Source organism: Anaerolinea thermolimosa, from assembly GCF_001050195.2.
Classification (GTDB): Bacteria; Chloroflexota; Anaerolineae; order Anaerolineales; family Anaerolineaceae; genus Anaerolinea; species Anaerolinea thermolimosa.
Genome location: NZ_DF967965.1, coordinates 1,100,486 through 1,155,282 on the forward strand (window position 1 = coordinate 1,100,486; position 54,797 = coordinate 1,155,282).

The 54,797-nt window shown below is 52.0% G+C and carries 36 protein-coding genes, 1 tRNA gene and 3 pseudogenes; 12 read left to right on the forward strand and 28 right to left on the reverse strand.

Features of this window, described 5'->3' with window-relative positions; genetic code table 11:
* Positions 1–205: 205 nt before the first annotated feature.
* Positions 206–276, reverse strand: a tRNA-Cys gene (locus ATHL_RS05045).
* A gap of 175 nt (positions 277–451) precedes the next feature.
* Here ATHL_RS05045 and sdhC point away from each other — a divergent pair.
* The 4 genes from sdhC to ATHL_RS05065 are packed head-to-tail and all read left to right on the forward strand — an operon-like array spanning position 452 to position 3,803.
* Entirely contained in the window at positions 452–871 is a 420-nt protein-coding gene (sdhC, locus tag ATHL_RS05050; protein ID WP_062190430.1) for a succinate dehydrogenase, cytochrome b556 subunit, read from the forward strand.
* A 9-nt stretch (positions 872–880) separates the two neighbouring features.
* Entirely contained in the window at positions 881–1,273 is a 393-nt protein-coding gene (locus tag ATHL_RS05055) for a succinate dehydrogenase/fumarate reductase transmembrane subunit (protein WP_062190432.1), read from the forward strand.
* A 16-nt stretch (positions 1,274–1,289) separates the two neighbouring features.
* Positions 1,290–3,083, forward strand: a complete 1,794-nt coding sequence (locus ATHL_RS05060) for an FAD-dependent oxidoreductase (RefSeq protein WP_062190434.1) — start codon at positions 1,290–1,292, stop codon at positions 3,081–3,083.
* 12 nt (positions 3,084–3,095) lie between these two features.
* On the forward strand, positions 3,096–3,803 hold the full coding sequence (locus ATHL_RS05065; RefSeq protein ID WP_062190436.1) for a succinate dehydrogenase iron-sulfur subunit: 708 nt from the start codon (positions 3,096–3,098) through the stop codon (positions 3,801–3,803).
* Between the two features lie 78 nt (positions 3,804–3,881).
* Here the strand turns inward: ATHL_RS05065 and ATHL_RS05070 are convergent, their stop codons facing one another.
* From ATHL_RS05070 to ATHL_RS19490, 10 genes and pseudogenes are all read right to left on the reverse strand, one after another.
* Entirely contained in the window at positions 3,882–5,765 is a 1,884-nt protein-coding gene (locus ATHL_RS05070; RefSeq protein WP_062190444.1) for a glycoside hydrolase family 5 protein, read from the reverse strand.
* A 230-nt stretch (positions 5,766–5,995) separates the two neighbouring features.
* Entirely contained in the window at positions 5,996–6,448 is a 453-nt protein-coding gene (locus tag ATHL_RS05080; RefSeq protein ID WP_062190448.1) for a hypothetical protein, read from the reverse strand.
* Between the two features lie 245 nt (positions 6,449–6,693).
* Positions 6,694–6,939, reverse strand: a complete 246-nt coding sequence (locus ATHL_RS05085) for a DUF1858 domain-containing protein (protein WP_162787591.1) — start codon at positions 6,937–6,939, stop codon at positions 6,694–6,696.
* Positions 6,940–6,997: 58 nt separating this feature from the next.
* Entirely contained in the window at positions 6,998–7,714 is a 717-nt protein-coding gene (locus ATHL_RS05090; RefSeq protein ID WP_162787592.1) for a Crp/Fnr family transcriptional regulator, read from the reverse strand.
* A 70-nt stretch (positions 7,715–7,784) separates the two neighbouring features.
* Complete coding sequence (locus ATHL_RS05095) at positions 7,785–8,546, reverse strand: YceI family protein (protein WP_062190454.1); 762 nt, start codon at positions 8,544–8,546, stop codon at positions 7,785–7,787.
* A gap of 170 nt (positions 8,547–8,716) precedes the next feature.
* A complete protein-coding gene (gene lhgO, locus ATHL_RS05100; protein WP_062190456.1) occupies positions 8,717–9,922 on the reverse strand; it encodes an L-2-hydroxyglutarate oxidase in 1,206 nt (401 codons plus the stop codon).
* Between the two features lie 36 nt (positions 9,923–9,958).
* Positions 9,959–11,494 carry a xylulokinase gene (locus ATHL_RS05105; protein ID WP_062190458.1) on the reverse strand — a complete coding sequence of 512 codons (1,536 nt, stop codon included), beginning with the start codon at positions 11,492–11,494 and terminating at the stop codon, positions 9,959–9,961.
* Between the two features lie 2 nt (positions 11,495–11,496).
* Positions 11,497–12,900 carry an iron-containing alcohol dehydrogenase gene (locus tag ATHL_RS05110; protein WP_162787593.1) on the reverse strand — a complete coding sequence of 468 codons (1,404 nt, stop codon included), beginning with the start codon at positions 12,898–12,900 and terminating at the stop codon, positions 11,497–11,499.
* Positions 12,901–12,954: 54 nt separating this feature from the next.
* Positions 12,955–13,200 (reverse strand): annotated as a pseudogene (locus tag ATHL_RS19635) (anti-sigma factor); the annotation flags it as partial.
* 17 nt (positions 13,201–13,217) lie between these two features.
* Positions 13,218–13,352 (reverse strand): hypothetical protein, encoded by a 135-nt coding sequence (locus tag ATHL_RS19490; RefSeq protein ID WP_272897340.1) that lies wholly within the window; start codon positions 13,350–13,352, stop codon positions 13,218–13,220.
* Positions 13,353–13,491: 139 nt separating this feature from the next.
* Between ATHL_RS19490 and ATHL_RS05125 the strand changes: the two genes are divergently transcribed.
* Positions 13,492–13,863 (forward strand): YkvA family protein, encoded by a 372-nt coding sequence (locus ATHL_RS05125; RefSeq protein WP_201797938.1) that lies wholly within the window; start codon positions 13,492–13,494, stop codon positions 13,861–13,863.
* Between the two features lie 61 nt (positions 13,864–13,924).
* Here ATHL_RS05125 and ATHL_RS05130 read toward each other — a convergent pair whose 3' ends face one another.
* The 6 genes from ATHL_RS05130 to ATHL_RS05155 form a co-directional block, all read right to left on the reverse strand.
* Positions 13,925–15,223 carry an MFS transporter gene (locus ATHL_RS05130; RefSeq protein ID WP_062190468.1) on the reverse strand — a complete coding sequence of 433 codons (1,299 nt, stop codon included), beginning with the start codon at positions 15,221–15,223 and terminating at the stop codon, positions 13,925–13,927.
* A complete protein-coding gene (locus ATHL_RS05135; RefSeq protein WP_062190469.1) occupies positions 15,216–16,196 on the reverse strand; it encodes an RIO1 family regulatory kinase/ATPase domain-containing protein in 981 nt (326 codons plus the stop codon). Before ATHL_RS05135 ends, ATHL_RS05130 begins: the two co-directional genes overlap by 8 nt.
* A 316-nt stretch (positions 16,197–16,512) precedes the next feature.
* Entirely contained in the window at positions 16,513–17,514 is a 1,002-nt protein-coding gene (locus ATHL_RS05140; RefSeq protein WP_062190472.1) for an SDR family oxidoreductase, read from the reverse strand.
* Complete coding sequence (locus ATHL_RS05145; protein ID WP_062190473.1) at positions 17,511–18,110, reverse strand: TetR/AcrR family transcriptional regulator; 600 nt, start codon at positions 18,108–18,110, stop codon at positions 17,511–17,513. The genes ATHL_RS05140 and ATHL_RS05145 overlap by 4 nt, the downstream gene beginning before the upstream one ends.
* Before the next feature lie 86 nt (positions 18,111–18,196).
* Positions 18,197–18,799 (reverse strand): LOG family protein, encoded by a 603-nt coding sequence (locus tag ATHL_RS05150; RefSeq protein ID WP_062190475.1) that lies wholly within the window; start codon positions 18,797–18,799, stop codon positions 18,197–18,199.
* Positions 18,796–20,988: a glycoside hydrolase family 3 N-terminal domain-containing protein gene (locus ATHL_RS05155; RefSeq protein ID WP_062190477.1), complete on the reverse strand. Its 2,193-nt coding sequence runs from the start codon at positions 20,986–20,988 to the stop codon at positions 18,796–18,798. Before ATHL_RS05155 ends, ATHL_RS05150 begins: the two co-directional genes overlap by 4 nt.
* Before the next feature lie 172 nt (positions 20,989–21,160).
* Here ATHL_RS05155 and ATHL_RS05160 point away from each other — a divergent pair, with 172 nt between their 5' ends.
* Complete coding sequence (locus ATHL_RS05160; protein WP_236822331.1) at positions 21,161–22,519, forward strand: glycoside hydrolase family 140 protein; 1,359 nt, start codon at positions 21,161–21,163, stop codon at positions 22,517–22,519.
* Here the strand turns inward: ATHL_RS05160 and ATHL_RS05165 are convergent.
* Positions 22,483–23,304 (reverse strand): nucleoside/nucleotide kinase family protein, encoded by an 822-nt coding sequence (locus tag ATHL_RS05165; RefSeq protein WP_062190481.1) that lies wholly within the window; start codon positions 23,302–23,304, stop codon positions 22,483–22,485. The two genes, ATHL_RS05160 and ATHL_RS05165, sit on opposite strands and share 37 nt — an antisense overlap.
* A 75-nt stretch (positions 23,305–23,379) precedes the next feature.
* Between ATHL_RS05165 and ATHL_RS05170 the strand changes: the two genes are divergently transcribed.
* The gene (locus ATHL_RS05170) at positions 23,380–24,882 is read left to right on the forward strand and encodes a carboxypeptidase M32 (RefSeq protein WP_062190483.1); all 1,503 of its coding nucleotides are present in this window, start codon (positions 23,380–23,382) and stop codon (positions 24,880–24,882) included.
* An 8-nt stretch (positions 24,883–24,890) separates the two neighbouring features.
* On the opposite strand, the gene ATHL_RS05175 is transcribed toward ATHL_RS05170, so the two are convergent.
* The 4 genes from ATHL_RS05175 to ATHL_RS05190 form a co-directional block, all read right to left on the reverse strand.
* The gene (locus ATHL_RS05175) at positions 24,891–25,847 is read right to left on the reverse strand and encodes a patatin-like phospholipase family protein (RefSeq protein ID WP_062190485.1); all 957 of its coding nucleotides are present in this window, start codon (positions 25,845–25,847) and stop codon (positions 24,891–24,893) included.
* 121 nt (positions 25,848–25,968) lie between these two features.
* On the reverse strand, positions 25,969–26,556 hold the full coding sequence (locus ATHL_RS05180; RefSeq protein ID WP_114679466.1) for an MOSC domain-containing protein: 588 nt from the start codon (positions 26,554–26,556) through the stop codon (positions 25,969–25,971).
* A 191-nt stretch (positions 26,557–26,747) separates the two neighbouring features.
* On the reverse strand, positions 26,748–28,073 hold the full coding sequence (gene melA / locus ATHL_RS05185) for an alpha-galactosidase (RefSeq protein WP_062190487.1): 1,326 nt from the start codon (positions 28,071–28,073) through the stop codon (positions 26,748–26,750).
* 57 nt (positions 28,074–28,130) lie between these two features.
* Positions 28,131–30,623, reverse strand: coding sequence for a glycoside hydrolase family 3 C-terminal domain-containing protein (locus ATHL_RS05190; protein WP_062190489.1), 2,493 nt, complete (start codon positions 30,621–30,623; stop codon positions 28,131–28,133).
* A 206-nt stretch (positions 30,624–30,829) separates the two neighbouring features.
* Here ATHL_RS05190 and ATHL_RS05195 point away from each other — a divergent pair, with 206 nt between their 5' ends.
* Positions 30,830–33,850 carry an alpha-mannosidase gene (locus ATHL_RS05195; protein WP_062190490.1) on the forward strand — a complete coding sequence of 1,007 codons (3,021 nt, stop codon included), beginning with the start codon at positions 30,830–30,832 and terminating at the stop codon, positions 33,848–33,850.
* Between the two features lie 27 nt (positions 33,851–33,877).
* On the opposite strand, the gene ATHL_RS05200 is transcribed toward ATHL_RS05195, so the two are convergent.
* The gene (locus ATHL_RS05200; RefSeq protein WP_062190500.1) at positions 33,878–34,960 is read right to left on the reverse strand and encodes a GGDEF domain-containing protein; all 1,083 of its coding nucleotides are present in this window, start codon (positions 34,958–34,960) and stop codon (positions 33,878–33,880) included.
* Positions 34,961–35,237: 277 nt separating this feature from the next.
* Here ATHL_RS05200 and ATHL_RS05205 point away from each other — a divergent pair, with 277 nt between their 5' ends.
* The gene (locus ATHL_RS05205) at positions 35,238–35,825 is read left to right on the forward strand and encodes a biotin transporter BioY (RefSeq protein WP_062190502.1); all 588 of its coding nucleotides are present in this window, start codon (positions 35,238–35,240) and stop codon (positions 35,823–35,825) included.
* Between the two features lie 84 nt (positions 35,826–35,909).
* Here ATHL_RS05205 and ATHL_RS05210 read toward each other — a convergent pair whose 3' ends face one another.
* The 4 genes from ATHL_RS05210 to acs all read right to left on the reverse strand — a co-directional run bounded on the left by ATHL_RS05210 (position 35,910) and on the right by acs (position 43,016).
* Complete coding sequence (locus ATHL_RS05210) at positions 35,910–38,264, reverse strand: heavy metal translocating P-type ATPase (protein ID WP_062190504.1); 2,355 nt, start codon at positions 38,262–38,264, stop codon at positions 35,910–35,912.
* Positions 38,239–38,709: a Fur family transcriptional regulator gene (locus tag ATHL_RS05215; RefSeq protein WP_062190507.1), complete on the reverse strand. Its 471-nt coding sequence runs from the start codon at positions 38,707–38,709 to the stop codon at positions 38,239–38,241. The genes ATHL_RS05210 and ATHL_RS05215 overlap by 26 nt, the downstream gene beginning before the upstream one ends.
* 295 nt (positions 38,710–39,004) lie before the next feature.
* On the reverse strand, positions 39,005–40,984 hold the full coding sequence (locus ATHL_RS05220; protein WP_062190509.1) for an alpha-amylase family protein: 1,980 nt from the start codon (positions 40,982–40,984) through the stop codon (positions 39,005–39,007).
* Positions 40,985–41,108: 124 nt separating this feature from the next.
* The gene (gene acs / locus ATHL_RS05225; protein ID WP_062190510.1) at positions 41,109–43,016 is read right to left on the reverse strand and encodes an acetate--CoA ligase; all 1,908 of its coding nucleotides are present in this window, start codon (positions 43,014–43,016) and stop codon (positions 41,109–41,111) included.
* Positions 43,017–43,398: 382 nt separating this feature from the next.
* Between acs and ATHL_RS19810 the strand changes: the two are divergent.
* The 3 genes and pseudogenes from ATHL_RS19810 to ATHL_RS05235 all read left to right on the forward strand — a co-directional run.
* Positions 43,399–48,039: pseudogene (locus ATHL_RS19810) on the forward strand (type I polyketide synthase); the annotation flags it as partial.
* A gap of 2,256 nt (positions 48,040–50,295) precedes the next feature.
* Positions 50,296–52,137 (forward strand): annotated as a pseudogene (locus ATHL_RS19650) (SDR family NAD(P)-dependent oxidoreductase); the annotation flags it as partial.
* Complete coding sequence (locus ATHL_RS05235; RefSeq protein WP_062190514.1) at positions 52,134–52,880, forward strand: 4'-phosphopantetheinyl transferase family protein; 747 nt, start codon at positions 52,134–52,136, stop codon at positions 52,878–52,880. The pseudogene ATHL_RS19650 and the gene ATHL_RS05235, both read left to right, overlap by 4 nt.
* Before the next feature lie 12 nt (positions 52,881–52,892).
* Here ATHL_RS05235 and ATHL_RS05240 read toward each other — a convergent pair whose 3' ends face one another.
* Positions 52,893–54,554, reverse strand: a complete 1,662-nt coding sequence (locus tag ATHL_RS05240) for a PfaD family polyunsaturated fatty acid/polyketide biosynthesis protein (RefSeq protein ID WP_062190516.1) — start codon at positions 54,552–54,554, stop codon at positions 52,893–52,895.
* Between the last annotated feature and the right edge of the window lie 243 nt (positions 54,555–54,797).

The window sequence follows — 54,797 nt, forward strand, 5'->3', positions numbered from 1 at the left end:
GCGATCACTCCCGCCCTGATTTTACCTTTCTCAATCAGGGCCCGCAAGCGAGCCTCGTCCAGCCCGTACTTGCGGGCGGCTTCGGGAACCGGGAGAAACGTGGGGAGTGTGACCATGCCCAACCCTCCTGCTAAAAAACACAAAACGCACCCAGGGATCCATCGGGTGCGTTGCAAGGAACAGGGATGGAATCCCTGCTTTGGAGAGGCGACGATGGGATTTGAACCCATGATCAGGGTTTTGCAGACCCTTGCCTTGCCACTTGGCCACGTCGCCTTTTTTGAGTGCGGGTGTATTTTACGTGAAGGCAGGCGAAATGTCAACCTCGGAATGGTCAAATTCGAGAGGTTCTACCTTTGGTTCGAAAAATCCAGCTGCTCCGAATTGTTGCGAATCTCAATGAAATGGATACAATTACTCTAGTGATCCAATTCTTCCCTCGGAGGTGTGTATGTCGAATTTGAAGACCACCCTGACCGGGTATACCGGGTATAGGGGTCGTGAAGGACACTGGGCGTTTTTATTGCATCGAATCACGGGTCTGGGGGTGGTTTTATTCCTGGCGATTCACATTCTGGATACTTCGTTCGTCTATTTTGCTCCCCAGCTATATGATGAGGTACTGAAAGTTTACCGTTCTACCCTTTTTGGCATTGGTGAGGTCGTGCTTGTATTCTGTCTGTTTTATCACGGAGTGAATGGCATCCGAATCGCTTATCTTGACTTGCTGGCACCAAAAGCCTGGACCATTGAGAAGACTCGCCGATCGGCTTATCTTGTTTTGGTGATCACGCTGGTTCTCTGGGTGCCTTCGGCAGGGTATATGATTTATAACCTGCTTCGGCATAATTTTGGGATGTTTGGTGGATAGGAGTGGAACATGAGCGTTACAGCCAAGGAACCAGAGAAAATCCGCATCCAGAAAAACTTTGATCAAATTGCCTGGATGGCCATGCGCTACAGCGGAGTATTGTTAATTCCCCTGGCGTTTGGACACATGATTTTACAGGATGTGGTGGTTGGGGTACATCAAATTACCACGGATTATGCGGTGGAACGCATGGCAACCCTGGGATGGAAGTTATACGATATTTTTCTTCTGGCTTTTGCGTTTGGTCACGGAATGAACGGGGTTCGTCAGGTATTTCGCGATTACATCCATAACCCCAGGTCGTTCCGTATTGTGAGTTCTATCTTATTCGTGGTATGGTTGGTCATCTCGGTCATTGGGGCGATCACCTTACTGGCAATTAACCCGGCAATGGGCCGGTAGTATCTCTGGAGATAGTATGACCAATATTCACCAGTACGATGTAGTTGTGGTTGGTGGTGGCGGGGCTGGATTAATGGCTGCCATGTATGCCTCTCAACGGGCAAAGACCGCAGTAATCAGCAAGCTTTACCCGGTTCGTTCGCATACGGGCGCAGCCCAGGGCGGTATTGGTGCGGCGCTGGGCAACCTGGAGGAAGACAGCCCGGAGTGGCATACGTTCGACACAGTAAAGGGGTCCGATTACCTGGGTGATCAGGACGCAATCGAGTTTATGTGCCATGAAGCCGTACAGGCTGTATATGACCTGGAGCACATGGGGCTTCCCTTTTCGCGCACAGCAGATGGCCGAATCGCTCAACGCCCCTTTGGCGGTCACACAAATAATGTGACTAAAAAACCAGTCAGGCGTGCCTGTTACGCCTCAGATCGAACCGGGCACATGATTCTTCAAACACTTTACCAGCAGTGTATTAAAAACAATATTTTGTTTTACGATGAATTCCAGGCCATGGATTTGTTGCTGGTGGATGGTAAGGTGGCTGGGGTGGTAGCAGTAGAACTGGCGACCGGCGAGTTGCATGTCTTCCATGCCAAAGCTGTGATCTTCGCCACTGGAGGGCACGGGCGTATCTGGGAAATTACTTCCAATGCATATGCCTACACCGGGGACGGGTGTGCTATTGTTGCACGGCGGGGTATTCCTCTGGAAGATATGGAATTTTTCCAATTTCATCCGACCGGGATTTATAAATTAGGCATTTTGATTACGGAAGCGGTGCGGGGCGAGGGCGGAATTCTCTTCAACAAAAAGGGAGAACGCTTTATGGAGCGCTATGCGCCAACCATCAAAGACCTTGCCTCGCGTGATGTGATCAGTCGGGCGATGTATCTGGAAACGCGTGCCGGTAATGACGTCAACGGACAGCGATTCTTTTACCTGGATGTCACACCTGAAACCGTGAACAAATACGCTGAAATTGATGGCCGAACCCGTCCCGATGGAACCCCGTATCGGGTTACTGCACAGGAAATCCTCTCTAAAATCCCCGATATTGCTGATTTTTGCCAGACTTATCTCGGAATCGATCCAACCAGACAACCCATCCCGGTACAGCCAACCGCTCATTACGCCATGGGCGGGATTCCTACCAATATTATGGGTCAGGTGGTGATCGATGAGCAAAACACAGTATTACCAGGGTTATATGCGGCGGGAGAGGTAGCCTGTGTGTCGGTCCATGGGGCAAACCGCCTGGGCACGAATTCTCTGGTCGATTTAATCGTTTTTGGCAAGCATTCCGGGATACATGCTGCCGAATTTGCTCTGGGGGCTGATTTTGTTCCCCTTCCCGCTGATCCGACCGAATACGTGCGAGAGCAAATTTCCCGGTTACATGCAGGTTCCGGGAAAGAAAAGGCTGCGGCCATTGCTCGTGAAATGAAAGCAGAGATGTTTGATCACGTGGGAGTCTTCCGAACACAGGAAGGGCTGGAACACGCGATTCAAAAGATTCGGGAACTTCAGGAACGTTTTAAGGACGTGCGTGTGACCGATAGTGGAAAGATCTTCAACATGGAGTTATTACAGACATGGGAGTTGGGGAATATGCTTGATCTGGCCCTGGTCACTGCACAATCGGCACTGGCGCGAACTGAAAGCCGTGGTGGCCATGCGCGGGATGATTACCCGGCTCGCGACGATGTGAACTGGTTGAAACATACTCTTGCCTGGATGGACAGGGATCAAATCCGCCTGGGGTATAAGCCAGTGGTGATTACGAAGTATCCACCCAAAGAGAGAACGTATTAGAGGAGCTCAGCCATGCAAATTAAACTGCGTGTTTTTCGGTTTGATCCTGAAAAGGACCAAAAACCCCGATTCGATACTTTCTTCATGGATGTGGATCCGAACGACAGGGTTCTTGATCTGCTGGAATACGTCAAGGCGGATTTTGATAGCAGTCTGGCGTTAAGGCGTTCCTGCGCGCACGGAATCTGCGGGTCGGATGCTATGCGGATTAACGGGAGGAATTATCTGGCATGTAAAGTGCTGGTGAAAAACCTGCATAGCGATCAGATCACAGTGGAGCCGCTTCTCGGTTTGCGGGTGATTAAAGATCTGATCGTGGATATGGAGCCATTCTTCGAAAATTACCGGTCGGTACTTCCATACCTGATCAACGATGAGGCGTTACCTGAGGATGGTAAGGAGCGGCTGCAAACTCCCGAAGAACGTGATCGTTTCGAAGATACTACTAAATGTATCTTGTGTGCGGCGTGTACCACTTCCTGCCCGTCTTTCTGGTCTGATGAACGCTATGTTGGTCCGGCTGCGATTGTCAATGCACACCGGTTTATATTTGATAGCCGTGACCGAGCTGCTGAACGGAGGTTGAATATTCTCAATCAACAGATTGGAGTATGGCGTTGTCGGACGGCATTTAACTGCACAGAGGCCTGCCCAAGGGAAATTCATATCACTACGGCCATTGCCGAGGTAAAACAGGCCATTTTGAGCGGTAAGGTTTAATCCGCCAGTTACCCAAAAAATTCCGGCGCTGTTCCCGGGTTGAGGAATAAGCGCCGGTTTTTTAATATCAGATTGATGTCAGGCAGGGAAAATTATTATCCGATGTATCCCTCCCGGCTCGGCAGGCGAATATTCCAGGCGTTGATCTTCTGGAAAATAACGGGTCTGTCCTGCCGGGGCTTCGACCCGGATTCCAGAAGGGTACTGGAAGGAGGGAATAAAAAGTTCTGTCGGGGCATTAATCGTCGGATCGTGCTCGAAGTGATACTCCATGCGCTTTTTCTTCCGGTCAAAGCGTAGATAGACTGGTTTACCGGCAGTGGCTACCGGGTAGGGACGTAGAACAGCATCCAGCGCTCGCCCACCGGAATGAATATCTTCAGGGTCGGTTTGCTGGTCACGGCTGAAAATAGAGAAATCCTCGCCATTCCACTGATCGCCATGCTGATTGGTGTTGTCGGGAGTGTAATTCCATAAAGCACCGGATAGAAGATTGGCTTCGATGGCGCGCATCGAACGATCCATGGCTTTGGATTGCGCTGAAAAATCTCCGTTTCGAAATGCCCGCCGATTATTCAAATCAAAGGGAATTCCGAATTCTCCAATGAATACCGGTGCTCCACCCAGGTGTTCCTTTGCCTCATGTTTGAACCGCGCGAGTTGTTCGCGGAAAGAGCGCTCAATGGCCCAGGGGGTAAAAACGGGTTTTCCGGTGTGGAAATCGCCAGCAACCCATGAAGAATAATGTTTGAACACCAGGGTATATGCGTCGTACCAGTGTGGAGCATAAACTATGCGGGGAGCATCCTCTTTACCCCAATGAGGGGCAGGTGTGCTTGGCTCGGTCTCAATAAAAATGATGGCCTGAGGGATTTCTTCGCGAATCTCTCGAGCAAACCGGTTGGCAAAAGGCTGAAAATAATCCTGGTTGAAATTAAGTGTCCGCCCATTGACCTGATGGAAGTGAAATGGGCGAAGCAGTCGAGGTTGTCCGGTAGGCCCAATATCCCAGACGCCATTGGAGCGCCAGATGCACTCGAACCCTTCTCGCCAGAGCCTCTGCCCTTTTGGATTGATCAATCGCGAGGCAATCTTCCGATTCCCGCTTAGTTTAAAGTCCCAAACTCCAACCTCCAGGGGGATTCCACTGGCTAACACCATGGCTTCGAGAGGAGTGGGAAAATCTCCAAGGCGTGGCCTGCCACAGCATTCATTCAGATCCTCAATTCCGATGTAGCCTCGAACAGGTTCATTCATCGTGTCAAAACCAACAACATTCGGCTGGTCGCGTAAGGCATGTGCCAACCGGCGCATGGCAGCAATGTAATGCCGTTGGAGAAATTCCTGTGCGGGTTCTCCTTCCATGAAGGTCTTGGGTGCTAAATCGTTACCGGCGAAGAAAAGCGCGAACATCGTGGCGGCGGCCAGCTTATGTGCATTGGTTGGCCAGATCATCCGTGGGAATGGGTCGCCATGGAGGGCGTGGACGATGGCTGCGCCGGTTTCCTGAAGATAACGTAAATCCATACCGGCCAGTTCCAGAGTCCATCCAGGTGCACCATCGCCACCGGTAAAGCGGCTCCACACATCCTGATGCGGATCGATAAACACGCGGATCCCATAAGAGTGGGCTTTTTCAAGGATTGCGTGCACGTAGTGAATGTACTCATCATCGTACATTCCGGGGCCTGCGTGTTCGATGGCTTCCCAGGTGATTAAAAAGCGAAGGAAAGTGAACCCCCATTTTTTTAGCCTTGCAAAATGCTCGTCAGCTTCATCGAGAGGAAAAGGCCGCCCCACGAAAGAGACTTCGCGGTGATTGAAAAAGCCATCACGGATATGGGTGGGTAAATGTGGCCGACTTGGAATCTTACTGCTGCCTGCCAGGTTGATTCCCCGCAGCATCAGTGTACGGCCAAATTCATCTACAAAATCGGAGTTTCGAATGGATAGAATGCTCATACCCCTGGGGTTATTATAATAAGCCAGAGGTTATCCCGCAATCCGGATTCTTCCAGAGTCTGCGGTTTTTTTAAGGGAAGTTCTTCACTCGTTTCCCTTTTGTAAAAAAAAGATAGAGCAACGGAATATTTTCCCATTCGTCGGGGGAGCTGGATGGGATTGTAACCCAGCACCATCTTATCCGATGCTTGAGAAAAGCCCCAGTATAAAAAAGGATGCCGAAGAAAAGATCAACTTTCAGGTAGAAGCGCGTTGAGTAAGATGATCACGCCACCCAGAATCAGGAGATAGGGCCAGTAGGATCCGAGGCTGAGGTTAAAGAGGAAATACAACGCGATGAAAAGAAAGATAACCCCACCTATCAGACTGTTTCGCGCCCGTTGAGTCAGGCGCTTTTCTTCCTGGTAATGATTCCAGGCATCGGCGAAGGAAGTAAAAGATGGAATGAGAATAAACAACGCCCACCAGTTGTTGAAAGAAAAGTTTGTGAAATTCTGGAGCAGTAACAGCCCGCCCGCCAGAATGAGAATTGCACCGACAACCCAGCCGGAATTTTTCCCATGCCGGCGCCTCTGGTTTTCATGGAAGGGGAGATTGGAAGAGGGATGATTTTCTTCAGGCCGTTGTTTCCATTCGGAATTGGGTCCTGGTTGGATATCTGAGTCATTGCTCTGGCCTGTCATGGTTCACTCCTTATAGCTCTACTATTTTATGTGGCTCTATACATCATATACGAAAATCATAACGAAAGGTTGTATCAGTTTTTGATGTGACAGATGCAAGCAAGGATATCTTTGGCCTACATTGAGGCAAGGAATGAAAAAGCCTTCTCCCTGTGGTTGTGTGAGAAAAAGAGCGAGACATGGCTCAATGATCAGGGGAAGAATGCGTGAGATGGCAAAGGCCGCTTATGATTGAGGCCGGAATTTCAACGAGATTGGGCGCAGGGTGGGGATTGAATTGCCTGGGTGAGGTCGTGCAGGAGAAGGTCCAGAGAGATATCGTGCACAAGAGCGGCCTCTGCCACGGTATCGAACGCGGCCAGACTGCACCCCACACAACTCATGTGATGGCGCAGGAACACGGCGATAGTTTGAGGGTAGTGCTCCATGATCTGAGCTACTATCACATGAGGGGCTATTTCTAAAACACCGGAGGATTGATTCTTATCCATTTCTGTGGCCCAGTATACAGGGTTAACTGTTTTTCCTCTTTGCGCCTGAACAAAGATACTAAATACTCGCCCCGCCGGTTGGAAGGTCTTCCGCGATTTTAACCAATCCATGGGGAAAACAGATGATAATTTTTTCCCGGCCGCTTTTTATGAGGCCCTGGTTTTCCCACTGGCTGAGAATACGACTGACGGTAAACAGTGTGGTTCCGGTCATCTCAGCCAGGTTTTGCCTTGAAAGAGGGAGATCAATGAGCACACCCTCGTTTGTCTTACGGCCGGTCTGAGCTGCCAGTCGAAGAAGAGCCCGTGCCAGCCGTCTTTCTACCCGTTCGGTGGCAAGCTCTTTTAAACGATCCTGGTATTCGTGAACCTGCTCGGCCATCATTTTCATGGCATTCAACGAAATGGATGGATATTTCTCGAGGAGAGGCTTCATCGCCGAGTGACTCCAGGTCAGGGCCTGGCAGGGCTCAGCCGCCTGAGCTGTCACCGGATAGATTGTGTTCTCAACCAGAGCAATGACTGCAAAGAAGGTCCATGCCCCAATAAGGCGCATGAGCACCTGCTGGCCATCAGGTGTAAGTTGGAGTAGTTTAACACTTCCATCTTTCAACAAATAAAAGGAACTTGCAGGGTCGCCCTGAAGGAAGAAAAATTCTCCGGCATCCAGCCAAATCAGCCTTGCCGCAGAATATACCTCATGCAAGCCCAGATCACTCAGACCATTGAAAATGCTGGAATTTCTAAGGAAAGAGAGAATCTCATCATCAACCATCTGGCCTATTGTAGCCGAATTTTTGCCCGTTACGGTTTCATTTTCTATACTGATGTTCGAAGGTAAACCATCAGGGAACCTGTTCAAAGGTGAACGTAACCGTAAGGGTAACGCCATCCTTGACAATGAGCACGCCGGCAATATCAGGAGGTTCTACACCCCAGTCTTTCATCATTAAAAAGGTGGTGGCTTCACCGGTCAGGCGGTTGCCGTTTTTAACAGCTTTTACATTCCACGTGATGGGACGTGTAGTATCTCGCACAGTCAGATTTCCTTCCATCTGGAAGGTTAATTCCTGCCCTTCCTGAGGTTTGATCGGAAATCCGATCAGCTGGCTGATGGTGAATTTTGCTAACGGGAAACGGGAGGACTCGAGCCAGCGATTGCGAATAGCATTATCTCTGCGAGAGCTGTCTGTGGTCAGGGTGCTGATATCTACGGTCAACTCACCAGATTGGATTTGAGCAGGATTGTTTAAATCGACTAAAAATTCACCAGTTACCTGACTGGTTTTTCCAATTGCTGTATTGAGGCGATTATTTTCATTAAGGAAAGTTTCATCGACCGCATATTGAACCACCGTCTCAGCCGGAACAATTTTAAAAGTCACAACCGGGGAAGAAATCGACCGGGAGGTTGGATCGGTGGGATAGCTCGCATCAGGGGTGGGTGATTCCTCAGGGGTAGCGGTGAGAGCCGGTGTGAGGGTTGGAGACTCTTGCCTGGGTAACGTTAGAGTCGGTGAAGATGTGCGGGTGGGTACAGAGGGTGTACAGGCAGAGATGAAGAGGAGAATACTGGTAAGAAGGATGTGTACTTTGTTATGGAACATAGAGGGTTCCCTTTCTGATTTGAAGAGAGTCTATCTTTGATGCCAAATCATAACCTAAATAGATGCAATTTATCAAATAACAGGCCAAAAATAAAGAAAACTCTCATTTAAAAAAATAAATTAGCCCCCTGGAATGACAGGGGGCGTGGTGTGATTGGGGTAAAGGATGTTTACAGGTTAAAGTTTTTCGCCGCCATGGCCGCAATGGATTCGCCAATAGCAATGGAAGCGGTGGCGGCAGGTGAGGGCGCATTGAGCACATGGACCATGCGGGCTGCTTCCACGATCCGGAAATCATCCACAAGATTCCCCTGGGGATCCAATGCCTGTGCCCGAACACCTGCACCGCTGCGGTGAATATCATCCGCAGTCAGATCTGGAAGGAGGCGTTGTAAGGCTTTTACGAACGCTGCTTTGCTCAAGGAGCGGTAGTACTCCCCGACGGCGGTTTTCCAGTATTTCGCGGCCATTTTCCAGAACCCACCGTAGAGGGCATATTCGAACATGTCCCTGAGGGAAATATCGCTCATTTTGTATCCTTCGCGCTTGAAAGCCAGGACGGCATTGGGGCCAGCTTCAATCCCACCTTTGACCATGCGGGTGAAGTGCACGCCCAGGAATGGAAAACGCGGATCGGGAACGGGGTAGATCAGATTGCGAACGAGGTGGTGTTTTTCAGGGATGAGTTCGTAGTACTCACCGCGGAAGGGAACGATTTTAAGGCCCGGGTCTACCCCGCATAAGCGGGCTATCCGGTCGGATTGTAAGCCACCGCAATTTATTAAATTGCGTGTAGCTATTTCTCCCTGGGGAGTGGTCAGGACAAACTCGTTTCCAGCCTTTCGGAAGCCAGTGACTCTGGCGTTGGTTTTTATCTCTCCACCGGCTTGCTGGATCAGGCTGGCATAAGCCTGGCAGACCCCCACATAATCCACAATGCCGGTTTGTGGTACAAAGATAGCGGCGATGCCAGCGGCATAAGGTTCGTACTCCTTGATTTCTTCTCCCTTTAACCGGCGCAGGCCGTTGAGGCCATTCTGAAGCCCTCTTTCATAGAGGCGGTCGAGTGCGGGTAGTTCGCTTTCCGAGGTGGCCACGATGACTTTTCCACAGCGATCGTGAGCAATTTGATGTTCAGCGCAGAACGCATACATGGCCTCGCGTCCCTTGACGCAATTTTGGGCCTTTAAGGAGCCGGGCTTGTAATAAATTCCCGAATGAATGACCCCGCTATTGTTTCCGGTTTGATGGGCAGCGAGGCGATTTTCAGCCTCGAGAACGATGAGTGAGGGGTGTTTTTCCCGGGTCAGGGCCATGGCTGTGGCGAGGCCCACAATTCCACCGCCAATGATAGCAATATCGTATGTACTGGGCATGGTTTCCGTCTCCTGGCTGTTTTTTTTGGATAGTGTTTATATTATAGACCCCAAATCGCCAAAATGGGAAAGGCCAGCCAGGTGATACATGGTTTCTTTGAGGGATGGATACAGAGCGCAGTAGACGTCTTCGAAAAACCGGGTGTAGATAGTATGACTGTTGGGGTCTGGTTCGATCCACCGGGAGGGAAGGGGCGCCATGGCGTTTACGGCGTCTGTATAAGAAGGGAACCAACCTGAGCCGATGGCTGCCAAAATGCCAGCACCGAGAGATGCTGCCTCGGTATTGCTTGAAATAGCTATGGGGCGGTTGAGAATATTGGCCAGAATTTGCCGCCATAAACGGCTGTGAGTTCCCCCTCCTGACGCAATGATTTGCTTCACCGGAAGGTGGGTTTCCATTTCGGCATGTTGGAGTTGGAGGCGTAGTTCAAACCCCAAACCTTCGAGAATCGCTCTGAATAGATGTTCTGGCTTATGGAAACCTCGAAGGCCAAAAAAGACTCCGCTGGCGTGGGAATCCCAGTAGGGATTCATGGCGCTGTTCAGATAAGGGATCATGACTACACCCTCTGCGCCTGGAGGTAAAGAGGAAGCTTTCTTTTCCAGCTCATCCAGGGATTCCTGATCTCTGAGAAGATCGCGAGTGAACCACTGGATGGTAAAGCCCCCTGCCAGAAGCACCATTTCGAGTACATAACTGCCGGGCATTCCACCGATCATGGTGCGGAAAGCTGGAGAGACTTTATACGCCGTGCTTACCAGTCCTGTAATGATGGATGTGCCCAGGCTTAAACTGGCGAGAGAAGATGAGGAAACTCCGCTTCCCAGCGTGTTGGCCTGACCATCACCCAGCCCGGCAACGACAGGCAGGCCAGCGGGCAGCCCTGTTTCTTGAGCGGCTTCCCGGGTAAGTGTACCGATTACCTGACCAGGTTCATATAACTCAGGAAATTGATCCGGGCTCAAACCAAGCCATGATAAACAGTGGGGATCCCACTGGCGTCCGGGAATATCCAGCAGGCCGGTCGGATCGGCGCTTGCGGTTGACGTGGCGAACTTTCCGGTGAGGCGGTAATTCAGGTAGGCTCCGGTATCAAGCAAATGGGCTGTTTTTTTGAGGTTTCCCGGTTCCTGCCGCCGGAGCCATTCGAGTTTTCCAATGATTAAATTGGGAGTCAACGGTTTTCCGGTGCGTTCTTGATAATTGGGGTCATTCAGGGCACTCACCACTTCATCATGAATGGGCCTGGATCGCTCGTCCATCCAGAGGATTGCCGGGCGTAAAGGACATCCTGTGGAATCAAGCAGGACAAAGGTTTCGCGTTGATGTGAGATACTTATAGCTGCAACTCGACCTGCATTGACGGAGCGGATCGCCTGGCGAATAGCCAGCACAGTTGCATTCCACCACTCCTCGGCAGATTGTTCAAACTGTCCGGGAATGGGCTGAAGAATGTCTAACTCCTTCCGGCCTTCTCCGTGGGGAAGGCCCCTGGCATCCCAGAGCATGGCTTTGCACGCAGTGGTGCTGAGATCAAGTCCAAGAACCAGGTCTTTCTGAAGAGCCATTTTTAGTCAAGCACACCGGCCATTTCAAGCACTGCTTCCGCGGCTTCTGGAAAAAGGCCCATTTCCCAGGCGAGATCGAGGAGGGTATAACGTGAACGGTATTGAGGTCCTTTTATCAGTGCCTCTATGGCGTCTTCTTTACTGCGATGAACCGAGGAGAGGCTCATGGGCATTCCTGCCTGCCGCAAAGGTTCACGGATCGATGCGAGAGAGGGAGCGTACGGGGCTACCGCATTCCAGAGGTGTTCCCAGTGGTCTTGCACCCAGCGAATCCGGTCAATCAGTGCATCATCCGAAAGGTATTTTGTTTTAACCACCTCATTGAAGATGGGGGCGGCCTTACCATAACGTACCTGGTTTTCTCGCAGAAGATCTTCTACGGGTGGTCGGTGGCGGACAACCTGCCTGGGATCAATTTTTCCCGGGTCAATCTTACGCATGTATTCATAAAATGCGAGCATAATGATCGTGCCCACCCCTACCTGCGTGCCATGAAGGTTCTTGGGAAGGTGACGGGTGTGGGTCAGTAAGTCCCAGAAATGAGAGATCACGTGCTCAGCCCCTGAAGAAGGAGAAGTCTCTCCATTGAGGATGGTCATCGAAAGCCCTGATTTCAAGATGGCTTCACCCAGAAAAGTGATGGCCCGGGGATCGCGATGGGCAATGCCCCTGGCTGAAGCATGAACCTGGCGTTCGTTCTCGGCGGTCATTTCGTAGGGGAGTGGGCAGAAATATCCTCCCCGGATAAATTGAGAGAGCTTCCAGTCGGCATTGCAGATGCTCCTGGCCGCCAGGTCACCGACTCCGGCATGGATCATCTCCATAGGAGCATTAACCATGATGTCTACATCCAGGAAAACCGCGTCAGCCGGGTTGAGTAAGACGCTGGTTTTGACATCGTTTTCCGTCATTGTGGCCGTGATCGAGGTATAGGCGTTCATGGAAGGTGCCGTGCCAAGAATGAGGAAGGGGCGGTGAGTGCGGGTGGCAACCCATTTTGTAAGGTCGCAGATCACCCCGGAGCCAGCACCAATGAGGATTTCGGTATCGTCATCCACAGCTAACGCCAGCTGGTTACCCAGTTCGGTTTCCGAATCGAGGAGAACCCCTTTTTGCCCGGCTGGTAGAAGAGAAAGGTTCAGACCATTTTGACGCAGTGGGCGAATTACTCCCTCCACGATAATTTCCTCAATTGCACGATCAAAAAGGATTTGAACCTTTCGTGGGGGGTGCTGAAGGATTCTTTCCAGAGAATGGGGGATTTCTTCTACCAGATGCCCTACGCGCATTTCACCGATAGGAACCTGGTGAGTTTGCCCGCAATATGGGCAAAAAAAGGTGGAATATGACAGGCCGTTAGAATCTCGGCTGAGAAAATCTTGGAGTGACAGGATTGATGTAGCCATGCCCATGATTATAGTGGAAAATGATATGAGGAAAATGCGAGAATGAATGTTTTTTCAGAATTGACCGGACAGGACTCTTTCACCGGTTGGCCCAGCAGATCCACCGGCTGGTTCGATGGTGACCCCAAATCCGTCATAATGAGTCAGAAGATCGAGTGATTCGATCCTGAGAACCGTATATCCATTCTTCCCGACAGAGAAGACCCCACCGCTGGTGCGGATTCCATCACGGATTAGCCAGAGTTGGTACTGGAAATCTGGGGGGAGTTCCTTCAACCGGTTGACTACCAGCAAACCAAACTCTCCACTTCGGCAGGTTACTCATCATTGAGGATTTTCAAGGCTACCCCAAATACGAGATGGCTATAACGGTTATTGAGTTCGCTCAAAGTTGCCGGGTCTTTCTGGCGGATTTGTTCGAAGAGAAGATGATCTGATGATAAAGATGACATCACTGAGCGAATTATACGGTAGAATGCTCGCGCCAGAAGTGATTGCTTTTTCACATGAAAACGCAGGGTTACTCCATCGGAAACAAAAAGGAACGAAGGCAAATCGAAAATGAAGGGTTTTCTTGATAATTGGAAGTCGATGGCGAGGCGTTTAAACACTGAGGTGTATGCGCTCTACCTGGCTTACCGAGATCCACGCACACCTTTATACGCCAGGATATTCACGGCGTGTGTAGTCGGGTATGCTTTCAGCCCGATAGACCTTATCCCCGATTTCATTCCTATTCTGGGATATCTGGATGATCTCTTGCTTATTCCGCTCGGTATAAAGGTGGCTATTGGAATGATTCCACCGGAGGTAATGAGAGATTGTCGGGAGAAAGCCCATACAATGTTCCCAAACGGGAAGCCGGTTAACCGGGTAGCAGCAGCAGTCATTGTGCTGGTATGGCTGGTTCTTGCCATTCTGATCATTTCTCAAGTTTTAAGGGTGGTTTTACAGGTATTCTGAAGGCATGTGCTCCCGGGCAGGGTTGAGATCAGGTGTTCAATCCCTGCCCGGCAGGGCCCGATCAGGCTCTATGTTCATCGAGGCTGACAACCCCGGATTTGAGTAGATGGGGTTCTGGAGCCTGGCGCGAAAAGCGCCGATAAAGATAGAGAACAGGAGCTGAGAGCAGACTGGTGGCGAGGATAGCGCTTCGGAGGGAGAACGCTTTCCCAATAGCGCCCACTCCGGGGCCACCGGCAATCTGGCCAAAGGCGTTGGCCTGGCCAACCATTGATATTACCGTCGCACGGACACGGGATTCGATGTTATTCACCAGCCAGGTATCAAACAATGGGCCGATGAGCCCTTCGAGGATACCTCTCAATAGCATACAGAGGGCAGCCAGGTAGAAATTGCCTGACGCGGCAAACCCAATCACCAGGGTTATGGAGGCTCCATGGAGGATCATCAAAGCCCGGGCGCTGCGTTGAACTGAGGCAGTGAGTTGTTCAAGGCGCGGACGGAGAAATGCTGTGACGATGAAAGAGCCAATCCCTCCAAAGATGTGAATGACCCCAAACCAGACCACGGGTTGGAAATTGCCCAGGGTTGGAAATGTGAAATTCTGCAATAGATGGGCATCTGCCAGGCGGTCGTATCCTTCGCTGGCGGCCCCACGAAAAATTTCCACAATGGCCAGGGTAAGCAGTACCGGGCTGGAGCGAATAATCTGTAGACCGGTTTGGAAAGTTGCTGCTAACCCATGAAGATGCCCTGAAAGAGTAGGTTCAAGGGCCTGCGGTTTAAATTGGGTTTCTGGCATCCACAATAACATAACCAGGCTGATAAACAGGTAGAGCCCGCCACCGACAAGCAGGGGAAGGTGAAGAGAAAGGCTGGCAATTATGACGCTGATCGCAGTGGCAATCAGGCCAACCAGCCGGTTTACCTGACCGCTTTTGATAAAGATGTTTCCTACGTTCTCAGCCCCGATTTCGTCAGCCAGCCATGCCTGAGTAGCGCCACTGGTGAAAGTGTAGCCAATGCCCCAGATGACCTGTCCAACCATCACTGCCCAGAAAGTGGGAATGAATCCATACAGGAGAAAGGAGCATCCCACAATGAACATACCGAGGGTGATCGAAAATCGGCGGCTAAATGTGTCGGCGATTACCCCGGTGGGGACTTCGAAGAGAAGGACAGTTCCTTCCAGCACCGTTCCCACCAGCACAAGCTGGAGTGGATTAAGCCCCACGCGCTGAATAAAATACACCGTCATCACGGTAAAAAGAATTGTATCGGCCAGAGTCTGGATGGCACTGGTAGAGAGATATAACATGGAGGGTGAAAGGTAGCTGCGTGGGCGGGAACGATTATCCATCGGTTTCATCCGTTTCATTGATGACCGGCATTTCGGGATCACCGCGATGCTTCATCCAGATCGAGTGTGCCAGACGGTAGGGATTGGGGTGTATTCCATATCGCAGGAAATAGTCGCAGATTCTCTGAACATCTCTGCGAAAAATGTCCCAGGCTTCGCGGTTTTCATCCGGTGAGATAGCCTGAGGAAAGTCGATGATGGTGGAACGACCGTTCCAGTAAAGCACATTGTAGGCGGAGAGATCGGCGTGTATTTTCCCCAGCGATAGCATAACCTCCACTGCATGAAGGAGGGTATCGAATACCTGGCGTGCCTGCTGCCGGGTAAGTGTTATCTCTGTGAGATTGGGGGCGGGGTGGTCAATATCCCCGATGTACTCCATCAAAATGGTGTTATCACTTGAGGTCACTGGTTCGGGCACGGGTAATCCGGCGTCGTAGAGTATCTGGAGTGTTTTATATTCGTGTTGAAGCCAGGAAGTATGGGATAACTCCTTTCCGTAAGTTGTGCCTTTTCGCACGGCGTGGAGCATACGGCCATCATGGACGACCTTCCCATATTCATCAAGAACCACGCGGTTGGCGCGGTATCGAATATCGTTACGTAAATTACGCACCATGCGAGGCCGGTAAAGTTTTGCAGCCAGCAATTCCATCTTCAAAGAAGGATGAGCCTGACAAAGATATACATTGGCCTCTTTCCCGCCTTTAATCCGCCGCATCACATCAAGGATATATCCCGTGTCGTAGAGAGAGCCGAGAAAGTTGAAAATCCATTCGCGTTCCCAACGCGATGCGCCAAGAGATGGGTTAAAAGCCTCTTCAGTGCCCAGGTTTTCAAGGCCGACATGCTGGGCGATCTCTCCTAAAAGGGAGTGGTCGTTGCGTTTTTTTCGTTTTCTGGAGGGAGCAGGTTGCTCTGAGATGAGTTCAAAATCATCATCGAGATCATGTCGAATGTTCAAACGAGGCATACTTCTATCTTTCTTTCTAGAGAAAACAAAAAGGCCACAAGGAAATGCCCGTGGCAGGAAGGTTGTGATTGATGCGGTTTTCAAACTCTCGCAGGGGAGATAAAAAAGCCGCGGTGCATGGGTGCACCCGCGGCCAGACCGATCTTTAAAAATCAGTTATGGACGAGGTGCACACACGCCATCTAAACCTGTTCCGTAACGGACAGGGGTACGAGAATATGAGGTTTTTACCGATGACATGTGACACCTCCTTTCTGTATTGTGATACAAGCATCTTACTGTAAGTGCATGTAATTTGTCAATGGTTGAGAAAAGGTTAAATCCGAACAGTGGATCGGGTTTTTCGGGCGTTTTCCATCCACCAAGCCACTGTATCACGTACCGACTCGGCCAGGGTGCGTGGTTGATAGGATAACCGGCGGCGGGCTTTCTCAATATTGATTGCCGAGTTGCTGAGCAAGGTTTCAATGGAGTATCGGGTAAAGCGTGGGCGCTTGTGTGCCAGGCGGTAATATTTTTCCGCAAGGACCGCCAGTGCCATTGCCACATCGATCGGCAGTGTAATGGCCCGGATACGGCTTCCGATGGCTTCTTTAACCAGGGAATATAACCGGGGAATGGAGATCTGCTCACCGCCAAGAATATAGGTTTCTGAGCGGTCACCCAGGTCTCTGGCGAGAATGTGACCGACTGCTACATCACGCACGTCCACAAAATCGAACGCGCCCGGAATAAGCCAGTTGACCGGGGTAGAGATCCAGTCCAGGAACATTTCGCCCATTTCAGAGCGCCTGAAGTCGTAGGGGCCGATAACGCCCGTCGGACAGACGATGACAGCATCCAGGTCAGAGCAGGCTGCCTGCCTGACGGCCTCTGAAGCCATGGCTTTGGTGCGATCATATGCACCTGCCGGATTTTGGGTGTCAAAGGGGAGGGTTTCGTCGATTGGCACCCCATGAGGTGGGCGAGCCAGGGCATGAATGGAACTGGTGTAAACGATCCTGCGAACCCCACAGGATCGGGCGGCTTGAAGGACATTCAACGTGCCTTCTACATTGACACGGTACAGAATGGGGGCATGCTCTTCAAGCAATGAGACGAGTGCTGCCATGTGGAAGACAGTATCTACACCCTGAAAGGCTTTTTCCAGTGAGGCCGGAATTAAAATGTTGCCTTCCACCTTTTCGACTGGAAGCCCATCGAGCGAAGATGTATCTTCTCCGGGGAGCACCAGAACCCGAACAGGTTCCCCCCGCCTCACCAGTTCTCGTGCCAGGACATTCCCAAGGTGTCCTGCTGCGCCAGTAATCAGATTCATAACTCCTTCTTCCTGAAACCTTCTATTAGAGATTGAACTCCCTGCCGGGTTACTTCTTCCCAGGAAGTACCGGAGGGGTCAAAAAAAGCCTGTAAGAGAATGCCGAGAGTCATTGCAATAAGTAATCGAGAGGCCATTTCGGGGTCAAGGTTTGGTGATAGCGACCCTTCTACGATACCCTCTTTGAACTTTTCTGAAAAGAAGTGGACATACCTGTAATAAGGATCGACTACTACCTGCCAGAATTCTGGCTGTCGGCTTGCCTGCATCCAGAATTCAAGAAAGATGACAGCCCGTGTGCGCGCTCCTTCAAAAATTTTCCCGGTCTGGCCAGCCATGGTGATTAATCCGGAGGGAATATCACTGGAGTTGGCAAGCTTTTGGGTTATTTCAAGGTCCAGTTGTTGTAACCAGTCTTCCAGGAGGGCCTGAAAGACAGCTTGCTTACTGGGAAAATGGTGATAAAAAGCGCCTTTGCTGACTCCGGCAGAATCGCAAATATCCGCTACGCCTGTGGCGTCGTATCCTTTTCTGGCGAAAAGGGATTCGGCTGAGGTAAGGATCCGAGCGCGGGTTTCTTCACTGCGATGTTGCATGCGAACTCCCTGAAAAATACAGACCGGTCGGTATGATTATATCATTAAACATCCCCAACGGATGATACGATTTTTATGAAATGGATTTAACGATTGACCCAACGCTCCAGGTTTACTGGAGAGATAAAGCGTTCCATTTTCTCCAGAAGGATTTCCGGGGCGGGGGCATCGATTAACAGGGCACGATGCTCGGAATAAATAAAGCCGTGACTGATGGCCTGGTTCACCATATCAAGTAGAGGATCGTAGTAACCGCCGGTATTCAATATTCCAATGGGTTTTTGGTGTAACCCGATCTGTGCCCAGGTAAGGGTTTCAAATAACTCTTCCAGAGTGCCGAACCCACCGGGAAGGGCAATAAAAGCATCGGCCAGAGCGCTCATCCGGGCCTTGCGGGAGTGCATGTCGGGGGTGATTTCGAGATGGGTGAGGCTCTCATGGATCAGGGAAGGTAGATTCAGGTTTTCGGGTACGATGCCAATGACTGTTCCGCCCATGTGAAGGGCGCCATCAGCAACCGCACCCATCATGCCGGTTTTTCCACCTCCATAGACCAGTTGAATCTTACGTTGGGCAAGCAATGCTCCCATTGACGAGGCGGCGTGTAAAAATTGGGGTTCCAGACCATCCGCTGAACCACAAAATACACAGATGGAGTGAAAGCGCTGGTACGTGGAAGGAGTCGTCATGATTTGATCACCTGAAAAGTTGTGCCGAGGCTGGCTGTACTGTCGGTGCCAACCCAAACTTTAAACGTACCCGGCTCCAGATGCCGACGGCGATCGGTGCCATAGAAAGATAATTCTTCAGCCCCAAGCTGGAAGGTGACGATCTGGCTCTCGCCGGGTTGCAGGTGTACCCGTTTAAACCCTTTTAATTCGCGGACGGGGCGGGTGATGCTGGCAACACAATCCTGAACGTAACACTGGACGGTTTCTGTGCCTGCTCTGGAACCAGTGTTGGTGACCTGGACGGAGACACAGATAACTTCATCCGGGTGAATTTCAGGGCGGTCGATCGCAAGACCGCTGAGAGAGAACATGGTATAGCTCAATCCAAACCCAAACGGGTACAGTGGAGAACCAGGAACGTCCAGATATCGATCTACATAAGCGTATTCAAGGGGGGAGGTTTCTCCAACCACGCTAAAAGAGCGCCCGGTGCTATTGAAATTGTAATGAATGGGAATCTGCCCGGTAGTTCGAGGGAAGCTTGCAGGGAGTTTTCCGGAGGGGGCTTCTTCACCGAACAGGAGATCTGCGATGGCGGCGGCGCCCATGCTCCCTGGATGCCATGCATAAAGGATGGCATCGGCACAACGGGCAACGCGGCTAAGGTTGAGGGGGCGGCCAGCGAGCACGACCACAACCAGTGGCTTGCCCAGCCTTGCAATGGCCTCAATGAGTTCCTCTTGCCCGGCAGGCAGATCAATGGAAGCCACATTATGGTTTTCGCCGCTCCGTCCCTCAGATTCGCCTGCAAAGAAGGTGATCACATCCGCTTTCATGGCTTCTGCCAGCATTTCATCCTGAAGGGCATCGGAAGGAGCCAGACGTACTGCATCAGGTGCGGCCTGTTGCATGGCTTCGGCGATAGTCTGGGTTTCGTGTAATAAGCCGTCCAGCGTCCAGGAACCGAGTAATGCTGCACGTTGATTAACCAGTGGCCCCATGACAGCGATTTTCAGGCCGGTTTTTTTGAGAGGCAGGAGATCTCCATGATTTTTGAGAAGCACCATTGACTCACGGGCGATTTGCCGGGCAACTTGTTGATGAGCCGGGGAGAAAAGGGTCTCAGAGGCCTTTGTTGCATTGGCGTAGGGATGTTCAAAGAGCCCAAGGCGGAATTTTATCGTGAGGATACGCTGAACGGCGTCATCAATCCGTTCCAGGCTCACTTCACCGCTTTCAACCAGGTCTTTCAGGTAACGGATATAGGTCTGGGTAACCATTTCCATGTCCACCCCGGCGGTAAAGGCCAGACGCGCTGCGCCTCGTTCATCTTCTACTACCCGGTGATGCACCAGTTCGCTCACCGAGGCCCAGTCGCTGATGACAAAACCAGTAAAACCGAGTTCCCCTTTAAGAAGTTCTGTAAGCAAGTAGTGGCTTCCAGAGGCCGGTTCACCGTTGATATCAAGGAAGGCCGACATGACCGATCCCACTCCGGCATCAACGGCGGCCTTGAACGGAGGAAGGTAAATGTTTCGCAGGGTTACATCGGTGATTTCTGCGGTGTTGTAATCGCGGCCACCCTCTGCCCCTCCATAACCAATGTAATGTTTGGCGCAGGCCAGGATGCGCTCCGGGTCTGAAAGGTCCTTCCCCTGGAAGCCGAGGACAGCGGCGCGTGCCATCTGACTGGCAAGGTAGGGGTCTTCACCGGAACCCTCAGCGATCCGCCCCCATCGCGGATCGCGAGCAATATCGAGCATGGGGGCAAAGGACCAGTTTACCCCGGCGCTCGACGCCTCACGGGCAGCAATGGTATAAGCCTGCTCTACCAGCCCGGGATCGAAAGTGGCTGCCATACCAAGCGGGATCGGGAAAATGGTACGATACCCATGGATGACGTCTCTTCCAAAGAGAATGGGAATGCCCAGGCGCGATTCTTCCACTGCAATGCGCTGGTATTCGTTGATTTCCTCTATCTCCAGAGCTTTTTCATGCCCGCTCCCGGCGAGGTTAGAACCCGCCAGAATTCGTGAGCCAACCCCGTACTGGCGAATAAAGGCCTTTACCTCATCAATATTATCGGGTCTTGCCCAGATCTGGTAAAGCTGGGCAATTTTCTCTTCCAGGGTCATACGTGAGAGGAGATCTTCGACCCGCCGATCGATCGAGAGGGATGGGTTTTTATAAAGAGGTAATGTGTGCATGGGAAATCCTTGGTGGTTATAGAATACAGAAAGTGACGAGAGGTTCCGACGAAAGTAGCTTCTTAAGTTTTCTGGTCAGGTTATACAACCTATTCTACCTGAAGATCGGTAGAGGGAGGGAGCAGGAATCCATGCTCTGAAAAAGAAGGTTTATACTTATTTTGTTGCCTGGATGAGTGATAGAAAGGATGTACAAAAAATGGCACTGGAGCGCATACAGGTCAGTGAGAACAGGCGGTTTCTGGTCACTGAGAGTGGCAAACCATTTTTCTGGCTGGGAGACACAGCCTGGGAGTTGTTTCATCGGCTTAACCGGGAGGATGCAGACAGGTATCTGGCGAATCGAGCTGAACGAGAGTTTACAGTCATTCAGGCGGTCATCCTGGCAGAATTTGATGGATTGCGAACACCGAATGTGTACGGGCAGATCCCGTTTTTGGATCTCGATCCTGCACAACCCAATGAGGCGTATTTTGCCCATGTTGACTGGGTGATACGCCGGGCGGCCAGATATGGATTGTATATTGGTCTTTTACCCACCTGGGGTGATAAGGTCATTGCAATGTGGGGCGACGGACCAGTGATCTTTAACCCTCAAAATGCTCGTGTATATGGTGAATATCTGGGTCACCGATATCGGGAAGATACCAATGTGATCTGGATTCTGGGAGGGGACCGCCCCGGAGAAGGCCTGCGCGATGTATGGACGGCCATGGCAGAGGGGATTCAATCGGGGCTGGGAAGGAAACCCCTGATTACTTTTCATCCGAATGGTGGGCATGGTTCATCAGAATGGTTTCACCAGGAAAGCTGGCTGGACATCAATATGTGGCAATCGGGGCATGGTATGGTTGATGCGCCAACCTGGGATATGATCGCCCGAGATTACAATCGTATTCCGGTAAAACCCGTGCTGGATGGTGAGCCAAATTACGAAGACCACCCCATAGATCCCTGGACGCGTAAATGGGAACCGAAACTGGGACGATTTACCGATTATGATGTGCGTAAACAGACTTATCGCTCGGTGTTTGCCGGTGCATGTGGGGTCACGTACGGCCATCACACGATCTGGCAATTTTACAGGCCGCCGTTTGAACCGATCAATTATCCGGCCTTTACATGGGACGAGGCTATCTACCGTCCAGCATCAGCTCAAATGGCCCATTTAAAGCACCTGATGGCATCTCGACCCTATTTCTCACGGATACCAGATCAGGGGTTGCTTCTTTCTAATCCTGGTGAAGGGGCAGGCCATATTCGTGCTACCCGTGACATCGATGGAAGTTACGCATTTATTTATCTTCCTCAGGCCGGGCAAACTGTCGAAGTAGATATGAGCCGGTTCGCCGGGCCTGTGAAAGGCTGGTGGTATGACCCGCGCACGGGGAAGGCATATCCGGCCGGTGAATTCGGAAACCTGGGGGGGTGTTCGTTTGTTTCTCCACTGGGCGGGCCAGACTGGGTTCTGGTTCTGGATGAAGCGGCCAGAAACTACTTGCCACCGGGAAGGGGAGAATATTCGGCCTGAGGAGGGATGGGCCTTTGAAACACGACTCTGGAAATAATGACCGGATCGGCTTTTTCTATCAGGATGTCGGCGGGAATGGAGGACTGCAGAACGAGCTGGATATTGGGAAGATCTACTCTGTGAAGATGGTTTTCAGTACGTGCCTGGGATTTTCCTCCACGCAGGTGGCGGGCGCGCAGACTGACGAGCAGGGTGTCGAGAGGAGCCCGGATAAATACAGTATGGTCGAACAGAGAGTGCAATTCTTTCCATGGAGGTAAATTCAGCAAAAGGTAGTTCCCTTCAACCAGGATTAAACGATGATCGGGGAGGATGGTGCCGGCGTCGCTTACTGGTTCGTGCAGGGCTCGACTATAGATGGGATAAGTCAGATGAGGTTGGTTACGGGCCTGTTCGAGGAAAGAGGTGAAGCTATCCACATCGAAGGTTTCAGGCGCGCCTTTAATTTCACTCAGGAGAACAGGTTCGTTATGATGGACAGTGGAATGGGTAGAGAGATACCTGTTAGGGAAATGCCAGCCATCCTGTCCAACCACGGCAGCCAGGCGGGGGTGGATGGTGTTGAGTAAGGCCGCAAGGATCAGTGAGAAGGAAGTTTTCCCGCTTCCCGGTGGCCCGGCGATGGCTACCAGAGAACGCCAGGGTCGATCCATTCGCTCAAGAAAGTATGTGGCAATCGGAAGATAATGAAACAATACCTGGTCTTTTTTCAGAGTGAGCGTGGCACCTGAAAAATCGGGTGAGAGATGCTGTCCGGCAAGCTTTTTCCAGATGCTTCTGGTCATATCCTCTATCATACTGGAAATTAAGCCCTTCCCGGGTAGAAAATGGGTTTTGGATTGTTGAGGAGAAATGATTCCATGGATCAACTGAATGAACTAAAAAAACGACTTGGGGTGGTGCATGACCTCAATACTGCGGGGATGGTATTGAACTGGGATCAGTTAACCTGTATGCCACCCGGTGGCGTAGAAGCCCGAGCAAGGCAACTCTCGACGCTGGGCCAGCTTGCGCAGGAATGGTTTACCTCGGAGGAGGTCGGCAGGCTGTTGGAGGAACTTCAACCCTATGCAGAAAGCCTCCCCTATGATCATAAGGATGCGGCGCTCATCCGAGTGGCGAAACGTCAATATGATTGGGCGAAAAGAATCCCTCCGGAACTCATGGCCCGTTTCTATCAGCATTCGGCCACCACTTATCAGACCTGGGTTGAGGCAAGAACGAAAGGGAATTTCAGGCTGGTTGAACCCCTTCTTGAGAAAACGCTTGATCTGAGCCTTGAGGTGGCTTCACACTTCCCTGAGGCAAGGCATCCGGCAGATCCTTTCATCGAAGCCAGTGATTATGGGATGACTGTGGATTTAATTCGTCCTATATTTGCTGAATTACGCAAAGAACTGGTTCCGCTGATGGATGCGATCACCAGCCAGCCGCCGGCTGACGATTCTTGCCTGAAGCAGTATTTTGATAAAGAGAAACAAATTGCCTTTGGGGAAGAGGTGATCCGTCAACTTGGTTTTGACTTCCAACGCGGGAGGCAGGATCAGTCTGCTCATCCTTTTACGACGGCCTTTTCAGTAAACGACGTACGGATCACTACCCGTGTTCGGGAAAATGATTTCAGCGAGGCTTTTTCCTCCACTGTACATGAGGCAGGGCACGCAATGTATGAGCAGGGAATTGACCCTGCGCTGGAAGGTACGCTGCTGGCCAGTGGAACTTCGGCGGGAGTGCATGAGAGCCAGTCTCGATTGTGGGAAAACATTGTAGGGAGAGGGGAAGACTTCTGGTTTTATTTTTATCCACGCTTACAGAAGACTTTCCCTGAACAGTTGAGTCATGTCACTCTGGATACCTTCCTGAAGGCGTTGAATAAAGTGCAACGCTCGTTAATCCGAACAGAGGCAGATGAAGTAACTTATAACCTGCATGTGATGATTCGGTTTGAACTGGAGCTGGAAATGTTAGAAGGAAAGCTTCAGGTTCGTCATTTGCCTGAAGCCTGGAATGCACGATATCAGGCGGATTTGAAAGTTACTCCGTCAGGTGACCAAGATGGCTGCCTGCAGGATGTTCACTGGTATGCAGGTTTTATCGGAGGCGCGTTCCAGGGATATACACTTGGGAACATCCTTTCCGCGCTGTTTTATAGACGGGCGCTGCAGGAGAACCCGCAAATTCCTGACGAAATGAGGCAAGGGAACTTTGCCACGCTTCGGAACTGGCTGAGGCGATCGATTTACCAGTATGGGAAAATATTCACCACCCAGGAACTGGTTGTACGCGCCGGGGAACAGGGAATCACCATTGCGCCTTATCTGGAGTATCTTCGCGGGAAATACAGCCGGTGGTATGACCTCTAGAAGGCCCCTCAGGCGGCAGGGGGAGGGGAGGTTTTTCTTCCGGGGCCACCTGCCGCTTTGACCGATGGAATGGCATCGGTGAGGTCGTTTTTAACTTTTTCCCAGAGGCGGTCTCCATAGTGTGCCAGATCGGGAATTTTATCTGCACCGTCCATGCCAATGGGTTCGAGAAGGTCGACGTTAAAACGGCGAAAATCGAGCTGAGGGAAGAGGTTGCCCACCAGATGCACCTGCTGATCGTCGGCAGAATGAAGAAAAGCTCCCAGAACAGGGGCAATCCATTGCCAGGGATAAAACGCATCGGCTTGCCCGGGAGCTAATGTATGGGGATCGCGTCCGGTGCCAAAGCTGATCAGGGTGGTTTCGGCGGGGTCCCAATTCAGGCAATACATTGCCTCGTAGGCGGCCAGATAGCAGGGGTTGGCGTAAGCACCAACGCCGCCATCTACATAGCGGCCGTCGACGATGGGAAAGTACGTAGGAACAACGCTTGAGGCCAGTACGGCTTTCACCACTGGCCAGGCTTTGTATTCTTCTTTCCACGGTTTGACAAAGCAGGTGTGGTTTGCGACCAGGTCAAACGTGGTAATGACGGTATCGATTTGCGGAGTCAGATTCCACAGATCTCCCATGGTGTGATCTCCAATGTATTTCTGGAGCGCATTTTGGAGAGGTTCAATGGGGTAACGATATCGGCTGAGCGGGAAGAATGTAGTTCGCCAGCTCTTTTGAAAGATGGTGTTGCCCAGATCGACATAAAGTTGATACATCTGGCTGGCGGTGAGGCCACTGGCCACGCCTGCTGAGATGATAGAACCCGTAGATGTACCAGCGGAAAGCTGAAAGATGTGATTTACAGATCGACCGAGTTCTTGTTCTAACAGGGCCAGTGCACGGGTAACGATGACACCCTTGATACCACCGCCGTCTACGGCCAGAGCCACATTCTTCCGAAAAGGTTTCATAGGATTGCCTTCTTATATAGATAATTTAGATATATATAGTACTAGTTTAGCATAGATTGGATCAGAAAGCAATTTTTCTCGTCCCAAAGAAAGCCTGGTGAGACGGAGGAAGGGAAAGAGGTCAGGCGCGAAGGAACTGGGTGTAGAGAACCTGCTCAGGGATTTCAGCGGTCACCGTATCGCCCGTAGAAATGGTGCCCGGGTGTTCCACCCAGGCCACGACACCTCTGCGGTGTACGGCCGCCTTGACAAAAGCGGCTGCCAGATTGGGGAGGTGTGGAAATTCTTCCTGTAATATTCGTCCGGGGTGCAGGCATGGATCATTTTCACCGTGTACGATGAATACTGCCCCACCCGGGAAAATCAACCTGGTGGCGGGTGGGAGGAAGGTGAGAGCGGGAATTCCGCTTATGAGAAGGTTTGCTCCCAACCATTCTGGCTTGATAATGGGGATGTTTAAGTCAGTGGCAACCCTCAGCATTTCTTCCTGAGAAATAATGGAGATTTGCCGGGTGTTACGAATTTCTGTCTGGCGAGGGTACTGCGGGTAGCGCCCATTTGATGGGAAGGTGAAGCCATAGTGGCGGTCGCCGGGAATACCAGCCAGATGCACACGGATGGTATCCTTCCGTGAGCTGGCAATGGAACCGGGAACGTCACAGACTAAAACCGCCTCGACTTTTCCACTGACCTTTATGGGATAGTTCATCACACACCTTCCGGGCAAATGAGTTTGAGATCATATCAAGTATACATGAGGGGAAGGATTCAGGGAGTAATCTATTTCAAAAAAGGGCAAAATAGGCTGTTTTTTACCTCAAGGGTTTTTGCGATAATGATCTAATGTTCTACGAATCAAAAGGGCGGCACTGTAAGCCGCCCTTTTGATGATCAAAAGCCTCAGGCTTTAAAATGCTTGAACTGGGGCAGATAGGGTCGGTTTATCTCCAGCAGTTCATTGACCATACTGCGGATTTCGGCCAGGGAAAGCACGGAGGCCGCGAGTGGGTCGTAACAACAGGCCTGATATACCAGGGTGGGGTCACCGGTGAGCGCCGCTTCGACGGCCATTTCTTCGGTCATTACCGAAAGGTGGTTGAGTGCAACCAGCTGCGGCGGCAACGCTCCCACATGAACAGGATGCAAGCCAGCTTTATCGACGAAGACAGGCACTTCGACACACACATCATCTGGAAGGTTGGTGATGAGTTTGGTGTTGGGTACATTCCCGTTGAACTGGAAGGTTTCGCCCCCCTTGATGGCATTGATGATATAGGCTGCATATTCATGCCCCCTTTCAAGGCTGATGGGGGTTTCTTTAGCAAACCACTTTTTGGCCTCTTCCTTCCAGTCCCCTTCCCGTCTCTGGTATTCTTTGAGGATGTAGGCATGAACGCCCGGGTTCCAGCCAGTGCCATGAGTGCAATATTTTTCGATCAGATCCTGGCGTTTGCGGAACCACCAGTTGTATTCAGAATTGTGGCCGGAGGATTCGGTCACATAATAACCGAGGGCCTTGAACATTTCATTCCGTACGATCTCTTCGTTGTAGATTTCCGGTTTTTCGATGGCCTCTCGCAGTAAGGGGTAGGCATCCTTGCCGTTCCACTCGTACTTCAAATAGAAGGCCTGGTGATTGATCCCGGCACAGGTGTAGGTTATTTCAGACATGGGCGCGCCAATCCATTTTGCCAGCATCTCGGCAGTACCCTGCACGCTATGGCAAAGCCCTGTGAGCTGGATGTTGCTGGCGCGGTTCATTGCCCGGCAAAGCATGGCCATCGGGTTGGTGTAGTTGAGCATGAGGGCGTCAGGGCAATATTGTTCCATATCTTTGGCGATGCTGACCATCACCGGTATGGTACGCAGAGCCCGGAAAATACCCGCAGTACCACGAGTATCGCCCACGTTGAAGTCCACGTTGTATTTTTTGGGAATCTCAATATCGTGGCGCCACACATCCGTAGAACCAACCAGAATGGTAACCAGGACGACATCAGCCCCCTTGAGGGCTTCAATGCGATCTTTCGTTGCCCAGACTTTTGCGGGATAGTTCCCCAACTGGATGATTTTTTGCACCGACTTGAGGGCAAAATCGAGGCGTTCATCATCAATGTCCATGAGGCAAATTTCCGCGTCTCGAAGGAGGGGGAAGGTGAGAACGTCTCGGACAAGTCCTCGAGTAAAACCAAAACTGCCTGCACCAATGAATGTTATTTTTGTCATGCTATCTCCAGGATCCAAGAAATATTCCGGTTATAACCGGTTGCCAATGAGATGTTATTAAGCCATCGTGAGAGAGGCTTTCAGTCTAATATCGCGGGACGAGCTTCCCACGAGAATCTCAAACTGCCCACGTTCCACTACCCAGCGAGATTGGTAGGGGTCATAGAAAGCGAAGGCACGCGAATCGAGGGTAAACTTCACCGTCTTGCTCTCGCCTGGAGCCAGGGCAACCTTGGCGAAGCCTTTTAACTCTTTCGGCGGCCTCGCCAGTGAAGACTCGGGATCGCAGACATACAGCTGCACGACTTCTTTCCCCGCAATGGAGCCAGTGTTCTTCACGGTGACGCTCACCTCGACCGATTCGCCGATTCGGGCTTCTTGAGGCAGGGTGAGATCACGGTACTCAAAGGTGGTGTACGAAAGGCCGTGACCGAAGGGGAAGAGCGGTTGAATGTCTTTTTTATCGTAGTATCGGTATCCCACGAAAATGCCTTCTCCGTAGATCACTTCGCGCCCACCGGGGTAATTGATGTAAGCCGGTGTGTCTTCCAGCCGACGGGGGAAAGTGACGGTAAGTTTACCAGAGGGGTTTACTTCGCCAAGAAGAATGCGGGCGATAGCATTTCCACCTTCCTGGCCGGGGTAATAAGCCTCTACAATGGCAGGTACTTGATCAGCCCAGGGCATTTCTACTGGAGAACCGGCATTCAACACCACGATGGTATGCGGATTAGCCTGGGCAACCGCCTCGATCAGGCGATCCTGTGGGCCAGGGAGGCGCATGTGGGGACGGTCTGCTCCTTCGCTCTCAAACCCTTCGGGCATACCGGCGAAGATGATGGCCACATCACAGGTGGAAGCCAATTGCGCTGCTCTTGCAATGCGTGCGTTCTCGTCTTCCTGATATTTCCGGGAAAGCGCCAGGCGAGCATGGGCAAAATGCAAATCGTCGTCTTTGAGGAACTCAAGAACAAGTGCATAGGCTTTGCCGGATTCCAGATGCAGGGAATACTCAGCGCGAGTATCTGTGCGATCCTGAGCCAGATTGGAAGGAAGGGATAGATGTTCCAGGATTTGTTTCCCATCGATGATTACCCGGCATTGGGCTGTGTTGGACAGATACAGGGTGTATTCGCCGCTTTCAGGCACCTGGAGCCGTCCAGAAGCGCGGAGAGAGAAGCGGGGTGAGGTTACATGTTGTGCGGGAAGGGAGTTGGCCCACATCCAAAACTCAGTTTTGGGGACGTACAGCACATCGACTGCTTCCCCTTGCAGGTTGGGGTTATCAAAGAACTCAACCTTCAGTCCCTGGCCGGTATCAGTAAGGGGTTGCAGATAATCCTGACCAATGACAGGTGGGTCTTGCCAGTTATCGCAACCCTTCTCGTAGACAATTTCCACTTTGTTCCCCAGGCGCGCCTCCAGCCCTTGTAAGGGTGAAACGCGGTACGGAGGATCTACAAAAGACGAACCTCCGCCACCAATACGATCTTCTGCGGCGTTGGGGCCGATTACAGCAATGCGGCGCAGTCCTTCGGGGCGTAGCGGCAACAGGTTCCCTTCGTTTTTCAACAGGGTGATGGATTCTTCAGCCACCACGCGGGCCAGCTCCTGATGTTGCGGAGAATTCACTGAACCTGCTGGAAGGCTGGCTTCATCTTCGAATCTGCCAACCTTGAACAATATGGTCAGAATACGACGCACGGCATCATTTATGTCGGCTTCGTCAATTTGCCAGATATTCACCCCTTCTTCAAGTAACTGTCCGTAGTATTTAGCAGGGCCTGGCATTTCCAGATCGAGGCCATTTTTCACCGATTCAATGGTGGTGTGATTGGCGCCCCAGTCTGAGACCACCAATCCTTCGAATCCCCATTCGTTTTTCAAAATCTCGCGAAGGAGATGGCGGTTTTCGCTGGCGTAAACGCCATTAATGCGGTTGTAAGAACACATCACGGTGTAGGGTTGAGCTTCTTTCACCACCATCTCAAAGTGGGGCAGGTAAATTTCTCGCAGGGTGCGTTCATCGACCTGAGAAGAACCCCGGAAGCGTTCCACTTCCTGATTGTTACAGGCGAAGTGCTTAAGGGAGGCCCCCACCCGCCGACTCTGAAGTCCTTTGACCCAGGCGGTGCCGATTTTTCCGGCGACGAATGGATCTTCGGAGTAGGCTTCAAAATTTCGCCCGGCGAGTGGGTGGCGTACGATATTCACGCATGGACCAAGCAGGATATCGCATCCCATACCACGGGTTTCTTCAGCAAGTGCGGCGCCAACCTGTTCGATTAACTCGGTGTTCCATGTAGCGGCCATGGATACACCCGTGGGAAAGCAGGTGGTCGGGCCAGCCTTGCGCCCGGCGTCGGGGTAGCTGGAGCGTACCCCGTGGGGGCCGTCCGTCATGGTCATGGACGGAATTCCCAGGCGCTCGATCGAGACGGTATGCCAGGCATCTTTCCCGGAAAGGAGGGATACCTTTTCATGCAGAGTCATTTTCTCCAGGAGTGCCTGTACTCGCTCCTGTATGTCTTGATTGGTGAGATTGGCCATGTTTTTTTCTCCTTACGGGGAATTCATTACCCTATCATCCTATCATAACTTAATTAAAACAGGCATGTGATTTAAATCTCAAAAATGGGATGATTCTACGAATTGAGGGTAAAATCATTCCGGGAATCATGTTGTGATTTATTTGAAGGCGCTAACGGATACAGGCACCTTATCTCTTATCAAAATACTCTTTAAGGATGGAGAAAATGGCACTGACACCTGAATGGGAACATCGCATTAAACGTTGGGAAGAAGCGCTCTGGAATAGCATTTATCAGCCCCTGGGTTCACTGAACCTGGAAGGTTTTTCAACCACGCTCAGGCTAACCCCCGAAAGCGCGGCTGAACAAATTTTTCAACCCATGCCTGCTGGCACACCCTGGGGTGGAAAATGGGAGTATGGATGGTTTCGAACCCGACTTGTTACCCCGGAAGGTGCAGCAGGAAAACGGCTGGTTGTTCGGCTGGAACCGGGAGGTGAGAGCCTGGTGTGGATTAATGGCCGGGTTATGGGGTCGGTGGGCTGGGGGCATCGCGAGATCACGCTGAGCCGTTCAGCCAGAGCAGGGGAGAGCTTTGATTTATTAATCGAAGCCTATGCCGGTCATGGGCGGATTACCGTAGGAGACGGCCCCAACCTCTGGGGGATGCAAACTGTTCCTGAGCCGCCTGCCCAGCAAACCCGGGTTGGGGATTGCACGTATGGAGTCTGGCGCGAAGAGGTCTACCAGCTGGCAGTGGATTTTACGACCCTTTTCGAATTACGTGGCCTGCTTGATCCGTTAAGCTTGCGGGTTTCTGAAATAGATGAAGGGTTGATGGATGCGACAAGGATCATTGATTTTGAACTTCCTGAAGAGCAGATGCTTGAAACAATGCGCGCTGGCCGAGAACGTCTGAAGCCCTTGCTTGCATGCCGGAATGGTTCGACTGCACCCACGTTATTTGCCTTCGGCCATGCGCATATTGATGTGGCGTGGCTTTGGCCACTCCAGGAGACAGAACGAAAGATTGCCCGTACAGCCATCAACCAGCTGGCACTCATAGAAGAATATCCGGAGTTTCGCTTCTTACAGAGTCAGCCGCATTTGTACACCATGCTTAAAAAGCACTACCCTGAACTCTATGAACGGTTCACCGCTGCGGTGAGAGCCGGTAAAGTCATAGCCGATGGAGGGATGTGGGTAGAAGCGGATACCAATATCAGCGGTGGAGAAAGCCTGATTCGGCAAATTCTGTACGGCAAGCAATTTTTCCGGGAAGTGCTCGGTGTGGACAGCCGGGTGTTATGGCTGCCGGACGTGTTTGGATATTCCGGTGCCTTACCGCAAATCCTGAAGGGTTGTGGAATGATGGGTTTTACCACCCAGAAAATCACCTGGGCTTATGGCGGGGGGGATCCTTTCCCTTACAATACTTTCTGGTGGGTGGGGATTGATGGAACAGAAATCCCTGCGCATATTTTTACCGATTACAACAGCCAGACCCGTCCGCGTTTTATTCATGAGCGATGGAATAATCGATTACAGAAAAATGGTATTCAAACGATGATCATGGCATTTGGCTGGGGCGATGGTGGGGGTGGCCCGGAGCGCGATCATCTTGAGTTCCTGCGCCGCGCGGAAGACCTGGAGGGATTACCCCGGGTTCGGCTCGCTTCTCCAGAGGCTTTCTTTGAAGATTTACGGCGGCGGGGGTTGCCCAAAGAACGGTATGTTGGAGAGCTCTACTTCCAGGCCCACCGGGGAACGTATACTTCACAGGCGAAAACGAAAAAGGGGAACCGGAAGAGTGAGTTTGCTCTTCGCGAAGCTGAATTCTGGGCTACAGCCGCCCGTTCATTAAAGGGTTTCGCCTTTGATGCGGTAACTTTACGTGATGCGTGGACGAAGGTGCTTCTCAACCAGTTCCATGACATTTTGCCCGGTTCTTCGATCCAGCGGGTATATCAGGAAGCTGAAGTTTTACACAGTGAGGCGATCGCAGAAGCTCAGGAAACAGCCCAAAAAGCGGCTCAGGTGTTGACGGGCGACGGTGAATCGGTGGTGGTATTTAACTCCCTGAACTGGCCGCGAAAGGTACTGGTAGAGGCCGGAAAGAATGTGGTTGAGGTAGAAGTACCTCCATGCGGGTGGACTACGGTTGAATCAGGGAATTCCGGGAGATCTGCTGAGAGCGCATCTTCAGCGGGCCTGCTGGCTGATGGCGGTGCTTATCTGGAGAACGACCTCCTTCGCGCCGAGTTCAATGCGAAGGGTGAGCTGGTTTCTCTGGTGGATAAAGAAACCGGTCGGCAACAGATGGCCGGGGCCGGAAACCGGTTCTGCATGTATAAAGACGTCCCCGATATCTGGGATGCCTGGGATCTAAATAGCATGACCGAGGAATTGCCAGTAGCGCTGCCCGATGATGGGAAGCTTGAGGTGATGATGACTGGACCGCAGGTGGCCCGGTTACGCCTGACCCGAAAATTACTCCATTCTGAACTAACCCAGATCATCAGCCTGCGAAGGGGGTCGCGGCGAATAGACTTTGCTACCGGTATTGACTGGCAAGAAAGCCATAAGCTTTTGAAAGTGAACTTCCCGGTTACGATTTGGACGGATGAGGCCATCCATGAGATTCAATTTGGGCATTTGCGCCGCCCCAATCACCGTTCGCGTCCCTATGATGCAGATCGGTTCGAGGTTTGCAATCATAAATGGTCAGCCTTGGTTGAAGAGGGGCGGGGTGTGGCGGTGCTCAATGACTGTAAATACGGGCTGAGCGTCAAGGGAAACAGCATCAACCTGACTTTACTCAAGTCGCCACTGGCGCCCGACATGTACGCTGATAAGGGCTTACAAACCTTCACCTATGCCTTGTATTACTGGAATGGCTGTCTGTTTGACAGTGGGGTGGTTCAGGAAGCTTACGATTTGAATGTGCCACCTCTGGTGATTCGCGGGGCAGGGGGGACGGGTTCTCTCTTCTCCATTGACGCACCCAATATCATCCTTGAAACGGTGAAGCCTGCTGAAGACGGTTCGGGCGATGTCATTCTTCGTCTCTATGAGTCGATGCGGACAGCGACAACGTGCCAGTTACGCACCGCTTTGCCTTTCAGAAGCGCGGTGGAAACCGATATGCTTGAAGCCCCGATCCACGACCTGGCCAGAGAAGGTGAAGGAATCTCTATGGAGTTTCGTCCCTTTGAGATAAAAACGGTACGCTTGAGGATGCATTAATTCCTGTGTTTGCTTTATGAGGCGAGTCTAACCTGGCTCTGCCCATTCAACCCGATTGCGGCCATTGTTTTTAGCGCGGTAAAGCGCCACGTCAGCACGATTGACGAGGGTTTTCAGCGTATCGTGGTCATTTGCCAAAGCCACCCCAAACGAAAGGGTGATGGGAATGTCATCGGTAAAGGGATGGGCTTCAATAACATCGCGTAAGCGTGTTGTCAATTGATGAACGCGCTGAGGTTGATCTTCAAGGGCCAGAATGATGAACTCTTCTCCGCCCCAGCGCCCGATGACATCACTGGCGCGTAGTTGAGTATGCAGGCATTCGCCCACCTCTCGTAGAACCCGGTCGCCGGTCTCGTGGCCGAAGGTGTCGTTAATCCTTTTAAAGTGATCGACATCTGCCAGGATGACGGCCAGTTTTCTTTTATGGAGAAGGTGTTCTTCGAGAAGTGCGGTTATTGCACGCCGGTTAGGGAGCTGAGTCAGAAGGTCGGTGTAGGCAATATGCTGGATGCGGTCAACTTCTATAATGGTCTGGTTGAGTTCGTCCTTGGCCCTGGCGAGCAGGAAGATTAATAATGCGATTCCGGCAAGACGAACTTCCAGGCGCACGAATTCTACCCAGAGGGGATGAGAAAACCCCCAGAAATACCATATACCTACTCCCAGGCTCAATGCAGTGATGGTTAAACAATATCCCAGAGCAAGGTCGCGCCGGAAGGTCATAAAACTGAGGATAAAGAGGAACACAAATACCCAGAAAATGGCCTCAATTTCAGCCCATTGCTGTTGCGGGTCTTTGTAAAAGAGGAGTAGAAAGATAAATTTGGACATGAAGAGCAGGCTGACTCCTGCCAGCACGGAGCGCTCAATGATTGTCAGTGGAATCCGTGGCCAGAGGAGGGCAAGGCTCCATATCCACAGGAAAACCATTAAGAGAGGGTAAACCCAGGCAATAAAAGGGTTTTCTTGATGGTGCTGTAACCAGACCGCCAGAATAGACGGGAAACTGGCCAGTGAAGCCACCAGATAAAAGAGGCGACGCCGTCTGTCAAATTGCTGATAGAGCCGGTGGACTGTTTCTTCGGGGGATTTTTTGGGTAACGGCATTTCTCTTCAGGGGTTAACAAGGCAAAATTCAGGGAAAACTACGGCCTGACACGTCAATCGCCGCCTGTGAATAAAGCCCGGGCAGGCTGCTTGAAACGATTTCTTGCAAGGAGGTGCGCTCTCGAGATGCGATTATACTGGAAGGTTATGCGTTTTTCATGGAAATAGCGGGAACAGGGTTCGGAATGAATCCATCAACACGCAGGTGGCTGAATCCCTCTTTAGAGAGGAAAACTGCTCTTGAATCCTTTATAGTTTCTTCTGGAGGTAGCTTGAAATGAATCCATCAACCGTCAAGGAAACCTATTTCCCTTTCGTTGAAGCCCTCTGGCCGAACATTGATCGTAAACGGGAAGTCATTCTCATCCTGGGATGTAGCTGGTTGATTGCTCTTTCGGCCCAGGTCGTTATTCCACTTCAACCGGTTCCAGTTACTGGCCAAACCCTGGGTGTCTTACTGGCGGGGGCATTGCTGGGGAGCAAACGTGGAGCCATGACGGTGCTCACTTACCTTCTCCAGGGGGTGTTGGGCCTTCCTGTTTTTGCGGGAGGAACGAGTGGCCTGGCCAGGGTGTTTGGCCCGACGGGAGGGTATCTCTTGGGGTTTGTGGTAGCGGCATTCGTGGTGGGGTGGCTGAGCGAAAGGGGATGGGATCGGCGCTTTATCACCATGATTTTCTCCATGTTGATTGGAAATGCGGTCATTTATACTCTGGGCTTACCCTGGCTGGCAATTTATGTGGGATGGGGATCAGTGATGAAGCTTGGGCTTGTTCCATTTATTGCCGGGGACATACTCAAGGTAATCCTTGCCGCGATGATACTGCCTCAGATCTGGCGCTGGGTGAAACCCCGAAATGAGTAGTTGAGTCTGTTCCAGAGATCAGGATAACTTTAGAAAGAGGAGTCAACGCGGGGTGCGTTTTTCATCACCCCGCGTTTATTATGCTCAAACCTTTTTAAGTGCCAGCAGGCGCAGGCCATTCAAGACCACCAGAACAGTACTGCCTTCGTGCCCCACCACGCCGAGCGGTAAAGGCAGGTTGAGCCCAAAAGCGCTGACTACCAGGAGTACAATCACGGCCAGGGCAAAGGTGAGATTTTGCCAGATAATTTGTCGTGAACGACGTGCAAGGAAGATGGCATGGGGCAGGTTGGTTAAATCATCTGCCATCAACACCACATCTGCGGTTTCTAGCGCCACATCACTGCCAGCCCCCCCCATAGCAATCCCCACATCGGCGGCGGCGAGTGCGGGTGCGTCGTTTACACCGTCGCCCACCATGGCTATCTGACCGTATCGGTGGCGTAAGGTTTCAAGGACAGCCACCTTGTCCTGTGGAAGGAGCCCTGCGTGTACTTCGTCTACTCCGGCCTGTGCAGCGATCGCATGTGCCACCGCTTCGTTGTCGCCGGTTAACATCACCACCTTTTGCATACCCACTTTCTTAAGAGACTGGACAATCTCGCGAGCGTTGGGGCGGATGCTATCGGCCAGGCCAAATATCCCCAGCCATTTTCCCGGAGTGAAGGCGAGCATCACGGTTTGCCCCTTCTCTTTAAGGGTGTTTAGATGTTGTTTTAGCTCTGGCGGAACAGGAACGCCTCGTTCATGAAAGAGACGTTCATTCCCCACCCAGATGGCTCTGCCCTCTACATAAGCTTCAATTCCCTGACCGGGAATGGCCCGAAACTCACTGGCCGTAGAGAGAGGCAGGTTCCTTTGCCGGGCGATCTCGAGAATAGCATTCCCCAGGGGGTGTTCGGAACGGCTTTCGGCAGATGCTACGAGTCGGAGTAATTCCTCCTCCGTGACTCCCTCTGCGGGAATTATGGATTGTACCACAGGGATACCGGTAGTCAGGGTGCCGGTCTTGTCAAAAGCGATAACTTTGAGATCAGCAGTTTTTTCCAGATGGATGCCCCCTTTGAAGAGAATACCATTACGTGCTCCATTAGCAATGGCTGATAAGATGGACGCGGGGGTAGAAATGACCAGAGCGCAAGGAGAAGCTACGACCAGCCAGGTCATCGCCCGATAAAAGGTGGGGTAAAAAGGTTGATTGAACAGTAGGATCGGGATAAGGGTAAGGAACACGGCTCCACCCAGGACAAACCAGGCGTAAATTTGCTCGAAGGCATCCAGGGCTGTCTGGGTGCGAGCTTTGCTGTTTTGAGCCTGTTCAACCATCTGAACGATCCGGGCAAGGGTTGTGTCCTGTGCAAGGCGAGTCACCCGAACCTCCAGTGCTCCGTTTCCGTTTACTGTGCTGGCGAAAACGGCATCCCCAGATTTTTTGAAAACCGGAACCGACTCACCGGTGATATTGGCCTGGTTAACTTCGGAATTGCCCCGAACGATTTCTCCATCCACAGGAAAACGTTCTCCAGGTTTAACCAGTACGATATCTCCGATGACCAGCTTTTCAACGGGCAAAGTCATGATCCGTGAACCATGCCTGACAGTAGCCGTGGGGGGGCGCAGGTCAAGAAGCTTTTTAATCGCCTGGCGGTTTCGCTCAAGGGCGTAAGTTTGCAGGGTGTTCGACAAGGAGAAGAGGAACAACAAGATCGCGCCTTCCAGCGGCTGGCCGATGATGGCGGCTCCCACAGCGGCAAAGATCATCAACAGGTTAACGTCCAGTTTGTGCTCCTCGCGCAGGGCGTTTATCCCATCGATCAGGCCGAAAACCCCGCCAAGCAGGTAAGCCGTCAGGAATAAGCCGTTTTGAAATGCCGGACTGATACCGTAAAGGCCACCGAGGTAGGCCGCCAGTGTGGCCAGGGCAGTGATAAGGGTGAAGAGAATTTCTAACCTTCGCCGGGAAAAGGAAAAGAGAAAAGTTGGTCGAGAGGAAATTTCTGGCGAAGACTCGGACGGGAAAAGGGATTCCACCACAGCCTGATTACTGCCGGGAGCGGTAGCGCCATTCAGAGAGATAATGAGTTCTCCCTCCCGAAAGAGGGTCTGTGTAGAGGAGGCGGTCATCAGACGTGAAAAATGATTGTGTACGGATTCACCCATCTGGGCGGCACATAGTGCGCATGCCTGTTCGCCTTTGACGCCGCACTGGGCAACCCTGAGGCCCGCTTTTTGTCCGGCTTGCCGCACCAGATGCAGGGCACGTTCAGGGGAGAGAATTCGCGGGTCATAGGTAATTCGTAAATGGCCATCTTCTGTCGAGAAGTGCACATCCCGAATACCCGCGTAACCTTCCAGGGTATCCTCCAGGATTGTGGTGCAGCGCTGTGAAACCGGTGGAATAGAAATGGGTTGTTCAAGCGAAGTGGATTTCATGGTCATGGCTTGTTCCTCCGTGAGAGACCTGGGATTGACAATCGGGACACAGGCCGTAATACATGACCCTGGCTCCGAGAAGGCGATACCCTGAAGCCATCTGAACTTCATGATCAACCTGATGAATATGCTCACTGGGGAAGTCGATCACTTTGTGGCACTTCAGACAGGCGAGGTTAATATGCGGGGAGGTATCTGCATCGTAGTGAACTGCGTTATCGCCAGCTTCGCCGAGCAAATTGATGACCCCATGCTGTACGAGAACGTCCAGGGTGTTATAAACGGTGGCCAGGCTGATTGATGGATAACGTTTCACCAGCTCTTCGTAAATTTGCTGAGCGGTCGGGTGCTCCTGAGACTCGGCTAGTAAACGGCAGATTTCAATCCGCTGGGGGGTGATGCGCAAACCGGCGAGTTTTAACGTGTCTATCATTTGTTGATAATGAGTCATTTGTAACCACTCCTTACTTGTAATCATTATAAATAAAAAATTATTCTTGTCAAGATACCCGGGACAGATTTGTGGAGTGGATAAAATCCTTTGCCTGTGTGCCACAGGAGAACGGTGGCTGTGCGGGTGCAGGTATGGAACAGGATTGCAATTGAGATGACGAAATGACGGCATAGACACTCACAGCGAGCAGGGCGAATATGTGTAATCGCGTCTGCCCGCTGCGGGTAGTAAAGAATGGCATGGAAGGAATCAGGTTACAGGTATTTCACGGCTGGCTTTCAGTTCCCATTTATCAAGCCTGTGGGTAGGTAATGGCAACCATCTGATGACCATACACTTCAGGTACCACGAAGCGGAGGTATCCCTCTGAGAATTCAAAGAATAGGGGCACGTTTTGTGGAACCAGTGATACTGAACCAGGTTCCCGGGTTGAACGCACCGAAACAGAAAGGTGATGGATGGGAAGAACATCCTCGATGGTATCGAGTTCCAGGCCGCGCCGTTCGGGAATGTAATGCAAGAGGTGAAGTATTTGTCTGTGATGATGAGGTTGTTCGTTCAGGGTGACACGCAGGGTCGAAGGCCCGGAGATGCGGACTGCAGGTTGAGGGAGAAGCATCTTCAGGGCATTGAGGAAAAGGGTTTTCACCCAGTGGGGGGCTCGCTGGCGGTATTGAGTGAAAATGGGGTGAGCGAAATAGATGACATTCCCGTGGCGGAGAACTGCAGGATAAGCTGTTTGATGCGATGAGGGGGTGTGCTGATGGGAACAAAAATGGCGGAAATCCCGGTTAAAGTAAGGGATGGCAGTCGAAGCAAGCACCTCAGTATCCGGCAGAGGGGAGACCTGCTGCCCGCGTAGATACATGACGTGTTCGACAGGGGGAAGACCCTGGCCAATTTCTCCGGCGGGAAGGATAAAATCGGGGCTGTAAGGTGCATCGCCTACCCGGTTCACGCCAAAGGCCGGTAAGGCGAAATTCTGTCCACCTTCCATGAGGCCAGAACGGTGAGAGGCGATGATCTTCCCTCCGTGCTCAAGATAAGCCTGAACTTTCTGAGCCAGTTGAGCATCGAAGAGCACCTCATCAGGAAAAATGAGCACCTGGTAAGCAGAAAAGTCGCTCTGGCTATCGAGCACATCAAACTGATGTGCGCCTTCTTCCAGCATCATTAAGGCACCTGCGGTACTATCGGAAACCATCGCCCCGGTAACCTCTTCGGTGTTTAAAAGGCCTATCTCTGCCACTGGTCTGGCGCCTTCACACCAGGGCTCTTTTTCTTCAACGCTGGCATATACGGAACCGATGAGTCGATAGGTATCCTGACAAATTTTCCCATCCGGGTGAAGTTGATCACCAATGGAGCATTTTGCATTGAGGGCGAGCATACGGAAGCACTCGAACTGCAACGCGGCCGGGTTCTTGAAGGAGTGAAAGTCACCCCAGGAGGTATGAAACTTCCCCGTCATTCCCAGGCAATCCAGTCCAAGGGTACGGGCGTAACGCATGGTAAGGGGAAAGTGAAGATATCCCCACCCGGCACTCGGCAGAGATTCCAATTCTAGGTGCGAGTACGCACCGGTTGTGTTTCGTACCAGAGAGTTGATGTGGCCGGCGTTGTAGAAAATGGTACAGTCTTTACTGAAGGAACGTACAAACGCCGTCATTTCCTGTTTGAATTGATCAATGACCATTCTACCAAAGCGGATTCTGTTGCTCTGGTCAGAGGGATCAAGACCCTGTTCGAGCATCGCTTTTCGGCTCCAGATCGAAGAATCATCCAGCGGCTGGACGATATCAAAAAACAATCCATCCACCGGGAAGAGCGAAAACAATTCCTCAACATGCTTTTTGAGGAAGTCCAGATAAGGAGAATTTACGAGCAGATAGCGGTAGAACCCGGCTTCATAAGGTGGCGTGCCCAGGATTTTTCCATCTGCTCCGATAGCCAACCATTCAGGATGCTCTTCGGCAGTGAAATGATCCCACTGTACTGTGGTGTAAATTGGAACACGGATGCCTTTTCTGTGGCAGGCTTCGATCTGCTCTGCCAGTAAATTACGCACCAGGTGAGGATGGCGTCTTTCAGGATTGACCCGAGAATCGTAGTAAAGATACCCATGGTGGCACCGGGCGAAACAGGTCACTGAGTTAACGTGGGCCTGCTTCAAAGTAGTGGCGAATTCTTCGGGGTCGAAAGCTTGCCCCACCCCGACAATGTGCTGGCTGGTGTGAAAGTCGAGATGAACCTGGCGGTAGCGGAGTTCCATGCGAAGCCCTCCCAAAATTTGGATCTTTGGATAGTATTGTACATCAGGTTGCTGGTTGACTCTGGAACAGGAACCAGCCCTGCGCTCATGCAGGGCTGGTACACCGGGTATCCGAGAGAGGGGCTTACTCTTCCAGGGTGCTCAGGTCACCTTCTGGCAGACCCTGTGCCCGGGCTTTTAATACCCGGCGCATTATTTTCCCGCTGCGAGTCTTGGGAAGCTGGGAGACAATGGTGATCTTCTCTGGTCTGGCAATGGGTCCCATTTCGTGAGCCACGTGAGCGCGCAGTTCCTCAATCAAGGACTCGGAGGGTTCGAAACCGGCACGGAGAATAACGTAGGCGTGAATAGCATTCCCCTTAATATCGTGGGGCAGGCCAATAGCAGCCGCTTCGGCGACGGCAGGATGGCTGACAAGCGCACTTTCGATCTCGGCGGTTCCAAGGCGATAACCTGACACTTTAATCACATCATCGACTCTCCCGATGATCCAGTAATAACCATCTTCGTCTTTTCGAGCGCTGTCTCCGGTGAAATATACACCTGGAAATTTGCTCCAGTACTGAGACACGTAACGATCGGGATCGTTGTAAATGTTCCGTAACATGGCCGGCCACGGGCGCTTCAAAACCAGGTATCCTTCTTCACCAGCGGGAAGAGAATTCCCGTTTTCATCCACAACATCGGCCTCGATGCCGGGGAAGGGTTTGGTAGCGCTTCCGGGTTTGAGGGGAGTTTCGGGGAGGGGAGTAATCATAAACATCCCCGTTTCTGTTTGCCACCAGGTATCCATTATAGGGCAACGCCCTTTACCAATAGCCTCGTAATACCAGCGCCAGGCTTCTGGATTGATTGGCTCACCCACGGTTCCAAGCAAGCGGAGGCTGGAAAGGTCATGGCGATTGGGCCAGGCCTCGCCGTAACGCATCAGACCGCGAATCGCCGTCGGGGCGGTGTACAAAATATTAATCCCGTACTTCTCAACCATACTCCACCAGCGGTTCGGATAGGGATAGGTGGGCGCTCCTTCGTACATGAAGCTGGTCGTTCCCAGCAGTAAGGGCCCATAGACGATGTAGCTATGACCGGTAATCCAACCCGGGTCTGCTGTACACCAGTAGCGGTCTTCTTCTTTCAGATCAAATACCCATTTCAGGGTGGTGGCCACCCCGACCATGTAACCACCATGGGTATGTAAAATGGCCTTGGGGCGTCCGGTAGTACCTGAGGTATAGAGGAGGAAGAGAGGATCTTCGGCATCCATTTCCTCCGTTTCACAACGAGAATTTCCGCTGGCGGTACGGGCTACCGGGAGGGTCATCAATTCGTGGTACCAGTAGTCACGCCCCGATTCCATGGTGACGGGCTGGCCAGTTCGCCTGACTACTATTACATGTTCAACAGTGGCACAGCGTTTCAGGGCTTCGTCCACTATATTTTTTAATTCCACGATTTTCCCGTTCATATAGCCGCCATCGCAAGTGATGACCACCTGCGACTGGCTATCTTCGATCCGTCCGTGCAGGGCTTCGACAGAAAAGCCCCCGTATACGACCGAATGAACGGCACCAATCTTTGCACAGGCAAGCATGGCCACAGGGAGTTCAGGGATTCGTCCCATGTAGATCGTTACCCGATCTCCTTTATGTACCCCCATACTGCGCAGTACATTGGCGAACATGCACACTTCGCGGTTGAGTGCATGGTATGAAAAAGTACGCTGGTCGCCATTTTCACCTTCCCAGATGATTGCCAGTTTATTCCGCCGCCAGGAGCGGACATGACGGTCGAGGCAGTTGTAGACGATATTGGTGGTGGCCCCTACGAACCATTGATAAAACGGTGGATTGGAGTCATCTAAAACTCTTGTCCATGGGCGGAACCATTCAAATTCTTTCGCCTGTTCTTCCCAGAAGCCTTCCAGGTTTTGATCAGCCATGCGAGCGAGCACATCACGGTTGTTAATGTGAGCCGACTCTACAAGTCCAGGAGGTGGAGGAAAGAAATCGCGGAGGCGCTGATCGGTGGCCATTGTCTTTTTCCCTTTCTTTTCCAGATGAGCCGTTTGTTTCTTTTGGGTAATTACAGATCGCTTATAAAGATATAATATATCAAATTTATCAAATTATACCCATGAATTTCTCGGGGGTTTTTCCAAAGAATGCCCGTTAAATTACAGAAATATCGGGCGTAACTTCTGGGTAAAGATAGTGTTTCACGCTTTAGGAGCAACCCGGTAATATTGGGGACGGGTATTCCTTCGACCTGTGTGGTCATGGCAGGAAAAGAAGGTTCGGCTCTACATCACCTGGTTTATTCCATCGATCGGACTGGGTTCACTGTTGGGAATTTACCGATGAGAGGTTTTCCTGGTGGTTGAACGTTGTGGGTCGATGAATTCCTTTGGAGGAGATATGCCAATTACCAAACCGGTAGCCGTGGTCGGAATCGGCGCAGTCATGCCGGATGCGAATGACGCAGCGACCTTCTGGAGCAATATCAAGCAGGGGCGTTATTCCATCACCGAGGTGCCTGAAAACCGCTGGTCTGTGGATTTGTACTACGATCCAGACCCCACTGCTCAGGATAAAACATACTGCAAAATCGGCAGCTGGGTGAGAGACTTTGTTTTTCAACCGTTTCAATGGGGAATTGCCATCCCTCCTCGGGTACTTGAACAGATGGACCAGGCCCAGCAGTGGGCCATTGCTGCCACCCGGCAAGCATTGCTGGATTATGGCTATCCACAGCGGGCTGTGAATCAAAGCCGAACGGCAGTGATCATCGGAAATGCACTGGGGGGTGAGAAGCATTATGTCACGTCGTTACGCATTCGTGCTCCAGAGTTTCTCCGGGCACTCTCATCTGTTCCGGAATTTCAGACTCTGCCTGAAGCTCTTCAGAAGGCATTGCTGGAGGGAATGCGAGAGAAGATCCGCAAGTCAACGCCGGAGATTACCGAAGACACGATGCCAGGGGAACTCTCAAATGTGATCGCAGGCCGGGTAGCGAATGTGTTTAACTTCCAGGGCACGAATTTTGTTACCGATGCGGCATGTGCCTCTTCACTGGCGGCGCTTCAGGCGGCTATTGAAGGATTGAATCACCATCAATTTGACCTGGTAGTAACAGGTGGCGTCGACAGTATGATGGGGGTGGACGGATTTGTTAAGTTCTGTAAAATTGGGGCACTTAGCCCGGATGGTTCACGCCCTTACGCTGATGGTGCTAACGGGTTTGTGATGGGAGAGGGAGCGGCTATCTTCCTGCTGAAACGGCTGGAAGATGCGGAACGCGATGGTGACAAAATTTATGCTGTGGTGCGGGGCATTGGTTCCAGCAGTGATGGGAAAGGGAAAGGAATCACCGCCCCTAACCCGAACGGGCAGGAAAGAGCCATCGAACGCGCCTGGAAGAACGCCGGTATTTCTCCAGACACAGTTGGACTGATTGAGGGGCACGGCACCTCGACCAGAGTTGGAGATCTGGTTGAAGTCGAAAGCCTGGTTCGTATTTTTGGACAATTCGGTTTAAAACCCGGTTCGATTGCCCTGGGATCGGTAAAATCGAACATCGGGCATTTGAAGAGCGCCGCTGGCGCAGCCGGTGTCTTCAAGGTGGCCATGGCATTGTATGAGAAGGTGCTTCCACCGTCGATCAATTTTGAAAAACCCAACCCCAATATCGACTTTCCTCACATTCCATTTGCGGTCAACACTCAACTCCGTCCCTGGGAGGTGCGGAATGGACAGGTTCGAAGGGCAGGGGTAAGTTCATTTGGATTTGGAGGCACCAATTTTCATGTGGTGATGGAAGAGTACGTTCCAGGTCTGACTGCTGGCGAAAGCCGTCTGTTTGCAGGGGTGGATGTAAAGGGGAGAGAAGTGGAGGTGCCTACTCCATCTTCCGTTGCCTCTGCGTACCGCGACAGTTCGGCTATTTCTGTGAAAAACTATTCAGAGCCGCCAGTATCTTCCTCGGAAATTAAACCGTATCGTGGTCTTTTCTTCCTCAGCGCGGATACCGTACCTCAACTTCGAGAAGTGCTCTCTGAACGGATTGAGCAAATAAAAGCGGGGAATGTTCCATCATCTGCACTTCCTGCTCTGGAAGAGATTCAGCGCCCGGAAAGGCTGGCCATTGATTATGGCGATCCTGCAGAATTGCTCAAACGGGCAGAAAGAGCGCTGAAAGGGTTCGAGGCTGATGTAAATCCCTGGCAGGCTCTGGTGGCCCATGGGATTTTTCGGGGAAGCGGACAGCCGGGTAAAGTGGCTTTCCTTTTCCCGGGTCAGGGATCACAATACGCCAATATGTTGAAGGATCTCTGTGAGGTAGAGCCGATTGTCGCTGAAACATTCAAGGAAGCAGATCGGGTCATGACCCCGATCCTCGGGCGGCCACTGACTGATTTTATTTATGTAAGTGGAGATGAGGCTGCCCTGGCTGAGGCTGAAAAGGCGCTGCGGAATACAGAGATCACCCAGCCGGCCATGCTTACAGCCAATGTTGCTCTATTGCGACTGCTGAAGCACTTTGGTTTTTCGCCAGATATGGTGATCGGCCATAGCCTGGGCGAATATGCGGCCCTGGTAGCCGCTGAAGTGTTGACCTTTGCTGAGGCACTGGAGGTGGTCTCGGCGCGGGGCCGCGAAATGACGAAGGTGACCTGGGAAGACAACGGGTGTATGGCGGCAGTGTCTGCACCGATTGAGAAAGTGGAAGCTCTGCTGCAAACCGTGGATGGGTATGTGGTGATTGCAAACATCAACAGCCCCACGCAATGCGTTATTGGTGGAACCACAGCGGCTGTGGATGCGGCTCTGGATGCATTTATGAAAGCCGGTTTTCAGGGTACAAAGATTCCTGTTTCTCATGCGTTCCACACCCGGATTGTCGAACCGGCCAGCGAACCTTTGCGCCAGGTGATTTCCCGGATGAATATCCAGTCGCCCCGAACCACAGTCATCGCGAATGTTACGGGTGAGGTCTACCCCACCAGCCGGGATGAAATCCTGGACCTGCTGGCAAAACAGGTAGCTTCGCCGGTGCAGTTTATTAAAGGCATGGAGACGCTTTACCGGCTGGGAGCCCGGGTATATGTGGAAGTAGGGCCAAAGCGGGTGTTAAATGCGCTGGTTTCCGATATCCTTAAGGGCCGCACTGATGTGGCGATCCTGGCAACGAACCACCCTCGTGAAGGGGCTGTGGTGAGTTTTAATAAAGCCCTTTGTGGTTTGCTTGCGGCGGGAATTTGCCCGCAAACGAAGGAAAAACCTCTGACGATCGAGCTTTCAGAGGGGCGGCAACCGGTTTCGGGAGTCAATCGGGATGAGATCCGGCAATTTGTTTTGAGGATGGTCAGTGAGAAGACTGGCTATCCCGAAGATATGCTTGACCTGGAGCTGGATCTTGAAGCCGACCTGGGGATTGATACGGTCAAACAGGCTGAGCTACTGGCTGAGATCCGTTCTCATTTTGGGATTCCGCGACGCGAGGATTTGCGCCTGAGCGATTACAACACCCTGGCCAAGGTGATCGCGTTTATTGATGAGGCATTGAAAAGCCAGCCCGCAGAAGAACACGTGGAACTCACCATGCTCAAAGGTGAGCAAACAGAAGCTGTTATGCCTGTTTCTGGAGATACCCCGGTCGAGACGGAGGAAGTGAGTCAGCAACGAACTGTTCGTTATTCGGTCTCGGATGGCCGGTTGCCTCTCACTGGTTCGGTGGTGATTTCGGGGGCCGGCCTTGGTTTGCCGGGGAGAGAAAAGCCGGTTTTTACGGATGATAATATTCACCACATTCTGCGTGGAGAAATCCGCATTGAGCCATTACCGGAAAATCAACGCAGGCACATGCTTGAGAAGCGTGTTGTCAGGCTGATTAAAAGCGAGGCCGGGGCAGTGATGCAGATGATCGATTCACTCGATCAGACCATAAAACTGGCCGGCCAACGTGGAAAGTTTGACCCGGTCGATGATTTCGGTATCCCGGCAGACCGGGTGGAAGCCACCGATATTTCGACCCGGCTGGCCATAGCCGCCGGGATTGAAGCCCTTCGGGATGCAGGTATTCCTCTGGTGATGCGGTATCGCATGACAAGTAAGGGGACGTATCTACCTGATCGCTGGAAGCTGCCTGAGGCTCTGGCTGATGAAACGGGGGTCATTTTTGCCTCGGCCTTTCCTGGCCTGGATGAGATGGCCAGAGAGGCTGGAAGATATTACACCTTCCGTCATTTAGAGGATCAAATAACGGAGCTGGAAGGCATTCTCAAGCTGGTGCCGATGGAGCAAACCGGGCTTCGGGCAACCCTTGAGGAACGTATTCGCACGCTTAAAGCACAAAAGGATGCCCTGGATTATCATTTCGACCGGCGCTTCATCTTTCGGGTGTTAAGCATGGGGCATTCTCAATTCGCGGAATATATCGGGGCACGTGGGCCAAATACCCACGTTAATGCCGCCTGTGCCACAACGACCCATGCTATTGCACTGGCTGAAGACTGGATCCGAACCGGTAGAGCGCGGCGGGTGATTGTGATTGCGGGAGATGATGTGACTTCTGGCCCCCTCGCTGGCTGGGTAGGCACAGGTCTGATGGCTTCAGGTGCGGCGACCACCGAGGGTGACCCTCGAAAGGCGATCTTGCCTTTTGACCGGCGGCGAAACGGGATGGTGATGGGAATGGGGGCCGCCGCGGTGGTGGTGGAATCGGAAGATGCTGTGCGGGAGCGCGGTATGCGGGGCATCTGTGAGGTGCTTGCCACTCAGATCGCTAACAGTGCGTTCCATGGTACACGGCTGGACGTTCAGCATGTCAGTGAAATTATGGAGCGCTTGATGACTCAGGCTGAACAGCGATTCGGCTTGCGGCGACATGAGATTGCACCCAGGACGGTATTTGTCTCTCATGAGACCTATACCCCGGCCAGAGGAGGCTCCGCTGCGGCTGAGATTCATGCCTTGCGCCATGTCTTTGGGGAACAGGCCAACCAGGTGGTGATCGCCAACACCAAAGGATTTACAGGGCACACGATGGGCGTGGGTATCGAAGATGTGGTGGCCATTAAAGCGATTGAAACAGGGTTGGTTCCCCCGATTGCTAATATTCAAGATGGATTCGAGCCCGACCCCGAGCTGGGTGACTTGCGTTTGTCCAGAGGGGGGCATTATGATGTAGAGTTTGCACTTCGCCTGGGTGCGGGTTTTGGCTCGCAGATCGCGATGACTTTGCTGCGAAAGATACCCGGGGTGGGTGAACGGATTCAACGCCCTATTTATCAAAAGTGGCTGGCTGAAGTAGCCGGTTATGAAACTGCTGAGCTGGAAGTGGAAAAGAGGACTCTGCGTGTCAGGCATGATGGTCCGCCTGTCAGACCTCCGGCGCGTTCGAACTGGCAATTCGGGCAGGGTCCGACACTGTGGGCCATCGAACATGTTGATCGGGTTTCTTTTACTCAGGTCGTTTCGGGTCAGAAAACTGACAAACCTTCACCATCTATCGAGGTGATCGGGGAGGTTTCTCAGCCACAGAAACCGATGACGCCGTTACCGGAAGTGTCGGTTCAGACCTCTGATGAGGAGATTCGGGCGTTTGTACTGCGGGTGGTGAGCGAGAAGACTGGCTACCCGGTGGAAATGCTCGACCCGGAGCTGGATCTGGAAGCCGACCTGGGCATCGATACCGTTAAACAGGCAGAACTGTTTGCCGCCATTCGAACTCATTTCAACCTTCCACGTCGTGAAGATTTACGTCTGGCTGATTACAACACACTGGAAAAAGTGATTCGATTCATGAAAGAGTCTCTCGCCGGGCAGAGATCAGCTTTGCATGCTCAGGAGGTTGAGCGTAAGCCTGAAACTCCAACGGGCGGCGTTATGGTTGTTGAGCATGCTGTTCAGGCTGGGCCTCATTCTGAGGAAATCAGGGATTTTGTTCTCAAGACCGTGAGTGAAAAGACGGGATATCCCATTGAAATGCTGGATGTAGACCTTGACCTTGAGGCTGATCTGGGAATCGATACGGTGAAACAGGCCGAGTTGTTTGCCGCAGTTCGGACGCATTACAATCTTCCGCGGCGAGAAGACCTCAGGCTTGCGGACTACAACACTTTAGCGAAAGTGATCCAGTATATGCAGGAGGCTCTGGGGCAAACCCCGAAAGGCCGCGATATAACTACGCCAGAGAAAGAGAAATTAGAGGGGGGCTCAAGCGAGTCTTCTGAAGAAGTTTTTCCTGAAACTACTTCGCCTGTGGATGATGAAGCAATCAAGGCTTTTGTTTTGAAAGCCGTCAGCGAAAAGACCGGTTACCCGGTGGAAATGCTCGATCTTGAGCTGGACCTGGAAGCCGATCTGGGTATTGACACGGTGAAGCAAGCGGAGTTATTTGCCGCTGTGCGTGAACATTATCAACTTCCACGCCGTGAGGACTTACGTCTTGCCGATTACAATACGCTTTCTAAAGTAATCCAGTTTATGCGAGACTCGCTGATGGCACAGAGGGCACTGGCTGGCGAAACTCAAGCGGCCTCTTCACAGGTTGGAGAGGTTGAAGCAACCCCAGAAACTTCCGCTAATCCGCTCGATTATTTGTTAAAGCAATCTGTGGAGCAGGTCATACCGCGCCGGGTTGTGGTTCCGGTGTTGCGCCCCAGATTGGATTTATGTGTTTCCACGGGCGTTGTTCTGGATGGTTCCAGCCGGATTGTGGTGGTTGCTGACCAGGGAAAAGCTGCTGAGGCTCTGGTCAGACGGTTGCGAAGCCGTAAGGTGCAGGTGCTCATGATCCCGGGAGACTGCCTTTCTGATTCTCTTACGGATGTGGAAGCATTTGCCTCTGCTGGCGGGGTTTCCGGGGTGTACTTCCTCCCGGCGCTGGATATTGAGCCCCCACTTGCAGAAATGAATGAAGAGATCTGGCAGGCAGAGCTGGGTCGCCGCGTCCTGAGTCTGTATGCTCTATTACGGACTATTCCCGGTGAGCCGTTCCTGATGAGCGCTACGCGGATGGGTGGCCTTTATGGCTATTCGCCCGAAGGTTCAATTGCTCCTCTGGGTGGGGGGGTAAGCGGTTTTACCAAGGCGTTAGCCCGGGAACGGCCCCATGCTCTGGTCAAGGTGGTGGATTTCGAAAAGGAGGCAAAGCCGGGAGAGATTGCTTCTCGCTTACTCTCCGAGACTTTAAACGACCCGGCCGTTGTAGAGATAGGTTGGAAGGAGAACCAGCGCTACGGATTTACCCTGATAGAACACCCTCTGGACGAATCCGAGCTGGCTTTGAGCGGAGATGAAGTGTATGTGGTGAGCGGTGGATCGGGCGGCATAGTTGCCCCGGTGGTGCTGGATCTGGCAAGAAATGCGGGGGGAAGGTTCTACCTGCTCAGCCGAACTCCGTTGCCTGAACCCGACGATACTGAGGTGAGAGCGCTAAGGGCTGATCGGGAGGCCTTCAAGTTAAAAAAGATGCAGGAGCTGAAAGCGCGGGGTGAAAAAGCCACCCCTGCGGTGGTGGATCAAAAACTGGCGGTACTGGATCGCGCCCTTGCCACCCTGGATATGATCGCCGCAGCAGAGAAGTCCGGAGCGACCATGAGGTATTTGCCCTGTGATGTGACGGATCCTGTGTCGTGCGAGCGCGCTGTGCAGACCATTGTTGCTGAAGCGGGTAAGGTGGATGTTTTTATTCACGCTGCAGGTGTAGAAAGAAGCCGAAAACTGGAATCCAAACCGCTGGAAGAATTCCTACAAACTCTGGCGGTAAAGGCTTCTGGATTTTTCCACCTTTTCAAAGCGATGGAGAAGCATGGATGCGTCCCTGAAAAAATGGTGTTCTTCTCCTCAGTGGCTGGCCGGTTTGGAAATACCGGGCAGACGGATTACAGCGCTGCCAATGATTTACTTGCCAAGCTGGGGGCATCTATTCGGGCCACTTACCCCCACATGCAGGTGGTGACGATCGACTGGGGCGCCTGGGCTGAGGTTGGAATGGCCAGCCGCGGTTATGTGCCAGAGTTGATGAAACGTGCCGGGATTGAAATGATGCACCCGGCCGTGGCTGCACCTCTGGTACGTCAGGAGATTAATCACCATACTCCCGGCGGTGAGGTGATCTATGCTGGTTCCCTGGGGGTGCTGGAAGAAGCGCTAAAGGCAGACGGCGGTTTGGACCTGGAAAAGGCAAACCAGGCTCTGACTCGGGGCCAACCGAAGCATCTCATGCTGACTCGGGTTACGGGTATGAACCTTGAAGAAGGTGTTATCCTGGAAGCGGAACTGGACCCGAACGCCGAGCCTTTCTTGCGAGACCATGCATTGAACGGGATTCCATTGCTTCCGGGGGTGATGGGTATCGAAGGGTTATCTGCAGCGGCACAACACATCGCTTCGGTGCTGGCCTCAGAAAAGGGCAGTTACCAGGTGACGAGGCTGGAAAATATCCAGTTTCGGGCTCCGTTTAAGTTTTATCGCAATCAACCGCGTAAGGTTACCTGGAAGGCACGCGTGCTTCGCGAAGGCGATTCCCTGGTGGGTTATGCCAGCCTGGAATCTACCCTTGCGCGTTATGGGCGTGACCCGGAGCGAATGTTGCACTTTACAGGAAAGGTGTACTTACAGCCAACCACTGAACCGCTTGAGGCAGCAAAGAGCCAGGCACCGGCATGGAATGGATCGAGGATTCTCCCGGCTGATGAAATATACCGTCTGTATTTCCATGGGCCAGCCTTCCGGGTTTTGGAAGCAGTGCAGCAGAAGCCAGGAATAGTCTTGGGTAAACTAAGCCAGAAATTACCCCCTCTCACCCGGGAAGAACAGTCTTTCATTCTCTCTCCCTTGCTGGTGGAACTTTGCCTGCAAACGGCAGGGGTCTGGGAGATTGGGGCGAAGGGAATCATGGCGCTACCTCGTTCAATAGGCAGGTTGATGATATATCCCGGGGAGGTGAATGGGGATGAAATTTATGCAGAGGTGATACCCCATAGTGAAGGCGGAGAACGTCCCCGTTTCGATGCCCGGGTAGTGGATGCCAAAGGGCGAGTCTTGCTGGAATTAGAAGATTATCGAACTGAGCCACTGCCCTACACCGTGGAGAAAGAACAGCTCATGCCCCTGCAAATCTGGTTGAACAACGATCCCAGAGAAGGATGACCTCGACCCTTTACTGGAATCTTGAAAGTGGTGGGCCGGCAATGGCGGATTGGCAGGCGGGTACGGGTTTAAATTTCCTGTCTCCTGCAGAACACAACCGCCTTGCCGGCTTTCGGTTCGAACGGCGCAGATTGGAATGGCTTCTTGGCCGAAGAACCGCTAAACGTTTGCTTTATGAATGTTGTACTGATCTGGTAGGGGTTCCACCTGAAAAAATCACCATCGCTAACAGGGCCGGGGGTGCACCTTATGTGATTCTGGATGGAGAGTACGAACTTAAAGGTTGCCTATCAATCAGTCACCGCGATGATCTGGCCGCCTGTGCCTGGGTTGAAGGGCCTGTAACCGGGCTGGGGATTGATATTGAGCGCATTGAAAAGCGAGACACCAGTTTTCTAGAAGATTTTTTTACTGAGCAGGAACGGATGTTTGCACAGGCTCTCCCTGAGCCAGAGCAGACACTCTGGGTAACGCTTGGCTGGAGTGTGAAAGAGTCGGCCTTGAAAGTTCGAGGAGTGGGGTTGCGTGCAGACACGAGAGAGGTAGAATTGCGGAAGGTAAGCGGGTTGTTTCGAGCCCGGGAAGCCGAACACCAGTGGAAACCGGTGGGGATTCAAACCGGAGCCTATTCTGATGGGATATGGCAGGCCTGGTGGCGAAAGCACGGGGAATATCTCCTCACCCTGGTGGTCCATAGCCAGGGTGAGGAGGAGTGGATGCTGAAAGAAGTTGCTCAGCGTTGAAAAAATTTTTGGCTAAATGAGCGGATGTTCAGGAGTGTAGCGGTTGAGATCGGCTGGCAGGAAAATTCCCTGCAACCTGGCCGCCTGTAAACGGCTTAGATAGGCTGCCCCTGTGAAAAGGTGGAGAGTGACATCCACGACGTGGCGATTGGCGGGTTGCTCCAGATAAGTTCCCCGAACCCATTCGTTAAAGACGCCCATGGATGGCCCACACCAGATCTGGTAATCCATTTCACGGCCTTCCTCGCCGGTATTGGACCAGCGGGAGGAAAGGCCGAGGTACCAGCGAAATACCAGGGCCATTTTATGATGAGGATCCTTTTCTGCACGTACCAGTTGAGCGGGATCCCGATCTGTAAAAAACTTTACTGTATCTGACCAGATCTCATCAAAGGTTCGTTTAAAAATGGTCTTCTCGAGGCGATCGCGCTCGGCTTGAGGCACCTCTTCCCAGGTGGTGTAGCGAGAGTATATTTCGTATAGCTTTGAAGCGCGGGGGGCAAACATTGTGCCACGTTTAAGAACCTGAACTTTTACTCCCATCTCGAACATATCGGCTGCCGGTGCCATGGCGACATCAGCCATTTCGGCCTGGGCTAACAGGTTGCGGGTTTGCTCCGAAGTACCTGCCTCAACACAGGCCTGGTTGATCGAGCCGGTTGTGACGTATGCTGCACCTAATGTGAAGGCTGCGAGGACGGCCTGTGGAGTGGCGATGCCGCCGGCTGCGCCTATGCGTACAACCTGAGAGTAAGAATAACGGGATTGCATCTGGTCTCGCAGGGTGAGAATGGCAGGGATAAGCCCCACCAGGGGGCGATTATCGGTATGCCCCCCTGAGTCGGCTTCTACGGTGATGTCATCAGCCATAGGGATTGAGCGCGCGAGCTCAGCCTGCCGTTGTGTAATTTTTCCTTCTTCCAGAAGGCGATGGACCAAATCATCAGGGGCCGGGGAAAGGAACCGGCTGGCGACTTCTTTACGAGAGATCTTCGCAATGATGTGATGATTGACCTGAATTTTTCCCTCTGGTGTAAGTTCCAGACCACTTAATCGATAATAGGCGAGGGCATAGGTGATATCGAGGTAGGCTGAAGCCTCGACGACCGGAATGTTCTTCTGCACGTACAGTTCGGCTGCGCGCTGTTCAAGGCGGGGTTCGTTGGGGCTATTCAAGAGATTAAAGGCATAAGGCCCGTTCGGCAGGGCGTCTTGAATTTTGGCTATGGCGGCTTCTATGCGGGAAGGGCTGCATCCGCCTGCCCCAAATGATCCCATCAATCCTGCTTTACCGAGGCTGATCACCAGGTCTTCTGATGCAATAGCACCAGCCATGGCTCCGGCATAAAAAGAAGCCCGGGTATGATAGGTACGGCGAAAAGACGGATCTCCGAGGCTTTCCCAGGGAACTGCAGGGATTATGCCGAGAATGGGGAGGTTTTCAGATTGTACGGAAGAGGCGGAAAGAACTTCCCCTTCGGATACCAGGCCGATCTTCTTTTCAGAGAGAACAACCCAGAGGGGTTGATCGATCTGTAGAAGAGAAGAGCGCATCTGAACAGGTGTAAAGGCGATGGTTTGAGAATCTCCATGCCATTTTAATGCCGACCAGGGGCGGAGAGCTGAAGACAAGAGAGAGTCAGTTTCATTGGTAATGGAGCGAGCAGGAATCATGAGCTGGTCATACCTCGAAAAGGGGGATTATGTAGCATATAACCCTCCCTTTTGAGGATGGTTGCGAGGTAAAAAACCATTACTGGTGGAATTGTGTTGAAAATGGTGATCGTTCCAGTATTGGTAAAACATTGGTGAAGGAACAGGAATGAGGGCTGCCCCCTGGCGAATTACCAGGGTTACGCCATCAAGTCAGCCAGGTGCAAACCACGGGCCAGATGGTTTCCAGCTAAGGCGATCAGG

What these genes read in the sequence shown, in the direction of transcription:
- lhgO (WP_062190456.1), bottom strand. Translation starts at nt 9,922, where the DNA reads ATGCCCAGTACATACGATATTGCTATCATTGGCGGTGGAATTGTGGGC.
- ATHL_RS05085 (WP_162787591.1), bottom strand. Translation starts at nt 6,939, where the DNA reads ATGGATAAGAATCAATCCTCCGGTGTTTTAGAAATAGCCCCTCATGTG.
- ATHL_RS05080 (WP_062190448.1), bottom strand. Translation starts at nt 6,448, where the DNA reads ATGACAGGCCAGAGCAATGACTCAGATATCCAACCAGGACCCAATTCC.
- sdhC (WP_062190430.1), top strand. Translation starts at nt 452, where the DNA reads ATGTCGAATTTGAAGACCACCCTGACCGGGTATACCGGGTATAGGGGT.
- ATHL_RS05055 (WP_062190432.1), top strand. Translation starts at nt 881, where the DNA reads ATGAGCGTTACAGCCAAGGAACCAGAGAAAATCCGCATCCAGAAAAAC.
- ATHL_RS05135 (WP_062190469.1), bottom strand. Translation starts at nt 16,196, where the DNA reads ATGCCTCGTTTGAACATTCGACATGATCTCGATGATGATTTTGAACTC.
- ATHL_RS05220 (WP_062190509.1), bottom strand. Translation starts at nt 40,984, where the DNA reads ATGGAACTCCGCTACCGCCAGGTTCATCTCGACTTTCACACCAGCCAG.
- ATHL_RS05110 (WP_162787593.1), bottom strand. Translation starts at nt 12,900, where the DNA reads ATGGCTACATCAATCCTGTCACTCCAAGATTTTCTCAGCCGAGATTCT.
- ATHL_RS05065 (WP_062190436.1), top strand. Translation starts at nt 3,096, where the DNA reads ATGCAAATTAAACTGCGTGTTTTTCGGTTTGATCCTGAAAAGGACCAA.
- ATHL_RS05205 (WP_062190502.1), top strand. Translation starts at nt 35,238, where the DNA reads ATGAATCCATCAACCGTCAAGGAAACCTATTTCCCTTTCGTTGAAGCC.
- acs (WP_062190510.1), bottom strand. Translation starts at nt 43,016, where the DNA reads ATGGCCACCGATCAGCGCCTCCGCGATTTCTTTCCTCCACCTCCTGGA.
- ATHL_RS05210 (WP_062190504.1), bottom strand. Translation starts at nt 38,264, where the DNA reads ATGACCATGAAATCCACTTCGCTTGAACAACCCATTTCTATTCCACCG.
- ATHL_RS05170 (WP_062190483.1), top strand. Translation starts at nt 23,380, where the DNA reads ATGGATCAACTGAATGAACTAAAAAAACGACTTGGGGTGGTGCATGAC.
- ATHL_RS05160 (WP_236822331.1), top strand. Translation starts at nt 21,161, where the DNA reads ATGAGTGATAGAAAGGATGTACAAAAAATGGCACTGGAGCGCATACAG.
- ATHL_RS05090 (WP_162787592.1), bottom strand. Translation starts at nt 7,714, where the DNA reads ATGGTTGATGATGAGATTCTCTCTTTCCTTAGAAATTCCAGCATTTTC.
- ATHL_RS19490 (WP_272897340.1), bottom strand. Translation starts at nt 13,352, where the DNA reads ATGTCATCTTTATCATCAGATCATCTTCTCTTCGAACAAATCCGCCAG.
- ATHL_RS05235 (WP_062190514.1), top strand. Translation starts at nt 52,134, where the DNA reads ATGACCTCGACCCTTTACTGGAATCTTGAAAGTGGTGGGCCGGCAATG.
- ATHL_RS05150 (WP_062190475.1), bottom strand. Translation starts at nt 18,799, where the DNA reads ATGACGACTCCTTCCACGTACCAGCGCTTTCACTCCATCTGTGTATTT.
- ATHL_RS05095 (WP_062190454.1), bottom strand. Translation starts at nt 8,546, where the DNA reads ATGTTCCATAACAAAGTACACATCCTTCTTACCAGTATTCTCCTCTTC.
- ATHL_RS05060 (WP_062190434.1), top strand. Translation starts at nt 1,290, where the DNA reads ATGACCAATATTCACCAGTACGATGTAGTTGTGGTTGGTGGTGGCGGG.
- melA (WP_062190487.1), bottom strand. Translation starts at nt 28,073, where the DNA reads ATGACAAAAATAACATTCATTGGTGCAGGCAGTTTTGGTTTTACTCGA.
- ATHL_RS05145 (WP_062190473.1), bottom strand. Translation starts at nt 18,110, where the DNA reads ATGCAACATCGCAGTGAAGAAACCCGCGCTCGGATCCTTACCTCAGCC.
- ATHL_RS05190 (WP_062190489.1), bottom strand. Translation starts at nt 30,623, where the DNA reads ATGGCCAATCTCACCAATCAAGACATACAGGAGCGAGTACAGGCACTC.
- ATHL_RS05130 (WP_062190468.1), bottom strand. Translation starts at nt 15,223, where the DNA reads ATGGATAATCGTTCCCGCCCACGCAGCTACCTTTCACCCTCCATGTTA.
- ATHL_RS05105 (WP_062190458.1), bottom strand. Translation starts at nt 11,494, where the DNA reads ATGGCTCTTCAGAAAGACCTGGTTCTTGGACTTGATCTCAGCACCACT.
- ATHL_RS05180 (WP_114679466.1), bottom strand. Translation starts at nt 26,556, where the DNA reads ATGAACTATCCCATAAAGGTCAGTGGAAAAGTCGAGGCGGTTTTAGTC.
- ATHL_RS05125 (WP_201797938.1), top strand. Translation starts at nt 13,492, where the DNA reads ATGGCGAGGCGTTTAAACACTGAGGTGTATGCGCTCTACCTGGCTTAC.
- ATHL_RS05195 (WP_062190490.1), top strand. Translation starts at nt 30,830, where the DNA reads ATGGCACTGACACCTGAATGGGAACATCGCATTAAACGTTGGGAAGAA.
- ATHL_RS05200 (WP_062190500.1), bottom strand. Translation starts at nt 34,960, where the DNA reads ATGCCGTTACCCAAAAAATCCCCCGAAGAAACAGTCCACCGGCTCTAT.
- ATHL_RS05175 (WP_062190485.1), bottom strand. Translation starts at nt 25,847, where the DNA reads ATGAAACCTTTTCGGAAGAATGTGGCTCTGGCCGTAGACGGCGGTGGT.
- ATHL_RS05165 (WP_062190481.1), bottom strand. Translation starts at nt 23,304, where the DNA reads ATGACCAGAAGCATCTGGAAAAAGCTTGCCGGACAGCATCTCTCACCC.
- ATHL_RS05240 (WP_062190516.1), bottom strand. Translation starts at nt 54,554, where the DNA reads ATGATTCCTGCTCGCTCCATTACCAATGAAACTGACTCTCTCTTGTCT.
- ATHL_RS05140 (WP_062190472.1), bottom strand. Translation starts at nt 17,514, where the DNA reads ATGAATCTGATTACTGGCGCAGCAGGACACCTTGGGAATGTCCTGGCA.
- ATHL_RS05070 (WP_062190444.1), bottom strand. Translation starts at nt 5,765, where the DNA reads ATGAGCATTCTATCCATTCGAAACTCCGATTTTGTAGATGAATTTGGC.
- ATHL_RS05215 (WP_062190507.1), bottom strand. Translation starts at nt 38,709, where the DNA reads ATGACTCATTATCAACAAATGATAGACACGTTAAAACTCGCCGGTTTG.
- ATHL_RS05155 (WP_062190477.1), bottom strand. Translation starts at nt 20,988, where the DNA reads ATGCACACATTACCTCTTTATAAAAACCCATCCCTCTCGATCGATCGG.